Below are 57,671 nucleotides of genomic sequence, written 5' to 3'. Positions count from 1 at the left end.
CGCCCGGCGACTCGAACTCGATTCCGGCCTTGTCGAACTCCTCTTTCATCCAGCCCGCGCCGATGCCGAGCTCGAGGCGACCCTTGCTCAGCACGTCGATCGTGGTGGCCTCCTTGGCCAGCAGCGCCGGGTGGCGCCAGCCGTTGGCCAGCACCGAGGTGGCCAGACGGATCGTGCTGGTGGCCTGCGTCAGAGCGCCGAGTGCGGCGATCGGTCCGACCTGATTGCCGAGGTGGTCCGGGATCGCGAACGTGTCGTAGCCGTACTCTTCGGCGGTCTGTGCGAGCTTGACGAACTTGCGGGCCCCGCCCTCGTCCTTGTTGCCCTCACCACCGGCGCCGAACCTGAACTTGCGCAGGCCGGATGAGGTGCCGCCCGCATCGGTCGGGGGTTGCGTCATCGCCGTCCTCTCCTCATGCACGCCGCCGTCGAAGGTCGAACCTCGCGGTGTCCGCGTCGAGCGCCCGGTGATGCCCGGGCCAGCCCAACACGTTAATGCAGCGTGACGGCACCGCCAAACAGGTGCGTCGATGCCGAGGCTTCGCCGGTCACCGGCGGGTCGGGCCGGAGCCCGAGCGCGACGGCCTCAGCTGTGCTTCGGCTCGGGAGCACCCTCGATGACGCCCTTGGCCCAGTCGTACATCCACTGCGTCGCGCTCTGCCCGTCGTTCTCCCAGTACCGCGTGGTCGCGTACATCGCGTGAATCGGGTTCGACGCGGCATTGGCCAGCTTCGACACCCCGACGAGCGGATTGGTGATCGTCGGCGAATCACAGATGAGATCGCCTGGCGCACAGATCGACTGGACACGGTCGCGCAGCTCGCCGAAACCGCCGTTGCGCGGACCGGTCATCGAGATGCCCGGCACCAGGTTGCCCATGCCACCGAGGGCGATCTCGGCTCCGACGCCGTCGGGGCTCGGCGCGATGTCGTTCTGCTCACCGGACTGCCGGCGACCGTCGGCGATGAGACCGACCCCCAGGACGAGGTCCTGGTCGCCCTCGTCGAGGACGCCACGACCGTTGCCGATGTTGCTCGCGAGGTCGCCCGCGATGACCGCGCCCTGGCTGAAGCCCATGATCACGTACCCGGTCAGCGGGCACCGCTTGTTGGTGGCGATGATCTTGCCCGCCGCGCGTTTGTAGCCCTGGGTGCGCGAGACGTTGTAGTCCTCCTGCCGGTCCCCGAGATTGGTGGGATTCCGGAACTGCGCGACGTAGGGGACCGTGTAGATCTCGGTGCGCGAGGAGTCGAAGTCGTTCGACAGCGCACGCGAGACCCGCAGCATCAGCGAGTTCGGGTTCGACGACGGCGAGTACGGGTCGTCGTCGGCGCTGGATTCCCAGGTTCCCGGGATCACGACGGTGAGGACGTCGGGACAGTCCGCGGGTTGCGCTTCGGGTCGTTCCTTCGACGGCGGGGTCGACGACGGACCTCCCGGCCCGATCGGTGACGGACCGGGCGCCAGCCACACCAGGACGAGCACCACGATGAGGACGATCGCGATGACCGCGAGCGCGAGCAACAGCAGGGTGAATTTCCCGATCCGCCGGGAAGGGCTCTTTCGGGCACGGGCGGGTGTTCGGCGGGCGGGGCCCGGGGATGAGCGTCGAGCGTTCACGTCAGCAGTAGTGCTGTTCTGCCGCGCGGATCACCTTGTCGGCCTTGACGTTCGCCTCGTCGACGGTCTTTGCGCCCGGGCCGACGGAAGCGGTGACGAAGGCCTTCACCATGGAGGGATCGGTCCCCTTCTGCTTGGCGCCGCAGACATACTTCGCCATCGTCAGGGCCACCGAGTTGTCGCTGTCGCCCATGAACGTGACGTTCTGTTGCTTCAGCGCGGCGAGGTAGGCGCGGGCCTTGTTGTCGAGCGGGGCACCGCTGGGCCCGGGGAAGCTGGCGGGCACCTTGGTGCTGGGGTTGGGTCCGGTTTCGGGCAGGTCGGATGCCTTGTTCGACGCTGCAGGCGTCGCGTCCGCCGACTCGGCGCCCGACGCACTCCCCGCGGACTCCGCCGCCGAGTACAGCGAGGTGGTGGTGACGGGATTGTTCGTGATCGGTGCACTCGCCGTCGAGTCGTCCGCGCAGGCCGCGACCGACCCGAGCGCGAGTGCGAGACCCGTCACGGCCAACACCAGCCGGACACTCTTCGTTCTCATCGCCACTTCCTGCCGAACCTTTCGGGTCGAGATTCCCCCACGTCCGCCGAAGACTCTCCCGGCGGGACCTACCATCCGACCCCGTGACGGGCCGATCGCGATGCAGACCGAAGCCTGTATCGCATGCCCCGCCAGGCTACCGTCCGACGCGGCCACTCCCGGGCCACTCACCGGCACGACCTGCGTGAACACTCCGATTCCTCAGCGAAGTTTCAGGCCGCGCACACCTGGGGTCGAGTTTCGGCGCCGGGAACGCCCGATACGCCTCGGACGCTCCCGGCCACCGGGTGATCACTTCAGGACTTTGGTGCCGTCCTTGGCGGTCCAGGTGATGCGGCCCTTCTCGAAGTAGTTCACGCGTCCCTTCCCGTCGCGGGTGGGCAGTTCGTCCGAGGTCGGCTTGCCGAGGCGTCCGGCCGGACCGCCGGCGGCCACATAGGCACCGCCGATCGCGCCGGTGACGATCTTGGGCCCCTTGGGTCCGGTGAACATCCGGCCACCGGCGAAGTCCTGGGCCTTGCCGCCGGCCACCGCGTACGACGGGGTGAGGCAGCCGCCGAGGGTGGACTTGTTGCCCTCCCAGACCTTGCGGAACGCGCCGTCGACACGGCAGGCCACCTGATCGCGGGACAGGCCCAGTGCCGCCGCTGCCTGCGGCCACGCCTGGATCATCTCGAACTCCCAGTACGGCCATGTGTGCGTCCCCGAGGGCCGGTAGACGGCCTGTCCGGGGATGCCCTTGCGGTTCAACTGGATCGCGAACTGCTGCGAGGTGACGCGGCTGAGCATCTCCAGACCCACCCCGGAGTAGTTGGTGGCGAGCATGGGGATGTCGGATGGCTTGTCGTGCGGACCGACCATGCCGTTGCCCGAGGAGACGTACAGGCTCGTTCCCTGCAGCTTGTCGGCCATCAGGTAGGGGTCGTGCTCCTTCCACGCCGGATCGGTGGGCGGGCCGAACATCTTCATGGAGTCATAGCCGCCACCGTCGCGGACCGCGAACTGGATCGCCTGCGGCATACCGAAGGAGCTGAGCTGCAGGATGCCGGAGAACGACGCCGCGAACTTGTAGAAGCCGGGGTTTCGGGCGGCGAGCATCATCGCAGCCGAACCGCCCATCGACAGGCCTTCGATGCCGCGCACGTCGGTGGAGCGCCAGTCCTTCTCCACGATGGGCGGCAGCTCCCGCATGAGGAACGTCTCCCACTTGTAGTTCTTACCGCGGTCGGGTTCCTTCCAGTCGGTGTAGAAGCTCGACTCGCCACCGATCGGCAGGATGACGTTGACGTTCTTGTCCTTGTAGAAGTCGACGATCTTGGTGTTGATGATCCAGCCACTCTGATCGTCCTGCGCGCGCAGACCGTCGAGCATGGTCAGCTGCGGGAACTTCTCCTTGGGCTTGGCATGCCAGTCGCGTGCCAGCAGGATCTGCACCTGGATGTTGGTGTTCATCGACGGCGAGTACACCCACAGCGCGACCCGACGGTCGGTGTACCAGTACGTGTTGGTCACCTTCGCCGGTTGTGCGGCAGGAGCCGGGGCGGCGGGTGCACGCGAGCTCGGCGGCGCGGGCGCGGGTGCGCTCGGTGACGCCGGTGGCGCGGCGGGGGCCGGCGGGGCTGCGGACGGCGGGGGCGCCGGGGCCGGTTCCGGATCGGCGCCGGCGAGACCCTGCCCGACCACCAGCCCGGCGACCGTCAGGATCGCCACCAACGCGGCCGTCATCGATCGCAGGCTCGGACCCCGGCCGGTCGAACGCGCCCTCGGGCCGCGCACCGTCTGGGCGTCCACCGTCTGGGCATCCACCGATCGGGCACCGATCGGTTGTGCACCGCTGTTTCGCCGCATCACTCTCCAGAACTCCTTCGCCCCTGTACACCGACGTCGGTCGCGTCGCGACCGACTTCCCTCAGTCACATCCGCATCACCAATAACAAACGCCTCAGGAGTTTCTTACACGGCCGCGGGGCGTCGTGTCCGAACGCCACGCTGTGACACGTGGGATTCGTGTGACAGTTGATACCAACTGTGGGCGGCTCGCACAACCGCCCCCGCCCCCCAAAACCGCCCTCCAGGGCGCGTCCTCCGCCCATATGCCGCTCGAACTCCGCCCAAGGGCGGTTTCCGGTGCCCGTCTCGTTCGCAGAGCGTGCATACGACGACGCCCCGCCCGGGAAAACCCGGGCGGGGCGTCGAATCGCCGAAGATCGGCGGTGTCTCAGATCAGCGGAAGAATCCGCGGTTCTTGGCGTTCCAGACCATGTCCTGCCAGTAGCCCCAGGCGTGGGTGCCGTTGGCGTAATAGGTCATGACCGGCACACCCTGCACGAAGGCGGCGGCCTCGAAGGCCTTGGACTGTGTGAAGGCGAGAAGCTCGAGGGTGGAACCCTTGAACAGGTCGTCGAACACGTTGGGCAGCGCGTTGTACTTGCCGAACAGTCCGTTACCGGAGCCGACGAACAGCTTCATGTCGCGCATCAGCCCGATGTTCCAGAAGGGATCGTTCTGGAACCAGCGGATGCTCCAGGGCGGGCCCCACATGGCGTCGATGTTCCACGGCTTCGGGTCGACGTCGAGCATCGCCAGGCGCAGCGCGGTGCGCATACCCGGGGCGCTCAGGAAGTTGTAACCCGACAGCGAGCCCGCACGGTCGAAGTGCTGACGGTTCTGAGCGCCGAGCACCAGCGCAGCGTTGCCGCCCATGGACAGACCCATGATGGCGTAGCGCTTCGACGGGCCGACGCGGAAGCCGCGCTTGTCCAGCGAGTTGATCAGGGAGCGGCTGATGACACAGTTCCAGCGGTACCGGTAGGGCTGCCGGTTGAAGTTGCTGGGCGCGTCCCAGTCGGTGTAGAAGCTGGCGGGTCCGCCGATGGGCTGGACGACGTTGACGCCGGACTTCACCATCTCCTGGATGTTTGTGTTGATCTCCCAGCCGCTGTAGTCGTACTGGGCGCGCATGCCGTCGAGCATGATGACGGTCTTGTAGTTGCCGGGGCGCTTCCAGGCGCGGACCTTGACATCGGGCATACCGCAGCCGTTGACCCAGAACTCCTGCTTGCCGACCTGCGTCCCGCCGATGCGGGCGTTGGCCTGGCCGGCGACCACACCGGTCAGCCCGATGACCGTCAGGATGGCGACGAATGCGGCGATCAACCGGTTGCTCATCCGGCTGCGCGCAGGCCTTGGCGCCTGAGTGACAGCTTCACGCATGTACAGAATCTCCCTTTTCAGCCGATCGACCGGGGACCTTTCCGGTCCCGCACCGTCCATCGATCTTTTGTGCGTCACACATCTTTCGTCCCCCGGCGTTGTGCGCGCCGCGACGTCGATTCGGCGAGTCGATCTCGCATGCGATTCACCGTCGGCGAGCCTATGCGATGCCCCCGAACGTGACAAACCTTGTGACTGCGATCACAACCCCCGTTGAGGCTCCGCGTTCCGGCACTCCGGAACACATCGGCCACGATCACACTATCGGCCGGACTACGCCGGACGTTACCGATCCGAGATGTGCCGGGGCAACTCCACAGGTTCGCCGCTGCGTTCTCTGGGCGCATTCTTGGTTTCCTGTGCTTCCCTGCGCGCGGCACGGGTGGTCGGTCTGCCGCACTCAGTTGGGATGTACCGGCGGCGGCATCTCCAGACCGCATCGTGCGATCTCGTACTCCGGCTCGCGCTGGATTCGGTAATCGGTGAAGGTGAACGCCTGCTTCAGGTTGCTCTTGAAACGCGCGAACGACCACGGCCCCTCGAAGGAGGCGAAGCGATCCTTGGTCTCCGCGCACTGCAGAGCCACCTGCGCCTGGCGGACGAGGTCTTCGTCGAGGTAACCAGGCAGAACCGGACGACGCGGGTAGGCACCCGCCTCGGCGACAACCCACTCGCTCGGCAGGATCTTGTCGTGGCCGATGCGGCCGTCCTCGAGACGTTCGGTGTGCGCGGCGAGCGGATAGGCCAGACCCATCTGGTCGATGACGCGCACGTCGAGCGGCGCGTTCATGCTCGTCATGCCGAGATTGAGGAAGTAGACGGTCACCTGACGCTCCGCGTCCTGCGGCATCACCGCCGGCAGCTGCGCGACGTACCACTCGTCGTAGTTGAACGAGGGAAGGATCACTCCGCCGTCCTGGCGGTACTTGTCGATCTTCTCGACCATGGCGCGCATGCGCGGGTAGTCCAGGTAGTCCTCGGCGGTCACCGGGTTCTCGTTGCCCATGTTGGTCACGTAGAAACGGCGCTCGTCGACGATGCCGCTGCGGCCGATGTCGATCCCGGCATTGGGCAGCACGTTGCCGTGCGAGGTGATCGCCCACACCAGGACCGTCACCCACATGCCCGCCATCGCCGTCGCTCCCACGAGCTGAGCCCGCGTACGGCGGCGATCGGCCGGCGCAGGCTGCGCGACGATCTCGTCGGTTTCGGCTTCGGCGTCGGCGTCGGAGATCACCGACTCGGTTGACTTCGCTGTCGACCGCCGCCGGAACGCGGCACCGACGTGGGCGGGCACCGTCAGCGGCACCACCATCAGGGGCAGCAGGGTGATGAACAACGGCACCAGCAGGACCCGGCCGTGCATGAAGTCGCCACCCTGACGCATCCAGTAGACGATCAGGACGAGGCCGGCGATCACCACGACCGACACGACCGCCGTCGACGACTGCAGCCTGCGCGACGTCGCCCCGAGACGCGACTTCCACGAGCTCGCGGCAGGGTTGGCTGCGTCTGGGCTCACCGAGTCTGGGCTCACCGAGTCTGGGCTCACCGAGTCTGGGCTCGCTGAGTCCGGGCTGCCCGAGCGGAGGCGTCCGCCGACGACGAGGAGCACGCCGGCAACAGCCGCCAGGGCCAGCGGCAGGACGAGGACATAGGGGCCGAAGAGGTTGGTCAGGTAGGCGAAACCCTGCTCCCACTTCGCGCCGCTGGCGTCCTTGGCGACGGCCGGATTGGGAACCAGCAGAGCGTAATAGCCCATCCGGAAGATCTGATAGCCCACCGGGAGCACCCCGGCGGTCACGATGACGCCGATCCGCATCTTCCAGCCGAGCGGCGCGAAGAACACCAGCACCAGGACCAGGCCGCCGAAGACGGTCAGTTCGGGCCGGACCAGGGGTGCGAGACCCGCGGTGAAGGCCAGTACCAGCGTGGCCGCCGCACCGCCGCGGGAGGTGTGCGGGCCGCGGCGAGCCCAGGCGACGAGCTGACACCACAGCACCGCCGCCCAGAAGATGCACAGTCCGTTCTCCAGGCCGCTGGTCGCGAAGTCGCGGGCGGGCGGGATCGCGATGTAGATGATGGCGCCGAAGGGCAGCAACAGCGTCCAGCCGTCACCGGTGAGTCCACCGATGCGCGTACCGAGCAGTCGCGCGGTGCCGTACATGGCGATCGGGATCGCGGCCACCGAGCACACCAGCGCCACCCACAGCGCGACGTACTCGAGCTGGCCGTCGGTGACCCACGCCCAGAACCACAACAGATAGGTCCACGCCGTGGAGGTGTTGGCCTCGACGCGTTCACCCGCGTTGAAGACGGGGCCGTTGCCGGCGAAGAGGTTACGGAGGGTGCGCAGGACGATCAGGCCGTCGTCGGCGATCCACCGCCGCTGCCACGCACCGATCGCGAAGAAGGTGGTGACGGCCACGGCCCCGATGAGGAAGCTCGCCGCAGCCAGCTTGCCGCGCCGCTCGACCCGGATTCCGCGTCCCCGCGTGGCGCCTTCCGGTGCCGCGGGCGACTGGCCTACAGAGGTCGGCGCATCAGTTGCCCGGCCATCAATTGACTGCCCATCAATTGACTGCATAGACCGCGACACCCACGCATACTAACCAGGCCACGGCGAGCAGCTGCAGGACACGGTCGCCGAGGGCGATCTCCTCGGGTTCGCCCGCCGCACCGCCGTCGACGTCGACGGCGTAACGCAGGATGGCGACCGTGAACGGCACCATCGAAATCGCGTAGGCGACGTTGGTGTCGTGGTCGGAACCCTTGTCGAAGGCCCAGAGTCCGTAGAACACGACGACTCCGGTGGCCGACAGCGTCCACACGAACCGCAGGTAGGTGGTCGTGTAGTACTCGAGCGCCTTGCGGATCTTGGCGCCGGTGCGCTCGGCGAGCTGCAGTTCGGCGTAGCGCTTGCCCGCGGCCATGAACAGCGACCCGAACGCCATCACCAGCAGGAACCACTGCGACAGCACGATCTCGGCGGCGACACCACCGGCGATCGCGCGCAGCAGGAAGCCCGAGGACACGATGCAGATGTCGATGACGGCCTGGTTCTTGAGCCCGAAGCAGTAGCCGAGCTGGATGACCAGGTAGATCGCGATGACCGCCGCGGTCTGCCAGTTCGCCAGGAAGGAGATGCCGATCGACGCGGCGAGCAGCACCACGGCCAGCACATAGGCCAGCTTGACCGGGACGACGCCTGCCGCGATCGGGCGGAACCGCTTGGTCGGGTGGTTTCGGTCGGATTCGACGTCCATCGCGTCGTTGACCAGGTAGATGCTCGACGCGGCGAGGCAGAACGCGACGAAGGCGATGCCGGCGGAGGCCAGCACCGAGGCGTCGGTGATGTTGCCCGCGGCGAGCGGAGCGGCGAGCACCAGGACGTTCTTGACCCACTGCCGCGGCCGGACGGCCTTGATCAGCCCGGAGGTCAGGTTCTTCGGCGGTCCGAGAACCTTCCCGTGCTCGATCGGCTCCTCGCTCATGCACTCTCCCTGTGTCGTGTCACCCGCGCGACGGCCGGGGCCGCGACATAGCGCAGCGGCCCGCCGGGCACCGCGGCCGTGAGGCCGAACCGGGCCAGGACGTGCGCCGCGCGGCGGGCCCGTCCGTGTTCCGTACGGTTCCGGGTGGGTTCGAGCAGCACCTTATCGCCCACGATGACCGCCGCTGCGCTCGCGGCACCGATCGCTGCGCCCGCGGTGACGTCGCTGGGGTAATGCACCCCGAGGACGAGGCGCGACAGCAGCATCGGCGGCACCAGCAGAGCGGGAAGCGTCTTGGCGTCCAGGCCGGCCGCCCGCCCGATCAGGATGGCCGCGGCCGTCGTCGACGTGGCGTGCGACGACGGGAAGCTCAGCTTGCTCGGCGTCGACACGCCGATCTCGATCGCCGGATGGTTCGGGCGGGGCCGACGCACCACACGCTTGATGATCACCGACGCGGCGTGCGCACCGAAGGCGCCGACACCGGCCTCGATCCAGCGCCGCTGCGACCGCGCGTCGCCGCGGCGTCGGGCCAGCGCCCAGCCGGCACCGGAGATCGCGAGCCAGCCGAGCGAGTGCTCACCGAAGTGCGACAGGCCGCGAGCGGCGGACCGCACTCCGGGCTGCGACCCGATGCCGGACTGGATCGCGACGAGCAACTTCTCCTCGCGGGCCGGCACCGGGATGTCGATGTGGACTGAATCGTCCTGCGTCACCTGATCATTCGATTCCGAAGACACCCGCCCAGCTCTCCTTACTGGTCAATTCGCGATGCGCGGCCCGGTACTGCTGCTTGCATTCCGGGAACTTCTCCTGCAACTCCTTGACCAGGGCGAAGTGCTCCTTCGCCAACTCGATCATCTTGTCGCGATCGCGCTGCCGGTACACGACGCCGCGGCCGTCGGCAGTGGTCACGGTGACGCCGTCCACGCGTCCGAGCGAGAACCAGCGCGCCTCGATCGGCGGGAAGTTGGCCTGCGGCACCTCGTGATGCCGCGGATCGGCGGGGCGCGCGTTGTTGACCACGGACGCGGCCAGGGCCTTGATCTTGCTGATCGGGTTCAGCGGGATGGATGAGCCCAGATGCGTTGCCTCACCGGATGTCCGGGGCAGCTCGGTGGCCGACGGCAAGACCACCGCGTCCGGATACTCCTTGCGCATCTTCGCGACCTTGGGCAGTGCCGTCGGCAGCAGGCTGCGGATGTGGTCCGGTCCGGCGAGGAAGTCGCGGATCGCCTCGTTCTGGATCGCGACGGTCGAGTACTCAAGGCACAGAAGGTGTTTCGCGGTGGCCTTGGTCATCGACCGCACAATGCCCTTGATCGGGCCGTCGTGGTGGATGGAGGCCACCACCAGCCGGTTGCGCAGGTGGAAGTACGCCTGCCAGTCGATGGCGTCGTCCTTGTCACTCCACGCCATGTGCCAGATCGCGATACCCGGGATGGTTGCGGTGGGATAGCCGGCCTTGGCTGCACGCAGCGCGAACTCCCAGTCGTCCCACTTGATGAACAGGGGCATCGGCAGACCGACCTGCTCGGCGCATTCGCGCGGGATCATGCACATCCACCAGCCGTTGCCCTCGACGTCGATGCGCCGGTGCAGGTTCTTGGAGTTCTCGCGGTCGCGCAGTGGATGTTCGGAGAAGTTGTGGTCGTACTCCACGAACGGCGCCGCGGTCCACATGAAGGTGTCGCGGCGGATGACCTCGCCCATGCAGTGCAGGTGACTGCGGTCCTGCAGGTTGAGCATCTGCCCGCCGACGAGCATGGGCGACTTGGCGAATCGCGACATCGCGAGCGCACGCAGGATCGAGTCGGGCTCGATGGCGATGTCGTCGTCCATGTAGAGCACGTAGGGCGAATCGGTGAGCCGCAACGCCTCGTACATGATTCGCGCGTAGCCGCCCGAACCGCCGAGGTTGCCCTGATCGAAGATGTGCAGCCGGTCACCGAGGGCCGCGGCGGCCTCGGTGTAACCGGGCTCGTCGACGACCTTCCGGGTGCCCTGATCGGGCATCATCACCGCGTCGATGACCTCGTCGACCATCGGGTCGGAGGTCAACGCGGCCAGCGCGTTCACCGCGTCGGTCGGCCGGTTGAAGGTGGGGATGCCGACGGTGACCCGCTTGGTCTCCTCGTCGGGCGTCGGCGCTTCGATGGGCGCATACCAGCCGGCCGAGACGATTTCGGTGTCGGTGTCGGTGGTGACGTCGAACCAGATCCAGCCGCCGTCCTCGAAGGGACCGAGATCGAGCTCGAATTCGGCGACGCCGCGGCCGGTCTCGTCGGTGTCGACCAGGTCGCCACCGATCCCGATGCGCGAACCGTCGATCTTGGAGCGGTACAGGTCGATGCGGCAGGTGCCGATGACCTCGACGCGCAGCACCACCGAGTCGAGGATGCTCCAGCGCCGCCAGTACGCCGCGGCGAACGCGTTGAAGTAGGTCTCGAAGCTCACCTCGGACTCGGCGCCGAGCAGCACCGAGGTGCGGCTCGGGGCGTGGGCACGACGGTTGTTGCTCTCCGACTCCAGGGCGTAGAGCGACCGGACATCCAGCGGTTCACCGGCACGCGGGAAGATCACGCGTTGCAGGAGGGACTTGGCCTTCGACAGCCCGGTGCCGGCGGCGGGGATCTCGGACTGGTTCACGGGGGTCACCGTCATCTATTCGGCTCCTGCGGGGTCGGCCACCAACGGCGCACCGTCGCTCAGATGCGGCGCCAGGGTGTTGTCGAACATGGTGAGCGCGCTCGCGATCGCCATGTGCATGTCGAGGTATTGGTAGGTACCCAGCCGGCCGCCGAACAGCACGTTGGCACTGGCGGTCTCGGTCCGCGCGAGCTCCCGGTAAGCGGTGAGCATCGAGCGGTCCTCGGGGGTGTTGATCGGGTAGTACGGCTCGTCGTCGTTCTCCGCGAAGCGGCTGAACTCACGCATGATGACGGTCTTGTCATCGGGGTAGGAGTCTCGCTCGGGATGGAAGTGCCGGAACTCGTGAATGCGCGTGAACGGTACGTCGGCGTCGTTGTAGTTCATCACCGGCGTGCCCTGGAAATCGCCGGTCTCCAACACCTCGGTCTCGAAATCGAGTGTGCGCCAACCGAGCTTGCCTGCCGAGTAGTCGAAGTAGCGGTCCAGCGGACCGGTGTAGACGACCGGGGCCTCGGGGCTCTCGGCACGCAGCTCGTCGCGCACGTCGAACCAGTCGGTGGACAGGCGTACCTCGATGCGCTCGTCGGCGGCCATGTTCTCCAGCCACGCGGTGTACCCGTCGACGGGCAGGCCCTCGTGGGTGTCGTTGAAGTAGCGGTTGTCGAAGGTGTACCGCACGGGTAGGCGCGTGATGTTCCCCGCGGGCAGTTCCTTGGGATCGGTCTGCCACTGCTTGGCGGTGTAGTGCTTGATGAACGCCTCGTAGAGCGGCCGCCCGATGAGGCTGATCGCCTTCTCCTCGAGGTTGCGGGCCTCGGCGGTGTCGATCTCGCTGGCCTGATCGGCGATCAGCGCGCGCGCCTCGTCGGGGGTGAAGTACCGGCCGAAGAACTGGCTGACGAGGCCCAGGCCCATGGGGAACTGGTAGGCCTGCCCGTTGTGCAGCGCGTACACGCGGTGCTGGTAATTGGTGAAGTCGGTGAACTGGTTGACGTACTCCCACACCCGCTCGTTGGAGGTGTGGAACAGATGAGCACCGTACTTGTGGATCTCGATACCGGTCGTCGGCTCGGCCTCGGAGTAGGCGTTGCCACCGAGGTGGTTGCGCCGGTCGAGCACGAGTACCCGTTTGCCCAGCTGCGTCGCCGCCCGTTCGGCGACGGTGAGACCGAAGAATCCGGAGCCGACGACGATCAGGTCATAGCTGCTACTGGTTGCCACGGGTCCTCAGGGTAACGGACCCATCCTGAGGATTCTCCGAGCCACGGGCGCAGATCCCCCGCCCACGTGGGGCCGGTCACTCCCGGCGACTTCGGCCCCGGCCCGCCGGCACCGGCGGATTCGTCCGCCGAACCGGACGTCCCGCCTCCCGCCACCGCCGGAGACGTGGCGTCGACCACGGTGTTCATTGCTCACCGTCGCGTGGCGATCGACCGCCGACGGGCGGCTCGACGTCGGGGAACCTCGCCGGCCCCGCCGACATGACCGGCCCCGGTGGCCGCGTCGACCGTCGAGGAGACCCACGGCCACCATCGGCGCGTCGACCCACTCCGGCAGGCCCGCCCATCCGGCTCCGACGCCCACGGGGCGCCGCGCGACGTCCGATCAGACCGGCGGCCCACTCCGACACCGACTTCCGGCCCCGACGCGGGCGCGGACCCCGTTCACCTTGTCATCTGATCGGTCGGTTACGCACGCAGAGGGACCGGTTGATTCCGAGCGCGAGCACCATACGGCATACTGAGCACCTCGACAACAGGTGTTTCGAAGCCAGCGCTTTGCTGTCGGTCCAGGAGGCGCTCGGAACGACGTCTCGCAAGGAGGCAGGGGTGACCCAGTTGGCAGACTACGGAGCGCAGATGACGCGCATCGCGAGCGAGATGCGCAAGCAGAGTGATGACACCGAGGCGGCGTTGCGCTCGATGACCAAATACGCGGTCGACGCGATCCCCGGCGCGGAATACGCGACCGTGACGCTGGTCACGGGCGGTGCCATCGAGACGCCGGTGATGGTCGGCGACCTCGGCGGCAAATCCGACCTGCTACAGCAGGAGCTGGGTGAGGGCCCCTGTGTCCGGGCGGCGGTCGACGACCTGACGGTATTGGTCGAGGACATGCGGACGGAAACACGGTGGCCGAAGTTCGCGCCCGCCGCAACCGACCTCGGCATCCGGTCGATGGCGTGTTTCTGCCTCTACATCGACGGCGACGACTTCGGCGCGCTGAACCTCCACAGCACCGAGCCGAACTCCTTCACCCCCGAGGCCCGGCAGCTCGGCGAACTGTTCGCCGCACACGCCGCGACGGCGCTGGGGGCCGTGCAGGAGAAGCAGCAGCTGCGGGCCGCGCTCAGCTCGCGCGACATCATCGGCCAGGCCAAGGGCATGATCATGGAGCGCTACAAGCTGGACTCGGCGGAGGCGTTCGCGCTGCTCGCACGGCTGTCGCAGGACACCAACACCAAGCTCGTCGACGTGGCCGCGCAGATCGTGGAAGCCGGGCCGGAGGCCGTCTGATCAGCGGAAGGCGTCGCGCTTGGGGAAGCCGAGCACGGCCATCCCACCGCGCTGCTGGTAACGCTCGAATCCCTTGCCCACCAGCACGCGGGGTCCGGTCGCCGGGGTGAAGAACATCATCCCCTTCTCGAAGAGCTGGGTGACGCCCGCGGCGTCGGGGGTCAGCGCCGGGATCCCGAGCGCCTGACCGAGCGGACCGGTGATCCCGCCGAGGTCGGCGAAGCGGCCGTTCATCGCCGCGGTCGCGAGTTCGAGGATCTTCGACGACCCGGGCACGAGCTGTTCGGCGAGTTGATTCAAACTGCCGAAGTCGAGTCCGCCTCCGGGGCCCGCGGGTCCGGTGGGTGGCTTCACGATCCGCGGCGGGTTGGGCTGACCCTGCACCGCGAACCACGACGACTTGAGCTGCAGCTTGGTACGCGCTTCTTCGCCGGTGACCTCTGCGGTGCCGCCTGACCCCACCGCGCGCACCTTGAGGGCGCGCCCGTGTTCGGCGCCGAGTCCGTTGGCCTCGATGACCTCGAAACTCCGCAGGGCACCGACCCCGAAAGCTGCTCCGATGCTGCCCGCACTGACCGTGGCGGTCCAGTTGTGGTTGGGCGAGACGGTGTCGCCGTCGTCGACGACGGCCGGGAAACGACCGCCCGCCGAGTAGCCGCCCGTCGACGCCGAGAACTCGGTGAACGCGGGCTGACCGTTCTGTAGGAGGATCTGGCCGCCGGTCGCGTCGGCCGCCGCATTGGTGCGACGATCCTCACCCGCGACGCCGCCGTAGACCTGGGAGTTCTGGGTGTCGTCGATCTTCTTGCCGCCGGCGATCGCGGCCAGCGCGTAGGTTCGGGCCGCGACGGCCTGCGCCTGCAGGGCTGCCGCGCCGCCGGAATCGCCCCAGGCGGGCACGCTCTCGCGCGGGATGACGCCCTTGACGTAGTCGTCGATGTGGATGCGGTTGACCACGCGCCCACCTTCGAGGCCCAGGGCGCCTCGGTAGGCCTTGTTGGAACCACAGAATTTGAGGAACTCACCTGCCGGCCGGTTGGGCGCCATGCTGAGCGGTTCGACGAAGCCGGCCGGTACCGAGCGCACCGCACCGCCGCCGCATCGGCTCAGGACGGTGGCCGTGCCCCCGGACAGGCTGACAGCCTGTCCGGGAGCCACCGTCTGACCACCGACGCGCATGCCGGCGTCCGCGTGCACATTCACCGAGTTCTGACCCGTGAGGGCCACGATGATCTCGGGCCTGTCCACCTTCCCCGCGGTGGTGCCACCGTAGAAGTGACGCAGGATCTGCTGTGCCGACCAGCCCTTGCGGGCGTAGCCGAACGCTCCCCATTGCCCCATCCCGCGGCCGTGGCCATGACCGTGCCCGATCAGCGTCACCGTCGACCCGACCGAAAGCTCGACCTTGTCGGTCGATTCCGATGAACTCGCAACCACGAGTCCACCGGCCAGCAGTGCGGGCGCCAACCCGGCCGCGGCCCAGGTCAACGCTCGGCCACGGGCCCTGGTGGGCCGCGAACCGGTCGCCGGCCATTTCGGCAGACGCCGTGTGGGTCGGGCTTTGGTCACTGCAGAACACATCCTTCGGTCGCGACGACACCAGCCCTTGAACACCGCACCTGCGCGGCGTCGTAATTCTGTGACTGATGTGACGATTGGGACTTAAGTGACCCTAGTGAACCCGACGGGTGATCACCAAGCTGAGCCGATCACAACCGCGTCACGAGTTACTCGGGCCGTCGTGACCTCGCGACAGACTGCCTGGACGCCATCTCGTGCACCATCAGTAACACTGGCATCAGAAGTAACAAGAGCATCACGAGTTGCCGATCTTCGGCGTGTGCCCGCCGGGCCATCCGGTCCCGACGGTGACGATGACCGCCGTACCCGAGCACGGTCGACGCCGCCCCGGCGCGTCAGGCTGCGCAGAATTTCGATGGCTGACCGGGCGACCTGGCACGACCAGAGGACGCCCGACCACCCGCGAGGAGACCCCGTGCGTTACCCCAGACCGAAACCTTCGATCGCACTCGCGGCCATCGCCGCCGCGGTTGTCGCGACTCCGTTCGTGGTCCTTGCGAACACCTCCGATCCGCAACTGGTGGACAACAAGCAGAAGATCGCCAACACCGAGATCGAGCAGGTCCCGCTGCGAGAACTGCCCGCGGCCATCGTCGACGTCGCATCCTCCGGCCTCGCTGCGGCGGGTGTGACACTCCCGCCGATCGACCCCAACGCCTTCCCCCTCCCCGACCTGACGGTCCCGCTGCCGAAGGGACTGGTTCCCGGCGGGAGCGGATCGTCGACGAGCAGCGCGTCCTCCTCGGCTTCCCCGACGCGGGAGACCGCTACCGCGTCGCAGATCGAGACGTCACAGAGCGAGACGTCACAGAGTCAGACACCGACCACCGAGACGACGACCACCGAGCCCGAGACGTCGAGCACCGAGACGTCGAGCACCGAGCCGGAGCCGACGACACCGACCACCCCGTCGCGCACCCGTGAGAACCCGACCGGCAACCCGACGAACACCGACACCCCACCGGCCACCCCGACGATCCCGACCATGGCCGACGGCCGCGAGGTGGGTGCCGCGGTCACGCACATCATCCGCGACGCCCCGATCAAGATGGTCGCGTTGACCTGGGACCGCCCGGCCGACGTCGATCTGACGTTGCGCGCCAAGAGCCCCGAGGGCGCATGGGGTCCCTGGACCGTGCTGGAACAGGTCTCGCACGGCCAGAAGCCGAGCGCGGAGAAGCCCGTGGGCACCGAACCGGTATGGGTGGGCGACGCCCGCGAGGTCCAGGTGGCCGCGAGCAAGGACGGACTCGCCATCCCGGCTGCCGAGACCCAGGGCGGGGATCTCGCCCAGCTCGCCGTCGGCACCGCGAGTGAGGTGGTGACCACCCTCGCGACCACCGCATTCAACGCATTGAAGGCGACGCTGATCAGTCCGGAGAGCCTGCTGTCGCTGGGGTCGTCGTTGTTGTCGCCGCTGTCGGGCGGCCCGCAGTTCGTCGCGCGGCAGCAGTGGGGCGCCGATGAGGCGATCCGCTGTTCGCAGCCGGCTTACTCGCCGCAGGTGCGAGGTGCGATCGTGCACCACACCGCCGGCAGCAACGACTACACGCCACAGCAATCGATCGAGATCGTGCGCGGCATCTACGCCTATCACGCGCAGAGCCTGAACTGGTGCGACATCGGCTACAACGTGCTCATCGACAAGTACGGCCAGATCTTCGAGGGTGCGTTCGGCGGGCTCGACCGCAATGTCGAGGGCACGCACACCGGCGGCTTCAACAAGGAGACGATCGGGGTGTCGATGATCGGCAACCTCGAGGAGGTCCCGCCGACGGCTGCGATGGTGTCGGCGACCGGACGCTTCCTGCGCTGGCGACTCGGCAAGGCCGGACTCAATCCCGCCGGAACCGCCACGCTGACCTCAGAGGGCTTTGCGGGCACCAAGTTCGCGGCCGGAACGCAGGCGAACCTGCCGATGATCTCCGGGCATCGCGACTACAACAGCACCAGCTGCCCGGGAGTCCACGGCTACGCGGCGCTCGACCAGATCCGCGCGCTGGCCGGCGGCGCACCCCCGCCGCAGGAGCCTGCGCCCGAGCCCGCCCCACCGGCCGAGGGGCCGGCCCCGGGCGAACCTGCACCGGCCCCCGCACCGGCTCCGGGCGAACCCGGCGCACCTGCCCCGGCGCCCGCGCCCGTCCCACCGGCGGCCTGACACAACCTCTGCTCCCCGAGTTCGGGAAGTTCCCTCGAACCGGGGAGCAGAGGTCAAGCGCCAGAACTGATCTCCCTCGGCAGGGCGACCGGTCAGGAGAACCAGCGTTCGAGAACCTTCGCGACGCCGTCGTCGTTGTTGCCGACCGTCACCTCGTCGGCGGCATCGAGCGCGGCCTGATGGCCGTGCCCCATCGCCACGCCGTGCGCCGCCCACGTGAGCATCTCGGCGTCGTTGGGCATGTCACCGAACGCGATCAGCGCATCGTCGGGAAGCCCGGTGTGCTCGCACAGCCGGGACAGCCCCGACGCCTTGTGTGTACCGGGCACCGACAGTTCGACGAGGCCGTTGTCGGTGGAGAAGGTGACCTGGGCGAGGTCGCCGACCGCGGGTCGCAACCTGCTCGCCATCTCCCCGCTCGACATCCCCGGCTTGCGTACGAGGAGTTTCACCGCAGGCTCGCTGAAGACCTCGTCGTCGCCGACCTCGACGTGATCGGGGTTCAGCCAGGCGTGCTCGTAACCCGAACTCGCGACGAACGGCGCAGTTGCCGCGTCGTGCGCCGACTGCCCGGCACGCTCCGCCGCGATGCCGCACCCCGGGATCTGTTCGTAGGCGATCTCACCCAGCTTGACCAGGGAGTCCGGTTCGAGGTTGGCCGACCACAGGACCCGGTCGTGCTCGGCGTCGTAGATGATGGCGCCGTTGGCGCACACCGCGTATCGGACGAATGCGGCCGTGCCGGCGAACTGGTCGGTGATCTCGGCGATCCAGCGCGGGGGGCGTCCGGTCGCCAGGACGAACTCCACCCCGGCGGCCCGTGCGGCCGCCAGCGCCGACACCGTGCGTGCCGAAACCCGGTTCTCGTCGTCGATGAGGGTTCCGTCCACGTCGCTGGCGATGAGTGTGGGTGGACCGAAGGTCATCAGTGCCCTTTCCGCCGAACCGTGCCGGCAGATCGTTGCTGCCGCGAGGTGCAGGCAGGTGGTGCCACCGAGATCTCTCGGCGGCCTGGCGTGCTCGTTCGCCCGCCGCGCCCGGCGCGTCGCCGCGGTGCGCCCGCCGCCCATGGCTCAAGGTTAACGGCCGCCGGCGTCAGCGCGCATCGGCGTCAACGGGGACGGGACGACGCGGATCGGGCGGTGGGCCGGAGGCTCACGCCTGGTCGGGCGTGCCCCGCTCCGCGCGTTTGGCGGCACGTTCGGCTGCCTCCTCGGCGTCGAGCCGGTTCGCTTCCTCCAGTGTCGGCGCCGACCCCCCGAGTCGGGCCGGCACCCAGAACTCGCCCTCGGGGTGCTCGCCGTAGGCGTCCTGGAGCTCGAGGAGCTTGCCGCTCATCACCTGGTGCAGCTTCGCGGTGAGGGCATCGGCATCGCCGGTCGGCTCGAGCGGTTCGCAGACCCCGATCGAGATCTTGTACCCGGTGCGGCCGAGCTGCTTGGGGTGCCCCTTGGTCCACACCCGCTGTGCGCCCCAGATGACGGTCGGGATGATCGGGGCGCCGGACTCGATGGCCATCCGTGCGGCGCCCGATTTGAACTCCTTGAGCTCGAAGCTGCGGCTGATCGTCGCCTCCGGGTAGACCCCGACGAGCTCGCCGCGCTTGAGGTACTCCACCGCCGCGCGATAGCTGTCGGCGCCCTGACCACGGTCGACCGGGATGTGCTTGAGCGAGCGCATGATCGGGCCGGAGATCTTGTTGTCGAAGACCTCCTTCTTCGCCATGAAACGCACCTTGCGACGGCCCTGCAGATGCGCGGGGATGCCGGCATAGGTGAAGTCGAGGTAGCCCGTGTGGTTGATCGCGACGACGCCGGGGCCCTTCGGCGGTACGTGTTCGACGCCCGACACCTTGAACTTCAGCCCCTCGGCCAGCCACAGCAGGCGGGCAGCGGTGATCACGGTGTCATAGACGGGTTCCATGCCCGGCATCTTAGCCATTCGAGGTGCGGGGCCGATCGCCCTGCGCAGTGCCGATGCCGGCGACGGCGGACACGAGGTCGACGGCGGCGTCGGCCAGTTGTGTCGGCGTCAGGACCAGCCGGCCGTCGATGTAGTCCAGGTAGAGAGCGACGAGTGCGCCGGTGAGCGCCGAGGCGATGACCGGTATGCGGTCCGGCGTGAACGAGTGGTCGTCGGCGACGGTCCCCACGACGGCTTCGATGAAGGCCGGAACGCTGGCGGCACGGTGGGCGCGCAGCACGTCGTCGGCGAGGGGTTCACGCAGCAGGATGCGCGCCCGGCCGGGATCGGCGTCGAAGAAGTCGCGGCACACCTCGAGGAGCGCGCGGACGTTGCCGCGGCCGGCGGCCGGGATGTCCTGCGCGGAGATCTGGGCCAGGAGCTGGTCGGCGACCCGGTCGTACACGGCGGTGAGCAGCGCTTCTCGCGACCGGAAACTCTCGTAGAAGTAGCGCGGGCTGAGGTTGGCCTCGCGCACCACCGCGCGCATGGTCACCGCGCCCGCCCCGCCGGAACCGAGCAGGACCTCGGCGACGGCGAGCATCTGTTCACGGCGATCGGTGGACCGGTCGGCGAGCGTCTGGCCACGCCACAGCTTCCCCGATGTCATCGGTCCATGGTCGCATCCCCGGTCGGGCGCAGGCGGCAGACGCGTGAGTCCCATCACCCGAACCCCAGGTGGGGACCGATGGCCCACCCCGCTGATGTCTGCGCTCGATACATTGGAGGTCTGTCGTGCCCTGCCGCGCAGCCCGCGCGCACACCATGAAAGGCCCCTTCGTGCAGATCACCAGCATCGGTCATGCCGGTTTCCACATCCAGACCACCGCCGGATCGATCCTCTGCGACCCCTGGGTCAACCCGGCGTACTTCGCCTCGTGGGTGCCCTTCCCCGACAACTCCGAGCTCGACTGGAAGACTCTCGGCGACTGCGACTACCTCTACGTCTCGCACCTGCACCGCGACCACTTCGACGAGCGCAATCTGCGCGAGAACGTCAACAAGGACGCCACCGTCCTCCTCCCCGACTACCCGGTGCCGGACCTGCGCCGCGAGCTGGAGAAGCTGGGGTTCACCAAGTTCATCGAGACCTCCGACTCGGTGAAGACGACGGTGACCAACGACAAGGGCTCGCTCGAGGTCATGATCATCGCCCTGCGCGCCCCGGCCGACGGCCCGATCGGCGACAGCGGCATCATCGTCTCCGACGGCGAGACCGTCTGCTTCAACATGAACGACGCCCGGCCCATCGACCTCGACGTCATCAATGAGGCGTTCGGCCGCGTCGACGTTCACCTGCTGCAGTACTCGGGCGCCATCTGGTACCCGATGGTGTATGACATCCCGCGGAAGTCCAAGGCCAACTTCGCTTCTCAGAAGCGTCAGCGCGGAATGGACCGTGCGCGTTCCTATATCGAGCAGGTCGGGGCGACGTGGGTGGTCCCGTCGGCCGGACCGCCGATGTTCCTCGACGAGGATCTGTTCTACCTCAACGATTTCGGTTCGGCCGAAACCGCCGATGTCACGTCGATCTTCCCCGACCAGGAGACCTTCCTGGAGCAGATGCGCATCCACGGCACCGACGACGGCGAGAAGCATCGCGGCCTGATGATGGTGTCGGGTTCGGTCGCCGAGTTCACCGGACCGACCCTCGACGAGGTCAGCCACCCCTATGCCCCCGCAGACGTGTTCGGCGAGAACAAGCGCGCCTACCTCGAACGGATGAAGGAGAAGTTCGCACCGGTCATCGCCGCGGAGAAGGCCACCTGGGCACCGGCCGAGGGCGAACCGCTACTCGGCGCCCTGCGCGAACTGTTCGAACCGATCATGACGCAGTCGGATCTGATCTGCGACGGCATCGGCTACCCGGTCGGCCTGGTCATGACACCCGGCGGCGGTCCCGCCAACGACGCCACCGAGACCGTGGTGCTGGACTTCCCCAACCGCATCGTGCGCGAGCCGAAAGAGGGAGAAGGCAAGTACCGCTACGGTTTCCGCATCGCCACCGAACTCGTCCGCACCGTCCTGCGCGACAACGAGCCGGACTGGGTGAACACCATCTTCCTCTCGACCCGGTTCACCACCTGGCGCATCGGCGGCTACAACGAGTTCCTGTACACGTTCTTCAAATGCCTCACCGACGAGCGCATCGCCTACGCCGACGGCTGGTTCGCCGAGGCACACGACGACTCGGCGTCGATCACCAAGGACGGCTGGGAGATCCAGCGACGCTGCCCGCACCTCAAGGCCGACCTCGGCAAGTTCGGTGTCATCGAGGGCGAGAAGCTGACCTGCAATCTGCATGGCTGGCAATGGGATCTGACATCGGGCCGATGCCTGACGTCGAAGGGCCACGAGCTGCGCGCGAGCAAACTCGACTCCTGACGACCCGGCAGAGTGCGGGATGCGTATCGGGTTCCGCCACCCATCCCTCACTCTGTTCCGATTGATCCGTTCCGCGGACGGTTATGCGACCGGTGGGCTGGGTACCCGGCCACCAGGCGTCCACACAGGCGTCGAAGCCGCACCCGACCGTGAGGAGAACGATCATGGCTCAGTACCGCGTCGTGGATTCCAGTGAGACCGTCGTCGAGGAGAAAGAGTTCGACGACGCGACCAGGGCGTACGACTGGTTCAAGACCGTGGGTGCCCCTGACGACAGTCTGGGCACGGTCATGCAGGTGCACGACAACGGCGAGTGGAAGAACTTCGAGGTGTCCGACGGCGGCACCAACGCGAGTCCGTCCGCCGACGCGGACTGACTCACCTGCTCGGCGCACGGCCCCGGGAGATCTCCCGGGGCCGTGCGTGTGTCTCACACCCCGCACGCCGGCGGGTACTCGATCGTGCCGTGCGGGACCGGACGGGAGCTGTCGAGGGCCAGCGACATCAACGCCTCGTCCGGGACGTCGAACGCCGCGCGGATGCCGGGTATATCGTCCTCGCTTTCGGTGCGCGTCACCCAGTCGGTCACGCCCCCTGTTCCGCCGGGAGGTCGACTCCGGAGATCATCGGCCACAACCACCGGTGGGCTGACCGGCGAAGCGCCTGCTCAGGAAGCCCAGAGCCTCGACGCTCCAGGGGATGAACGCCGCGGTGTGGTTCTGCCCGCGATACTCGGTGAACGTCGTCGGCACCCCACGGCGGCAGAAGCTCTTCGCCAGACGTGCAACGTCGCCGGTGATCATCACGCCGTCGCCGGTGCCGTCGGAGTTGCCGACGCCCAGCATCACCGGAGCGCGCGGGGTGCCGAGCGTTCCCATCACGTTCTGCGAGATCGCCTGGCGCACACCCGGAACGTCGAGCAATCCGCCGACGGTGGGTACCAGGAGCTGGTGGTCGGTCAGTCCCGGGTACTTGTCGGCGAACGCCTCGATGCACTCACCGGCCACCTGCCGCAGAATGCGTTTGCCCTTGGGCGAGAGGTAACTGCGCAGGTCGATGCCATAGGTTTCGCTGTAGACGGCCATCAGGGCCGGGATGACACCGGCCCAGTTCTTGCTGCCGTTGACGTAGTCGAGGTTGTTCGCCGGGTTCACCACCACGCCGCCGGCGGCAGCCCCGACGATGTTCAGCTCGGGCGCGTATCGCGGGGCCAGTTCGGCACCGAACCCGGTCGGAACCGACCCGCCCGAATAGCCGAAGAGCCCGATCGGCGTGCGCGCGGGCGCCCGGAGATGACCGAGCGCCGTCCGGATGCCGTCCAGCGCGGCATATCCGGACTCGCGTGCCATCGTCCAGCGCAGACCACTGCCCTCGTAATCGGGCGCGGTGACGGTGTATCCGGCGGCGAGAAGACCCGAGATGAGCGCGATGTCGATCGGCGCCTCGTCGGGATTGCCGCCGCGCAGCGTGTACGACGGGTCGCACTGCGATCCGAGCGCGTCGTAGAAGGAGTGATAGGAGACGACGCGGCGCGGCGCCCCGGCAGGGACGCCGGGCGGTGAGATCACCGTGGTGACCGTCGAGGTCGCCGCACCGAACTGATCGGTCGTGCGGTACAGGATCTGGGTGGCAGAGATCGGCACATCTGTTCCGCGCCAACCCAATCCGACCTGCCGAGTGCGCAGTGCGGTGCCCGGCGCACGGGTCTCGTAACCCGCCGGGGCGTCGTAGAACGGGTCCTGCGACGGCAGCAGCGCCGGTGCTGCGGCGGAAACGGGGCCAGGTGCCGCCGCGGCCGTGGGTGCGAGGACACACAGGGAGGTCGCGGCCCCGAGGATCGCGGCGAGCGACACGAGTTTCCGCACGATGAGGCGCATGACCGGTAATCATGCCGGGTTGGTCCGGTTCACGCCGCACATCGGCAGAGCCGGGCACGGATCGGTTTCGAGACGCTCAACCAGCGGGAGAAGGTACGCTCTCCCCCGCCCGCTCGACCTGCTCGACGACGGGCGACATCGCCACCACCACTGCGCCGATGACCGCGGCGATGAAGGCGATCACCGCGACCGGCCCCCAGCCGGCCCGAACGGTGTCACCGAGAACGACGATGCCGATCACCCCCGGCACCACCGTCTCGCCGACCACCAGGGACGCCGACGCCGCGCTGACCGCGCCCTTCTGCAGCGCAACGGTGAACATGTAGAACCCGCCGGGGCCGGCCAGGATGATCGCGTACAACGCCGGATCGGTGAACAGCTCGCCCAGGTCGAAGGGGTCCAGGCCGTCGAGGATCCGGACCGCGACCGCCAGGACACCGAACAGGACACCGCCGGAGAGACCGGCGAGCACCGCGACGCGGCTCTGCATCCGCGGCAGGATCGCCGCGCCCAGGCCGAGGATCACGACCGCGGCCACGAGAACCGCCCAGTGCAACCACCATTCGTGTTCACGGCCCTCGTCGCCGGCGGCAAAGCCCAGCAGAACCAGGGCGATCACCACGACGCCGATCGCGGTCCAGTCTCGCCGCGACAACCGGGCTTTCAGCACGATGGTCGCCAGGACGACCGTGACGACCAGGTTGGCGCTGACGATCGGCTGCGCCAGGAACAGCGGAATCATCCGGGCCGCCACCATGTTGCCGAGAAACCCGATGCCGTCCAGCGCCATTCCCGCGATGAACGCGACGGTGAGCATGGCGGTGATCGTGGACCGCAGCGACGGCGCTTCACCGGGACCCCCGCCGGTGTCCTCGACGCTCTGTGCGCCTCGTGCCTGGAGCACCGAGGCCGTGCCGTACGCCAACGCCGCGAACACCGCCGCGAGAATCCCGATCACCATCGGATCAGTATTGCCGCTTTCGCGGGCAAATCGGTCAGAGACGCGGACCTTCGGCACGTGCCGACAAGTCCGACAGTGCACACATACGACGAAATATTCTGGTGCAATCGACCCACTCCGCATGTCCGGTGCATCCAGACAGGGAAGGCGCGGTCCCATGAGCGTTCAGGCACGTGTCGATGATTCCCAGGAACCGCGCGCGGGACGGCGAGAATGGCTGGGGCTCGGCGTTCTCGCCACGGGTCTGTCGATGATCGTCATCGACGGCACCATCGTCAACGTCTCACTGCCCGTCATCATCGATGAGCTGAAACTCGACCTCACCGACGCGCAGTGGATCAACAGCCTCTACTCGGTGGTCTTCGCCGCCCTGTTGCTCTCCGCCGGACGTCTCAGTGACCGGGTGGGACGCCGTCTGCTGTTCATCGTCGGCGTGGCCGTGTTCCTCGGCGGCAGCCTCCTGGCAGCGCTCGCGGACAGCTCGACGACGCTGATCCTCGCCCGACTCGTCCAGGGCATCGGCGGCGCGCTCGTGCTGCCGTGCACACTGTCGACCGTCAACGCGACGTTCCGGGGCCGTGACCGGGTGATCGCCTTCGCGATCTGGGGTTCGGTGATCTCGGGTATGGCGGCCATCGGTCCGTTGCTCGGCGGCTGGCTGACCACAGACTTCTCGTGGCGCTGGATCTTTCTCGTCAACGTCCCGATCGGCATCCTGGTCGTCCTCGGGGCGCTGCTCGTGGTCCCCGAGACCAAGGCCGAGATCTCCGTCCCAGGCCTCGACGTGGTGGGGCTGTTGCTCAGCATGATCGGTTTCGGGGCCCTGATCTTCGCCCTCATCGAAGGTCAGAGCATCGGATGGTGGAAGCCGGTCGCGGACCTGAGGCTCCCGGGCGTGACGTGGTCGAGCGACGCGCCGGTGTCGGCGACGCCGGTCATGGGGGTCGTCGGTCTCGCGGCGCTGGCGGCGTTCGTCGCCTGGGAACGCCATCGCGCAAGGGTGAGGCGATCAGCGCTCCTGGATCTGTCCCTTTTCCGGTTCCGCACCTTCAGCTGGGGCAACTTCACCGCGATGACGGTCGCGATCGGCGAGTTCGGTCTGCTGCTCGTGCTTCCCCTGTTCCTGGTCAATGCGTACGGGCTCAGCACCCTCGGCGCCGGGTATGTCCTGGCGGTGATGGCGCTCGGCGCGTTCGCTTCCGGTGGCGCCGCCCGACCCGTGGCGGCGCGCTTCGGCGCACCTCGGACCGTCATGATCGGTCTGGCGCTCGAGGTGATCGGTGTCCTGGCCTTCGCGTTCTACCTGCGTCCGTCGTCGTCCGCCTGGGTGCTCGCGCTCCTGCTCGCCGTCTACGGCGCAGGACTGGGACTCGCGTCGGCGCAGCTGACCGGGACCGTGCTCGTGGACATCCCCACCGACGAATCGGGGCAGGGATCGGCGACGCAGAGCACGGCCCGGCAGCTCGGCGCGGCGCTCGGCACCGCGATCCTGGGCACGATCCTGTCGCTGGGCCTCGCACACAGCCTCACCGACCGGCTCGAACCGGTCGCCCTGCCGGCACAGGTCTCGACTCCGCTCGTCGACGCCACCCGCGATTCCGCCGGGAGCACCATTCCTGTGATCCGCGACGAAGGTGACCGCGGCCGGCTCGGAGCCGACGGCCCGGAGGTCGCCGACGCGTTGTCGGACGGTTTCGCCGATGCCACCCGCTGGTCACTGTTCGTGGCCGGCGGCTTCCTGTTCGCCGGTCTCGTGACCTCGACCCAGTTGCAGCCGAGACGACGCCCCGACCCGACCACAGCGGGATAGCCGGCCTTCAGAAGGGTGCGGGTCCGTCAGTCTGCTGACGGCGTTCGCGTTCCCTCTGGTTGCGAGCGCGTTCGGCCCTCCGACGCGCGTGTTTGGCTGCGAGCCGGCCTGTGGCGGACGGGGTGTCGGCGCCCGTGATGACCCGTGGCGTGGGTGGTGCCTGCGCCGGCTGCTCGAACCGGATACGACGCAGGGTCGGAAAGTGGTCTTCGAGGGTTTCGGCGTCACCTCGTATGCGGTAGCCCTCGGGAGTCACGTACTCGGTGACCAGCCGGCCGTCGGCGTCGCGATACTGGGTGTCGACCCAGTCGCCGAAGGTCTTGTGCAGGTGCCCGAACCGGCATTTGGCGTTGAGGTTCTCGCTCGCGGTCAGACCGCCGTGCGACGGGCTCCTGCGGTCGAATTCGGCGACGTGGTCGAGGTCGCAGCTGAATGAGGACCGTTCGCAACCGGGTTCGGTGCAGTAGCCGTCACGAACGCGCACGAAATCACCGCATGCGGCTGTCGGACGATACGGATCATTCGGTTGGGAACCCGGGTATACGACGACTTCACCTGGCGGGGTGTCCTTACCCGCCGGTTCGGCAGCACCATCGGCCGATAGCGAAACATCATTCGGCCGTTCGCTTTTCACACTCGACGGTTCGATCGTTGTGTCACCGTCCGCGACGAAGCGCATCGGTGGCGTACGAACCGGAGTCACCGGTTTGAGGATCGCGTCGGGCCGCTCGGCGAGGTCGCGGACATGCTCATCGGAGATCACTCCGTGACCGTCCACCCAACCGATGCCCGGTGCGCCGGCCAGGGTGCACGCGTCGGTCACCACATGAATCACGAGCTCACTGCGCACCGACGCCAGGGCCGCGCCTGGGTCTGGAACCTGTGCGGTGCAGACCTCGCGATCACACTGGCACTCGAACGAGGTGCCGGTCAGCAGCGCGAACATCGCATCGGAGTTTCGTTGACCGGCGGTACGACCATCGTGCCCACAGACCGAATCTGCTAACACCCGAACGGTTTTGGCAGCGATGCGCACATTCTCCGCAGCCATCACCCCGGTGATCTCCGCGGTGCCGTCCTCGAGCGCGGTGGTCCACACGCCGCGGTTGTCGAGCGCCTCCTTGCGGCGTTCGCGAACGAGATCGGGGTCGTGGCGGAACACCAGCCGATCGACCAGGTCCCGCAGCCGGGCCCTCGTCCACGAGCCCTTCTTGGAGCGCAGAATCGCCGCGATCTCGGCGTCGAGTATCGGGGTGATGGAACTGTCGGCGGGCACCAGGGCCGTACGGGACAGGATCACCTGCAGCTGCCAGCGGGTGGTGATGCCGACGCGCAACGTGTCGAGCACCTCGGGAAGGGATTCGCGCAAGGCCATCGCCTCGTCGACCAGGATCTCCGCTTGGCGCCGAGTGGCTGACCGCAACCGAGCGACACGAAGAACGCAGACTGTGACACCGTCGACCACCACACCGCCGTCGAGCGTCGAGCGTGCTGCGATGCAACGGTCGGCGATGGCGTTGATGATCTGATACTGCGACCATTCGACGAAGGATTCGGCGCGCTGGTTGGCGGCCAGGCTGTCCATGAGCGTGTACATGTCTGCTTCGTACGGGTCGGCAGGATCGATCCCGGCGAGATGATCGCCCGGTAGATCCCTCCAGTCCCCTGACACCCTGCCCCCAGAAGTGTTGCAGTCCCAGCCCGTTCGATGGGATCACCTGCTGACAACCAAGATAGACCCGACCACCGACAAGAACGGATGGCGTCCGCGAGTTCACCGAGCACGCCCGACGTCGACTTGTCGCGGTCCGGTCGCCCCGGTGTCCTATCGGTACCCCGCCTCGTCGACGCAGGCGCGGAAGAACTCCGATCGCGTGCCGTCCCGGGGGTCCTCCCAGCGCGCCGCCCACTGAGTGGGGATCGAGATCCCGCCGAAGCTGCGCTGCCCGGACAGTTCGACGACGAAGCCGTACCGGCCGAAGCCGCGCTCAAAAGGGTCACCCCAGCGTTGCATCGTCACCCGTTCCGGGGCGCCGGTGGCGGAGACCTGCAGCGTGATGTCGTCGGTGGTGCCACCGGGCAGCGCCCATCTCAGGCCGACGCGCGAGTCGTCGATGTCGGTCCACGTCACCATGTCCCGGGCAACCCCGGACACACAAGCGGGGGGCACCAGGACACTCTCGGCAGCGAGTCGCCCGGCGGCACTGCGGGTGACATCGGGTCCCTGCGCGGACATCACCGGGACGAGTCCTCCCAGCTTCCAACGCATCTCACCCTGTCCGTCGGTGAACCGGTCGAAACCGGTGACCGGCAGACCCGACATCGAGGTGCGCGCGGCCCAGATGAACCCCCGGCCCGGTACGAGGATCTGCTCGGCACGGAAAGGCCGCCACGCGCGCAGCAGGATCGAGCCGGTCATCGACAGCCGGACGCCGTGCGCCGTCGGCGAACCCGCGGCGATCGACGACCTGAGCCAGCGTTGCGCGGTGTCGGGGAGGTGGGCATACACCGACGGATCGAACTCGGCGTCGTCGCCGTGGACCTCGTCCAGGGCGCGCCACGCGGACGAGACCGGCCTCGCACCGCCGGGCACACGTGTCCGGGTCACCGGCGCTCGACCTCTCGCGGCGGATGCCCGTATCCGCGTGGCGCGTTGGTTGCTTCGGCGGTTTCGACCGCGGTCACCGCCCCCGACGAGGCCAGCACCATCCCACCGAGGACTGCCGCGATGAACGCGACGATCGCCACCGGTCCCCACCCGGTACGCGTGACATCTCCGAGGAAGGCGATCCCGACCGCGCCCGGCAACACCGTCTGGCCGACGACCAGTGCGGCCGCCGCACCGTTCACCGAACCGGTCTGCAACGCGACGGTGAACAGGTAGAACCCGCCGATCCCACTGATCAGCAACGCGTACAGCGCGGGATCGGTGAACAGCACGGACAGGTCGAGTGGGTCCAGGCCGTCGAGGATTCGTGAGGCCACGGCCATCACCCCGAAGACCGCACCGGCGATCAGCCCGGTCGCCGCGGCGATGTGGGTGCGGAGGCGTCGCATCACGATGAGACCCAGCAGGATCAGCGCCGGCCCGGCGACCAGCACCGCCCACCTCATCCACGCGGTGTGATCGACCCCCTCGCGGCCCGCGGACACCGCCAACAGGATCAGCGAGGCCACGACCACCGCACCGGAGATCCAATCACGCAGTGCCAAACGCACTTTCAGCACCACCATGGCGAGCAGCGCGGTGGCCACCAGCCGGGCGGAGATGATCGTCTGCGAGAGGAACAGTGGGATCAGGCGAGCCGATGCGATCGTGCAGACGAAGCCGACGATGTCGAATACGAACCCGATCAGGAACGGCGCGGTCAGCATCGTGGCCGCCGTCGACCGCAACGACGGGTGCGCAGACGACGAACGTCGGCGTTCTTCCCGGACCGCGGCGCGCTGCGCGACCCGCTCGGCACCCAACGCCTGGAGAACGGCCGCGACCGCGAAGGCCAGCGAGCCGATCACCGCGATGACGATCCCGGTGGTCACGGCGCGGGCTCAGTTCACCGCGGGGTGAGCACGTCGGTGCCGACGAACTTCGCCAGCTCTTCGGGCAGGCGGACCGTACCGTCGGGCTGCTGGTGGTTCTCCAGGATCGCGACGAGCCACCGGGTCGTCGCGAGCGTCCCGTTGAGCGTGGCGGCGGTCTGCGGTTTGCCGTTCTCGTCGCGGTAGCGGATGGAGAGCCGACGCGCCTGGAAGGTCGTGCAGTTCGACGTCGACGTCAGCTCGCGGTAGGTGCCCTGAGTGGGTACCCAGGCCTCGCAGTCGAATTTGCGCGCCGCCGACGAGCCGAGGTCGCCGCCGGCGACGTCGATCACCCGGTAGGGCACGTCGATCGCGGCGAGCATGTCCTTCTCCCAGCCCAGCAGTCGCTGGTGCTCGGCCTCGGCATCCTCGGGCTTGCAGTAGACGAAGCCCTCGACCTTGTCGAACTGGTGCACCCGGATGATGCCGCGGGTGTCCTTGCCGTAACTGCCGGCCTCGCGCCGGAAGCACGTCGACCAGCCGGCGTACCGCTTCGGCCCGTCGGACAGGTCGAGGATCTCGTCCATGTGATAGCCGGCCAGCGGCACCTCCGACGTGCCGACCAGGTACAGGTCGTCGTCCTTGTCGAGGTGGTAGACCTCGTCGGCGTGCGCGCCGAGGAATCCGGTGCCCTCCATGACCTCCGGGCGGACCAGCACGGGCGGGATCATCAGCGTGAACCCGTTGGCGGTGGCCTTCTGCGCGGCCATGTTCAGCAGCGCGAGCTGCAGCTGCGCGCCCTGCCCGGTGAGGAAGTAGAAGCGCGACCCCGACACCTTGGCGCCGCGCTCCATGTCGAGCAGTCCGAGCGATTCGCCGATCTCGAGGTGGTCCTTGGCGTTCTCGATCTCGCGGGGTTCGCCGACGTGCTCGAGGACCACATAATCGTCCTCGCCACCGGCGGGTGCACCGTCGGCCACGATGTTGGAGATCGCACGGTGCGCCTTCGTCGCCGCAGCGTCGGCCTCGGACTGGCGCGCCACCGCGGCCTTGACCTGCTCGGCGAGTTCCTTGCCCCTGGCCAGCAGCGCCTGCTTCTCCTCGCCCTGCGCCTTGCCGACCTGCTTGCCGAGCGTCTTCTGCTCGGAGCGCAACGCGTCCGCGTCGACGATGGCCGCGCGGCGGGCCGCATCGGCGTCGAGGAGGGCATCCACCAGGCCCGGGTCCTCGCCGCGGGTGCGCTGCGAGTTGCGGACGAGATCTGGGTTGTCGCGAACAATCTTGAGGTCGATCACGACTTCAAACCCTACTTGAGCGCGCCCTACCGGAGCCCGCGAGGCGCGCCCGGTCACGCCACCTCGACGCCACCGGCGATCAGCTCCACAACTCGCGCAGGTCCTCGCGACCGAACATCGTGGCCGCGGTATCGGCCGACGGGCTTCCGCCGTGCGGGTCGGCACCGGCGCCGACCAGCACCTCGACCACATCGTCGAACCCTTTGAACACCGCGCCGGCCAGCGGTGTCTGCCCCTTGTCGTTGGCGAGGTCGGCGTCGGCGCCGTGGCCCAGCAGAACCGACACGGTCGACGCGTGTCCGTGGTACGCGGCCAGCATGAGCAGCGAATCGCCGGCCTGATTGCGCAGGTCGACGGGGATGCCGGCGTCGAGGTAGCCGCGCAGGGTCTCGGTGTCGCCGGATCGGGCCATGTCGAACAACCGCGACGCCAGTTCGACGAGTTCGGGGCTGGGTGCGGCCTGCTCCGGCACGGGCGGGTGATCAGCGGAGGGAGACGTCACGGCCGCGAGTGTAGGCCCGCGGAGGTACCCATCGGACGGATGCGGGTGTGCCATGTCCGTCCGGCCAGGCATGATGGATCCCGATGAACGCGCCCGACCCTGACCGCACCCACCCCGACGCCGGCACCGCGGACCGGCCGGACTCCGCCGGACGTCGCGCCGCAACCACGCGGCGACGCCCTCCCGGTGCCCGAAATCCGGTCTTCGTCGTGCTGGCCGCGATCGTCGCCGGCGCACTCGTCGCCGGCGGCATCGCCCTCGCGATGGGCGTCTTCGACGACAGCGGCAGCGTTGCCGGCAGCAACATCGGGGAGGGCGAGCGACTCACCCACAACGCCTTCACCCAATCGGTCACGGGCGACTGCCTGGACTGGCCCGCCGGAAACCCGGGCCAGCCGACGAAGGTGTCGTGCGAGCTGAAGCACCGCTTCGAGGTCGCCGGGGCCATCGACACCTCGCTGATCCCCGGCGCCGAGTTCGGCGAGGACGCCCTGTGGCCCGGTGCCGAACGTTTCGCGACCATCCGCGACGAGCAGTGCCCCGTCGTCGTCGACCAGTACCTCGAGGGTCGGCTCGATCCGCAGGGGCGTTTCGCGGTCGGCATGATGTATCCCTCGCAGGCGCAGTGGGACAAGGGGGCGCGTCAGCTCCGATGCGGCATCCAGGAGAACGGCGCCGACGGAGCGCCGGTGCAGTTCTCCGGCCGGGTCGCCGATCAGAACCAGTCCTACGTGTGGCCCGAGGGCACGTGTATCGGCATAGATCCCGAGACCCGCGCGCCGACCGGTTTCCCGGTGAGCTGTGCCGGGCCGCACGCCTTCGAGGTCACCGGCATCGTCGACCTCGCGGTGCGATTCGGCGATCGGATGTCGAACAAGCCGTGGCCCTCGACCGGTGCGCAGAACACCTATCTCGGGACGATCTGCCCCGGGCAGGCCGAACGGTTCGTCGGGGGCAAGCAGGTCCTCGACGCGACCACGCTCAACGTCCAGTGGTCGGTGCTCAGCGAACCCAGTTGGCTGGCCGGTAGCCGCAAGGTGGTCTGCTACCTCGGGCTCCCCGACAAGCGCGGCGGTTTCGCGACCCTCGTCGGCGACGCCAAGGGCGGTGTCCTGCTGATCAACGGCAAGGCGCCGGTCGCGCCGCCGGAGGCTCCCCCGGGTCGTGCGCTGCCGACGCCGGTTCCGCTACCGCCGGGGATCGCTCCGAACCCCGACGAAGCCCCCGCCCCGGCAGGCTGACCGCATGGCCGTGACGATGTCCGACGACGAGTTCGACGGGCTGGTGTCCGACGCGCTGGACACCATCCCCGCCGAGCTCACCGACGAGATGAACAACGTGGTCATCCTCGTCGAACCGGCGAACCCCGAAGAGCCGGGCATTCTGGGGCTCTATCACGGTGTCGCGCTGACGATGCGCGACCACGAGTACGGCGGCTTCCTGCCCGACACCATCACCATCTACCGCGAGCCGCTTCTGGCGATGTGCTCCTCCCGCGAGGAGGTGGTCCGCGAGGTCGCGGTCACCGTCATGCACGAGATCGCCCACCACTTCGGCATCGACGACGCCTGGCTGCACGCCAACGGATGGGGCTGAGCCCACCGCTGAGAGTCCGCCGGACCATCCGACGCCGATTCGTCACGCCGATGTTTGATCTGCGGTGAAACGCGGTATGAGGGAGTGCAGATCGAGCAGCCCCTCTATCTCAGGAGTCCCGCCATGTCCTCAGACGCCATCGTCATCCTCAAAGACGACCACAAAGAGATCCGAAAACTGTTCCGCGACTTCAAGTCGCAGGGACCCAACGCCACCAAGACCAAGGGCAAGATCGTCGACCAGATCATCGAGGCCCTCACCGTGCACACCTACATCGAGAACGAGGTGATGTACCCCGAGATCCGCAAGCGCGTCCCCGAGCTCGAGGACGACATCCTCGAATCGTATGAGGAGCACCACGTCGCCGACGTCCTGGTCATGGAACTGGCCGCGCTGTCCCCGGATTCCGAACGGTTCGACGCCAAGACCACCGTGCTGATCGAGAACGTCGAACACCACATCGAGGAAGAAGAGGAAGAGTGGTTCCCGAAGGTCCGGGAAGCGCTCGGGCGCAAGGAGCTCCAGGAGATCGGTGAGGACATGCTGAGCCGGAAGGAGAAGGCTCCGCGCCGGCCGTCGCAGCCCTCGGCCCTGAAGAAGACGGTGGACGCGATCATCAAGTAGCGCCGCCCGACGAACTCGCGAAGGACGTCGCAGCACCCCGCCGGGTCCATCGGGTCGTCAGCCCATCGGCTCGTCGACGAGTGGTTCGTCGACGCGCTCGAACGGCGGGGTCTCGGCGCCCCATCGATGACACACCCACAGCCCCTCGGTGTATTCGAGTTCGATGGACCCGGTGTTGCCCAGGTGGGTCGCCGCGGCGAAACGTGAGTCGATGCCGGTCAGCCGCGCCGCGACGAGGCGGATCGCGGCACCGTGGCTGACCAGGAACACGTCGCGCTGGTCGGGGCCGCTCAGGTACAGGTCGGCGAGATCCTCGAGCGTCGGGACGTAGCGCTCGTAGACCATTTCGAGCGACTCACCGCCGGGAATCCGGACGTCGAGGTCACCGTCGTGCCAACGCTGCATGACGCCGTGGAACACCTCGTACGATTCGCGGTCGGTGCGATCTTCGAGGTCCCCGGCCTGGACTTCGTGCACGCCGTCGACGGGCGAGGTCTCCAGGTCCCAGACCGAGCCGATGAGTTCGGCCGTCTGCCGGGCGCGCAGCGCCCGCGAGCTGACCAGCACCGCGTGCCGCTCGGGGACGTTCTCCAACCCGAACCGAACGCCTTGTCGCGCACCGAAGTCGGTGAGCGCCGCACCGGGCAGTGCGGTATCGAGCCTGCGCATCACGTTGGCGGTGGTCTCGCCGTGGCGGACCAGGTGTAGACGTCCCATCACACTCCTCCTCGACGCATCGACTCGACCCAGGCAAGTGAATCCGTGTGATCGGGCGGCGCCGAACCGCTGGTGCGCACCGCGGGCCACGACCCGAGAAACACCACCCTCTCACACCGACGATGAAGTGCGGCAAGGGATTCGGCGACCGCGGCGTCGTCGATGTGGCCCACCGCGTCGAGGAAGAAGCGGTACCGGCCCGCGATGCTGCGACCCTGAGCCTCGTCGCGTTGCGGGCGCGATTCGATGCGGGTGAGATCGATTCCGCGTGAGGCGAATTCGTTCATCGCGGCCATCAGGCTGCCCGGCGCGTTCGACAGATCGAGGATGACCGAGGTCCGGTCGGTGCCGGTACGACGCGCCGGGACCCCCGGGCAACCGAGCAGGAGGAACCGGGTGGTGGCCTCACTCGCGTCGGCAACCCCGTCGGCCAGCACCGTCAGACCCGAGAGCCGGGCCGCCAGACCGGTGGTGACCGCGGCGTCGGCCCGGCCTGCGGCCACGTCGACCGCGGCGGCCGCGTTGGAACCGGCGGTCACGAACTCGGCGTTCGGGTAGAGCCGGGCGACCGACTGCCGGACCTGCGCGGAGGCAACGGGATAGGCGGCGATGGTGCGGATCTCGTCGGCCGCGAGCGCGGAGGCGGCGGCGATCGTGAACGAGATGTCGAGAACGGTCTCGGCGAAGGCCTGCACCCGGCCCGCGGGGTCCGCGGCAGGCGGAACGAGCGCGTCCATGGTTGCGGGCACCGAGCCCTCCAGCGAACTCTCGATGGGCACACAGCCGTAATCTGCCTCGCCGCTGCGGACCATCGCGATGGTCGCGGCGGGACTCGACGCGGGCACCCGAGTGACCTCACCCGACAGGTCGGGTCCGCCGAGTGCGGGGTCGTGGTCGGCGAGAACCGCGTCGAGTGCCATCTCGGTGAAGGTTCCGGGCGGGCCGAAGTAGGCGATCACAGGCACCACACGAGCCTAGTGGACATCCCCGACCACCCAGTGCAACCGCTGCGCGGGGCCTCGGCAACGCGGGAGGGCGACTCGACGGAATTCGAGCCGCCTCGCGCGGGGACCATTGACGCGTGCGGCGGCGGCAATTTAGGTTAGGGTTACCTTTCATTACCTGGATTCATCCCGCCCAAGCGTTCGGTGAACGCAGACCCGGAGAGACAGACATGACGCGAACGACCACTGACCGCCCGACGGATGCCGAGATGATCCAGACGGCATGTCGTCGGGTCGGTTCCGCCATCCTCGCCGTCGAAGGCGCCGACGCGACGCCGATCGAGGTCGTGCACCTCTTCGAATCCCAGGCGTTCGTCCTCGTCCCCACCACCGGCGACGCGATGGGTGCGCTCGACGACACCGCGGGCGTCCCGGCGATGCTCGAGGTGACCGACTGGGCGCCCATCGACCTGCGCGAACGAGTCCGCTCGGTGATCTGGCTCAACGGCACTCTCCACGCCGTCCCCCGCGACCTCGAACGCGACCTGGCCATCGAGATCGCCGCCGAGCACCCCGACGACGGACTTCTCGACATCGGGCACGGCGCGTCGATGCTGCGACTCCAGGTCGACACCGCGGTGATCGCGTCCGGCTCCGGCGCGGCGTCGGTGCCGGCGGCCGAGCTCGCCGGCGCCGACCCCGATCCCTTCTGGGAGTACGAGGGCAGCTGGCTGGAGCACCTCGACTCCGACCACGCCGACGTCGTCGGGCAGCTGGTCCGCAAACTCCCCGACGACCTGCGCCGCGGGCGGGTGCGGCCGCTCGGCCTGGACCGCTTCGGAATCCGTTTCCGCATCGAGGGACTCGACGGCGACTCCGACGTCCGGCTCCCCTTCGCACGTCCGGTCACCGACGTCCACGAACTCTCGCGCGCTCTGCGCAACCTCGCCGGCTGCCCGTTCATGAACTCGATGCCCGACTGAACCACCGCATGCCGTCGCGGACCCGCGTGCTCGTCGCGCGTCATCGCCACCGGCCGCGTGGTCCTAGGCTGTCCCGCATGTCCCTGCGCGAGTACCTGCGGCCGTCGCCGCACGGGATCCCGGTCGTCACCGACCGGACCGAACGACGCGGCATCGTCGTCGAACTCGTCATCGTCGGGGTACTGACCTTCGCGTTCTCGGCGCTCTCCGCAGCCCTGGCACTGCTCGAAGCCCAGCTCGCGGCGGGGATCGGCGAGACCACGGTCGCCCTCAACCCGAGCCGGTCCGATCTCGACCTGATCGACGCCGCCCGGCAGATCATGAGCGTTGCGCGGTTGTTCGCGATCGCCGCGCTCGGCGTCTACCTGTTGTGGCGCAGCGGGCTCGGCCTGGCACGTGTCGGGCTCGGCCGATGGGCACCGCGACGCGACGTCCCGGCCGGACTGGTCCTGGCCGCCGTCATCGGCCTTCCCGGGCTGGCGCTCGTCGCGGTCGCGCGCGCACTGGGCCTCAACGCGAGTCTGGTGCCGAGCCAGGCCGACACCTGGTGGGAGTGGCCGGTCCTGGTGCTCATCGCGATCGGCAATGCCGCGGCCGAGGAGATCGTCGTCGTGGCCTACTTCATCACCCGCCTGCGGCAGCTCGGCGTCTCCGACGCCCGATCACTCGCCGCGAGTGCGATTCTGCGCGGCGGCTATCACCTCTATCAGGGCTTCGGCGCCGGCGTCGGCAACCTGGTGATGGGAGTCGTCTACGGCCGCTTCTACCAGGTCAGCGGCCGCGCCTGGCCGCTCGTCGTCGGACATGCGGTGATCGACGTCGTCGCCTTCCTCGGTTATGCACTGCTGCGCGATCACCTGGCCTGGGTGGGGTGAGCACCGGCCGTGCACACGAGCTCGATGCCGCAACCGAGGGGTGATGCCGTGGTCCGGACCCGCGTTCGACGCTATTGATCGCGCTGAGATGGGTCGATAGATTTGTCTCATGTCTGTCGATGTACCGAGCAGGGTGAACGAGCAGGTTCCGCCGCCGCAACCCTCCGCGCCCGCGGTTCCGCGCCGCCACCGCGCGGCCGAGCAGCGAGGACGCCGCATCGGCAGACTCTTGAAGATCTACAACCGTCTGCGCGAACCGTCCGAGGACGAGCTCGCCGAACTCGGCCGACGCTTCCTCACGCGCGACGAGCCGGCCGCCGCCCTCGTCGCGGCGATGCGAGCACCGCGAGGATCGGCGGGCCGGGTGACGATGCGACAGTTCGAGGACGCACTCGCCGGTTCCATGCCCGACGACGCCCCCGACGTTCTGCGGGACTTCTTCGCCCGCGTCGAGGACACTCCGGAGTGGGTCGACCCCGAGCTCTGTGAACGGGGCGCGGCGGTCTACCGACGTCTCGGACAGAACGCCAATGACGTCCTGCTCCAGCTGTCGCTCATCGGCGGTTACCGATTCGGCGGGCCCGCGGACCTGCTGGTCGAGACCGGCGGACTCACCGGCAACACCGTCATCCGACGCCTCGGCGAAACCCAGACCTGGGCGATCGCCGTCGGCGCACCCGGCGGCATGACGCGCAGCGGCGAGGGGTGGCGCCTGACGGTCCACGTGCGCCTGATGCACGCCCTGGTGAACGAGCGCTACGAACACAACGGGCGCTGGGACATCGAGCAGTGGGGCCTGCCCATCAATCAGACGGACCTCGCGGCCACGCTCAACCTCTTCAGCGGCGCACTCATGATGGGCGTCCGCGCACTGGGAGTGCCGGTCGGACACGATGATTCGCGCGCCCTCATGCATCTCTGGAAGTACGTCGGCTGGTTGATCGGCGTCGACGACGACTGGCTGTTCGACGCCGAACGCGACCAGCACCAACTGAGCTACGCGGTACTGCTCGCCCAACACGACGTCACCGACGCCGGCGCAGCGCTGACCACCGCGATCGTCGACGCCCAGAGCAAGTTGCACTACCGGCTGTTCCCTGCCCTGGCGGCCCGCTACACCCGGGCCCGCCTGCTGAGCATGCTGCAGGGCTTCCTCGGCGTCCGGGGGATGCGCGACCTCGGGCTGCGGCCGGCCCTGCCCTGGGCCTTCGGACTCGCCTGGGTACGCAACACGATCACCTATCAGGTCATCGCGCGCACGCCGGTGGGTCCGAAGTACCTGGAATGGACAGGCACCCGTGCCCGGCGCCGCGCACTGTTCCGGCACTTCGGCGCCGACGCACCGGCCATCGGGGAACTCGCCGAGCGCTGACCCCTGACCCTCTCAGTGCCGGCAGCTCTCAGCCGGCGGCCGGCGCGGGCTCGTCCCGATCGTCGTGCTCCTCCTCCGAGGTGTGCCTGCCGGACCCGGTGAGCCGTGCGAGTGCGTAGAGCGCCAGCCCGACGCCGATCAGGATGGCCGCGCGCAGCCAGGTCGCCGCGGTCTGCTGGGTCATCAGGACGATGCACGTACCCACGGCGAGCACCGGCAGGACGGTGGGTGCGCGGAAATGGTCGGTATCGGTCCGGTCCCGGCGCAGGACGAGCACCGCGACGTTGGTGCTGATGAACACGAACAGCAGCAGGAGCACCACGGTCTCGGCGAGCGCGGCCACCGAGCCGGTCGCCGAGAGCACCATCGCGACCGCAGTGGTCGCGATGATCGCCGTCCACGGGGTCTGCCGACCGGGCAGCACCCTGTCCAGCACGGGGGGCAGCAGGCCATCCCGCGCCATCCCGAACGTGAGTCGCGACGCCATGATCATCGTCAGCAGCGCACCGTTGGCGACGGCGATCAGCGCGATCAGCGAGAAGAGCTTGTCGGGCACCCCGACGTCGGCGATGGAGACCACCTCGAGCAGCGGACCCGACGAGCCGGCGAGTTGGTCGGGCGACACCACCACCGAAACCGCAAGCCCGACGAGGACGTACACGACACCCGCGGCGAGCATCGACCCGAACAGCGCCTTCGGGTAGACGCGCCGGACGTCGCGGACCTCCTCGGCGATGTTGGCCGACGTCTCGAACCCGACGAACGAGTAGTACGCGAGCAGCGCAGCACCGAGAACCGCCAGTGCCGGCGTCGTGGAGCTGTCGAACTCGACGACGCGCTGTGGCTCACCGTCGCCCCGGGCCAGGACGATGCCGGCCAGGACGACGATGAGCACCAGGCCGGAGACCTCGATCACCGTCATGGCCACGTTGGCGCGCAGCGACTCACTGATCCCACGACCGTTGATCGCCGCCACCGCGAGCAGGAACACCAGCGCGGCCACGGTCGTCGGTACGTCGAGGAAGATCTGCAGGTAGTCGCCGGAGAATGCGAGCGCGAGGCCTGCGGCGCTGGTGACACCGGCGGCCAGCATGCAGAACCCGACCAGGAAGGAGACCAGCGGAACCCGATAGGCCTTTCGCGCGAACACCGCGGCACCGCCCGCCCGCGGATACTTGGTCACCAGTTCCGCATACGACGCCGCGGTGAGGAGGGCCATCACCAGAGCCAGCGCCAGCGGCACCCAGATCGCGCCGCCCACCTTGCCGCCCACCTCACCCACCAGCGCGTAGATGCCCGCGCCGAGTACGTCGCCCAGGATGAACAGGAACAGCAGTTTGCCGGTGATCGCGCGCTTGAGCGGGGTCTTCTCGCCGGTCGCCGACGCGGCGTCGCCGCTCTCGGCCGGTTGGTTGTCGGTCATGGCGACATCTGTACCCCGATCGGGGGCAAATGAGACCTGCCGACTGCCATGGCTCGTGTCCGGCTGCCGACCGACGTCCGTGCGGGTGCGCGGTGCGTACATTTGATGGGATGAACGAGCAAGACCCGCCGATGATCAGGCGTGGTCGCCCCGGTCCGCAGATGCCGCCCGGGCGGCCTGCGGGCGGTCCCCCGCCCCGGCCGGGACCACCTCCCGGCGCACCCCAGCGGCCCCCGCACGCGACTCCCGGCCCGTCGGCGCATCCTCAGGCGATGCCGCGGATACCCGCGCGCGGCCCGGTGCCGGGTCGCGCGGCCGCTCCTGGCCCGACGTCCCCGCCCCAGGCAGGCCCCGGTCCGTACGCGCCGACTCAGCGCCCCGAACCGATCCCGACGGGCGACCGCGGCCGGCAGCACCGCCCCGTGCACGACGGTCGTCGTGCTGGTCGTGGCGGTTCGTCGACGAGACCCCCGACTCCCCCGCCGCCCGCCGCTCCCCCGCGTCCACGCCGTCGGCGTCGTCGTGTCGTGGGCATCGGCAAGGTGTTGATGATCCTGCTGCTGGTCATCGTCGTCGGCGGCGTCGGCCTGATCTTCTATTACGACTCCCGCCTCGATCGCATCGACGCCCTGCCCGCCTACGCCGGACGGCCGTCGAACACCCCGGGAACCAATTGGCTGATCGTCGGCACCGACTCGCGCTCAGACCTCACCGAATCCCAACGCCGCGAGCTGTCCACCGGTGATGCCGACGGCACCCGCACGGACACGATCATGCTGGTCCACAACCCTCCCGGTAGCGGCAAGGCCGTGGTCGTCAGCATCCCGCGCGACCTCTACGTCGAGGTCCCGGGACAGGGCAGCCTGAAAATCAACGCGTCGTTCGGCATCGGCGGTCCCGCGCTGCTGGTCCGGACCGTCGAGACCCTGACCGGAATCCGCATCGACCACTACGCGGAGATCGGCTTCGGCGGGTTCGACACCCTCGTCGACTCGGTCGGCGGCGTCGACATGTGCATCGACCAGCCTCTCAACGATCCGAAGGCGGGCCTCCGGCTGGCCAAGGGCTGCCATCGGCTCGACGGGCGGCAGGCGCTGGGACTCGTCCGAACCCGCGCATTCCCCCGCGCCGACCTCGAGCGCGTGATCAATCAGCGTAAGTTCCTCGCGGCGTTGGTGTCCCGCGCGACGAGCCCCGCCGTCCTGCTCAATCCGTTCCGGTTGTTCGGCTTCATCGGCGGGGCCATCGATGCGCTGACCGTCGACGAGCGCGACCACATCTGGAATCTCGCGTCCCTGATGTTCGCGTTGCGCGATCCCGTGACAACAACCACACCGACGGGCGAGAGCGTTGTCACCGACGAGGGACTGGCGCTGCCGGTCACCGACCGGACCGAGGAGTTCTTCGCCCTGCTCCGCGCGGGTCGACCGATCCCCGACACCCTCCTCACCGACGCCGCCGGGCCATGAACCCAACGGCGGCACGACACAGGCCAGACTGGCCTTACTTAGCCTCAACTTGCTGGTGAGGGCAATTTTCGATCCCTACGATGACATCCATGACCGAACACACGAAGTTCCATCAGCTGCTGCACGACCAGATCAGCAACGAGTTCTACGCCTCGCAGCAGTACATCGCGGTCGCCACCTATTTCGACAATCACGACATGCCCCAGCTGGCGAAACTCTTCTACCGTCAGGCCGTCGAAGAGCGCAACCACGCGATGATGATCGTGCAGTACTTCCTCGACCGCGACATGGAGATCGAGATCCCCGGCATCCCGGCCCCGAACAACAAGTTCGACGACTACCGGGCGCCCATCGATCTCGCTCTGACACAGGAGAAGACGGTCACCCAGCAGGTCGTCGATCTCGCCAAGTCGGCTCGCGACACCGGTGACTACCTCGGTGAGCAGTTCGTCCAGTGGTTCCTCAAGGAGCAGGTCGAGGAGGTCGCAACGATGACGACCCTGCAGACCATCGCCGAACGCTGCAACGGCAATCTCTTCGATCTCGAGAACTTCGTCGAACGCGAGTTCAACACCTCCGACGCCGCCGATCCCATGGCGCCGCCGGCCGCCGGCGGCAACATCTAGGCCGGCAACCCCGACACCGTTTCGGCGACACGACCTCGATCGAGATCGTGTCGCCGAATTCGGTTCTGGCGGTGGAGAGTTCCGCGACTCAGCGCAGGGTGACCTGCCGGCCCCGGATTCCGTCGCGTGAGCTCCGCTGGTCGATGGTCAGCGGCGAGGTGTCGGCCAGCGCGTCACCCAACCACTGGTCGAGCTGGTTGAGGCCGGCCTGCCACTCCTCATGGTGCATCTCGTTGTCGAGGTCGAAGACGGGGACCAGCAGGCCGTGGGTACGGAACGACCCGGCGAACCGTGACCCCTCGCCCATCGTCAGCCGGCCGGCGGCATGAAGCCGCGCCATCGCCGACATCAGATCGTCCTCGGGCTCGGGTCGAATCCAGCGCAGGTGCGCACGCTCGCCGGCGTCGACCCACCAGGGTGCGCCGGAGTTGCTGTCGACGACGAGTCGCGCGGTCGGCAACACCGAATCGTTGGCCCGCTCGAACATCGCGGCGATCTCGGCGGGCACGTCGGTTCCCTCGGCGAACCACCAGGAGAAGTCCTGATGCACGGTGATGTCCAGCGTGGCATCGGTCACGAGCACCTCGTCGAGCGTCGGCGCCTCCTCTGCCGACTCCAGGTCGAACTCGCTGCCCGGCTCGGCGTGCGCGGCCCATGCGATGGCCGCGGCGAGCTCGACGGTGAGCGCAGAGCGGTCCGGTTCGGTCTGCAGACCGACGAAAGCCTCTGTTGTGCCGCCGGTTTCGCGCGCGAGGGCCGGAACGGCGCCCGGCAGGATGGTCACGATGGACACGTCGTTGCGCGAGCCCTCGGGCTCCTTCAGCTCCAGACGCGCGGTCGCCGATGCGACGAAAGTGCGCAATGCGACGAAGTCACATTCCGACGCCAATCCCGCGAACGGCCGGGGCGGCGGCGCGAGGGCCGCGGCCTGACGCGCCTTGCGCGCGGCCACCCGCTCGGCCCGATTGCTCCCCGGACGTGGTCCACTTCCCCGCTTGCTCTTCTTGCCCATCGGTCCACTCTCTCATGGCCGAGATGCCGGGCGGACGGGTCGTGGGCGGTGCGGGTGTCAGTCGACGGTGACCAGCCAGTCACGCACCTTGGCCGGATGGTTGGTCGCGAGCCAGCGCACGCCGAGGTCGGCGCAGAGCTGGACGTCGACGAGTTCGTCGACGGTCCAGCAGTAGGTGACGCGTCCGGCCGCGGCGGCCCGGTCCACGAGGTCGGGATACTGCCGCAGCGTCGTCACCGACGGCCCGATGCCCGTGGCGCCGACGGCGGTCGCCGCCCCGCCACCGAGGACGCGCGCGGTGTCGCCGAGCAGGATGGTGGGGAGCATCGGCGCGTGGCGTCGAATACGCCAGACCCCGGCCGAGGAGAACGAGATGACCACGGCGCGACTGTGATCGGCCGACGGCGGCGTCGCCACCCCGAACTCGTGCAGGATCTCGAGGAGTTTCTGTTCGACGAGACTCCCGAAGCGCACCGGATGCTTGGTCTCGATGAACAGCCGGACCGGGCGTCGCCAGTCCAGGGCGAGGGTCAGCAACTCGCGCAGCGTCAGGATCGACGCCGGGCCGCCGGCGGTGTGCCAGCTGCCGAAGTCGAGTTCGCGGAGCTGGGGCAGCGTCATCTCGCTGACGATGCCCGTGCCGTCGGACGTCCGGTCGACGGTCCGGTCGTGCACGCACACGAGCTCGTGGTCCGCGGTCAGCCGGACGTCGCATTCGAGCCCGTCGGCGCCCTGGGCGAGGGCGAGCTCGTAGGCGGCGAGGGTGTGCTCGGGACGGTCGCCCGACGCCCCGCGGTGCGCCACCACCGCAGGCTTTCCCGATCGCGACACCTTCTCGCCCGCACCGATGTTCACGCCTGCGTTCATCCGACCGCCACCCACCGTCTCGTCGGGACCGGCGCCGCCGCAGCGGCGTCGAACACGGTTGCGACCCGGCGGGACATCCACAGGGCGAACGCGGCCGAGACGGCCGCGCTGATGATGACCATGGCCAGTGCATTGGCCCCGGTCTGGAGCGATTCCGAACGCCAGGCGATGAACCGCGCGACGATCGCGAGGAGGGCCGCCACGTTCACGACGAGCCACGCGACCCACAGCTTTCGCAGGCGTCGGGCGACGACCCGGGCGTCGAGCGAGGGGTCCTGACCGACTCGGAGTACGGCGACCTCCTGCAGCACCAGCGGCGCGCCGACGAGGTTGATCAACGGGAGCCCGGCGAGCGCGGCGACCCACGTCGGCCTGCGCGGGTCGAGCAGCTGCGCGGCGGAGTAGGTGTCGGCGCGCAACTCGAGCACCCATCGCATGAAAGCCAGTGTCGCCATGACGAATCCGAGGAACGCGACGATGCCGACGAAGATGGTCGACCAGTCCGATGCCGCGATCAGGAACTCCGGGAGCGGGGTGTCGCGGTTGACGACGAGCAGGATGTAGCGCAGCAGATGCACCGCGGCCGACGCCGCCAGTGCCGCCCCCGCGACCACCAGGGCGAAGACGAGTCGCGCCCGCGCGGCGTCGAGCCGCTCGTGGGCGGTGTCCGCCTCGACGGGTTCGTCGCGCAGACCCCACGTGGGGATGTACATGTATCGCGGGATGAGGCGCGGGCCGCGAAGTCCCGACGGTCCGCGGCGGGCGGGGATGGCCTCCGGTGGGCGACGCGCCACCCAGCGCACGTTCCGGCTCCGGTACAGGTACCCCCTGGGAGAGGGGGCCGCGGCGCGCTCCGGAGGCCCGGGCGCGTAGGCCGATCGTCCGCGCCGGGATTCGTGCACCGGCTGCGCGGCGGGTGCCGAACGTGCGGCCATCGCCCGTGCGGCATCGTCGACGACGCTCAGCGGCCCGCCGCAACGGGGACAGTGGTCGCGTCCCGGACGATGCGGCGCCTGGATGCGGCACCGCGGACACAGGTCGATCATCGGACGGCGTCGCCTCCGGGGCGCGAATCACCGAACTCCACGGGCTTGCCGTGCTGCTGCCAGGCGAGCATGCCGCCGCTCACGCAGATTCCGTCGTAGCCGATCTGCGTGAGGTACTGCAGGACCCGCATGGACCGGCCGCTGGAGTGACAGATCACGTACAGGTCCGCGTCGGGATCGAGTTCTTCCAGCCGTGCGGGGATCTCCCCCATCGGGATGTGTACTGCGCCCCGAACGTGCCCGGCGGCCCACTCGTCGTCCTCGCGGACGTCGAGCATCACCGCGTCGGCCTTCCCTGTGAAGTCGTCCGGCAAGTCGGTCACCGGTACCTGTGTGATGTCGCCCATGGTCACGATTCCCATGGTGGCACAGTCCTGGCGGACTGCGGTGTCACCTCATCACGACGGGCGTGCGCCCACTGTTCCGTTTGACAACCGAACGAACTGTGGAGAGACACTATGCCGACCTACATAAACTTATCCACATGCAGTTTCTGGGACGTTTGTCCCCCAGTTCGATCCGACCGTAAACCTGGGGATGAGACTGTGGAAACTGTGGAAAAACCCTGGCCACCACCCCTGTGGTTGTGACACGCATCACGCATTTGCCCCGATATGCGCGTAGGAAGTTCACCAAAGTGCAGCCGTCGGAACGATGTGCATCCTCGCTTCAGTGGACAACACCTGTGGATAACTTGGGGACAACCCCTTGGGGAAACGTCGAAACAGGGTCTGGTAAAGACCCTCACTCACGGTGTAAAAGGGCCGTCCGCACCGCAGGACCGCGGTCGAATGCGGCGAGAACACCCGTCGTGATGCTCTCCGCGATGCCCGAGACCGACATCTGGTTGCCGACCAGGCGAGCCAGCAGCGGCTTGGGAGCCTCGATGACGGTGATCTCGGCATCCGGATACCGCTCGGCCACCACCGAACGCATCACGCCGATCCCGTCGACGAGGCCGAGCTCGGCGGCGCGCTGACCGACCCAGACATCGCCGTTGAAGAGTTCGTGGTCGGTGGCGGTGAGCTTCTTGCCGCGCCGCTGCCGCACCCACCCGATGAACGCCTCGTGCAACTGCCCCTGCAGCCCCTTGAGCCATTCCACGTCTTCGGGCACCTCCGGGGAGAAGGTGTCGAGCCGCGCCTTGTTCTCCCCGGTCGTGTACAGCCTGCGCTGGACACCGAACCGGTCGAGCACCGCGGAGAGGCCGAAGCCCGAGGACACCACGCCGATCGAGCCCACGATCGAGGTGTGCGCGGCGAAGATCTCGTCCGCGGCACAGGCGACCCAGTAACCGCCGGACGCCGCGACGTCCTCACAGAACGCCAGAACCGGCACACCCTTCTCGGCGGACAGCTGGCGGATCCGTTCGGCGATGTACTCCGACTGCGCCGGAGATCCACCAGGCGAATTGATCACCACGACGACGGCCTTGAGCCGCTCGGTGTCGAAGGCGCGTTTGAGGACCGGCTCGACGGAGTCGGTGGTCAAACCGTGCTTGCCCATGCCCGCTGCCCCGATCGGACCGTCGAGACGGACCACCGCGACATGCTCGGCACGAGATTTCGCAAGCTTCTTGCCCACCGCCGCCAGCGGTCCCACAGTCATCTGCCCGAGTCTAGTGTCCCGGCGCCGATACCCACTCGCGGGCGACCCGCCCACAGACGACCCGGATCCACCTGCGAGCCGTAGACTCAGCGGAGTGCAGGTGAGGTGGCTCAGCGCATTCCTGGATTTCCCCGCAGACGTGTTCGGCAGCGAGATGACCTTCTGGCGTGCGATCGCCGGCAGTACGGTGTCGCCGCCGCGCGGTGACCGGCGCGAGTTCGCCTCGCTGGAACCGTTCCACGGCGACCCCCACCTTCGCGTGCAGCGGATCGACGACGGCCCGGGCGGGGTGCACCTCGACATCCACACCGACGACCCGCGCGCGGCGGCCACCGAGGCCCTCGCACTCGGTGCGACACTCGTCAGCGACTCCGGCACGCACCTCACGCTCACCTCGCCGGCCGGTTTCGTGTTCTGCCTGGTTCCGTGGAGCGGGGAGTCGACGCGGTCCCGTCCCATCCGGTGGCCGGGCGACGCGATCAGCATCATCGATCAGCTGTGCATCGACATCCCCCACAACATGTTCGACCAGGAGGTCGTCTTCTGGACGCGTTTCACCGGCTGGCCGGGCCGGCAACGCACCCGTCCAGAACTTGTCGCACTGCGCCGCGACCCGGCCCTCACCCTCGGAATCCTGTTGCAGCGCACAGATGATGGCGCCGACGACGAGACCGGCGCACTCCCGGTCGCCACCGGGCACCTCGATCTGGCAACCAATTCTGTCGCCGACGAAGTCGTCCGCCACGAGGGATGGGGCGCCCGCGCGGTCGAACACCATCCGCACTGGACGACGATGACCGACCCGGTCGGCAGACCCTACTGCATCACGTCACGGAACCCACGAACCGGCGACTGATCGTTCGGGGCCCGCTCTTCTCGCGCCTCATGCATCGGTTGGTTCGAACGACCGCCACCAGACTCGTGACACACCCATCCCTTTCGAGCTACCGATCCTCGTCGACCTCCACCGCCGAGAACGCCGTCAACGCTCTGCACCGGTACTTCCCAGAAACACCGTTCGGCCACCTCCCGCGCCCGGACCTTTGATCACATGGTGTGGCCGGGCTTGCCGCGCACAGCCCAGGGTCGGCAGCGTGTGAGTACATGCGAACTCGGAGCAGAACGCAGCACGGCGTTGACCGATGTCACCTCTGACGCGGGTGAGTACACCGAAACTGTTGTGGCCGAGCGAGATCCTGAAGTAATCCGGTGCATGACGCGTTCCATGTCATCCAATGTGCAACCCGTGCCGTTGATCGCCCTGGCGGGATAGAACTCTTGTCAGAACTTTTCTGGTCGTTGTTCGGGGTGTTCTTGTGGATGGATCCGGGCGGTTTCTGGTGCAGGTGGTTACTCCTGTGACGAAAACCGACAGTATCGAAGGTATTTGTCTCACATCCCGAGATTCTGAACACGGTGTGGCACAACGTAATCCTGTGGATCGTTGGGGTGATCGCCGAGATGTTCGATTACCCTTGGGGACATGCCCGACCTCGCCCACCTCCTCGATTCGCTCATCGAGACCGAACTCCCCGCAGACGACTCCACCGGTCGCGCGACGTTCACCGAGCTGGATACCCTACGGTTGATGCGTAACGCGGTTGAGCACCAGATCGTGGTGCGCGCAGCCGAACTCGCACGATTGCGAGTGACCGAACGCAGCCACTCCACACTGCCGAAACTGTTGATCGAGATGGGATTCGCACCCGCGGTCGCCGCCCGCATCGTGCGGAGCGTCGACGGGCTGGGTGGGTTGCCGAAGGTCTCCGGCCATGCTGCGGACGGGCGCCTATCGGCCGAGATCGTCGACGCCATCATCCGAGGGATCGCCCACATCGAACATCGGTCCCCCACAGATCTTTCCGACGACGAGGTGTCGGTCTTCGAGACCGAACTACTCACCCAGGCCCTGTCCGGGGCCACACCCGCCGAAGTGCTGGCCCGAGCACACACACTCGGCGGCATTCCCGCCGCCGAGGACCGCGCACTCAACAGCGTCTCCCATATCCTCACCGACGACGGCCGCGTGGAGATTGCCGCCGACCTCACCCAGGTCATCGGGGAGAAGTTCATCGCCATGATCGACGAACGTTCGACACCCCGCCCCGAACCCGACGGCGCCGACGACCGCCGCTCAGCCGAACAACGACGCGCCGACGCTTTCGAACTCATCCTCGACCAGGCCGTCCTTGGCGCCACCATCACCACCGCCGGAGCGCCACGCACCCAGCTGATCCTGACCATCCCCGCCGACGCCACAGACATGAGCGCGTTGCCGTGGACCGGCACCATCACCGACGCCACCGCCCGCGCCCTCTCCTGCGACGGGACTCTGACGGAGGTGATCATCGACGGCGAGACCGTGCCGCTACAGATGGGGCACGAGAAACGGATCTTCCCGCCCGCATTACGCAAAGCTGTCATCGTGCGCGATGGGTGTTGCGTCAAATGTGGTGCGCCACCGTCACATACCCAGGTACACCATCTGCGGCATTGGGCCGACGACGGGGACACCTCCCTGGACAACGGATGTCTCCTCTGCCAGCGTTGCCACACCCAGGTCCACCACAACGGCTGGGACGTCGTCCTCGGCTTCGACCGCCACCCCTGGCTGATCCCGCCCGCCGACATCGACCCACAACGCCGACCGCTCCCCGCCTACAACCGCCGCACCATGCGACTCGACGACGCCGCCTGACAGCCCACACTCTTGCGGCAGTATGAGCCGCATAGCGGACCATACTGCCGCAACAAGCGGTCGCGAAACCCGTGACCGCGCACGACCATTGACAACTCCACAGTGGAAAAAGGCGTCCCGGGCTGGGAGCTTGGTGCGCACGCCGCGAAAGCAGGTCAGGCGCCGTCGAGGAGTTCACGGAGCCGGTCGACCTCCACGTCGACGTCGCGGCGCTGTGCCGCGGTGACCTTGCTCAGATACCGGACGTCGACGGCGTCATCAGCATCGAGATGCCATGTGCCCGCGAGGAATCCGTCGACGAGCACGAAGCCCGGAGATCGTCCGTTGGGTGTCACGGTGCGTCGGAACAACTCCGGGTCGGCGACACGGATGCGGTCGGCCTGCGCGCCGATGACATGGTCGAACGGTGCCACGAGGCGCGCCGGGGCGGGGGTGTCGGGGTCGGCGAGTCCGATTCCGTCGAGATCGTAGAGGACCTCTCCGTGCGGACCGGTCAGGCGGACGAGTTCCCAATCCGCCTCGAGCTTGTCGAGCAGTGGCCGCAGTCCCGTGAGTCCCGACCATGTGTGGATGGCCTTGGCCGTCGCCGGACCGAAACCGCGGAGATACAGCCGGATCAGGTCGGCACGTGCGTCGTCGCCGTCGACCGCGGGCTCGCCGGGACCGACCCACTCGTCGAACAGCCGGTACGTCGGCTCGCCGCGACCACGCCACAGCCCTCGCGGCGGCACCTGGACCAACGGCAGACCGCACCGGGCGATGCCGGTGAGTGTGGAGGGGTTCTCCTCCGGATGCCGGGTGACCAATTCCTTACCGAGGTCGGAGCCGCTGAGCTCACGGCCGGCGAGAAGCTCGGCGGCGTCGGCGACGATCTGGTGCGGGTCGGCGCCGGTCAGTCTCGGCAGGTGGGCCTCGGTCAGCTCGCGTTGCAGGATCGGCTCGGCGAGCGGGCGGATCCAGCGCGCGTCCTCGGCGTCGATGAGAAAGATCGTCGAACGCAGCAGCGCGATCCGCACCACCTCACGATCGGTGAGCAGCTCGTCGAGTTCGAGTGGATCGAAATCCTCGATGCGCGACCACAACCCGAAGAAGGCCGCTCGCGGATCCTGCGATTGCAGACCGACACATCGGTCGAGGACCTCGATGGCGTCGTCGTCGACACGCGTGAGGAGGTGCTGACGTTGCAGCAGCGTGCGGTTCCACTGCCGCAGGGTGATCGGTTCGGTCACCGCGACTCTCGACGTCGATCGGGTCGGAAAGCGTGATCCGGCACCGCCATCTCAGCCGGGATAACCGACACCGGTCGCGGCGTGACAGCGATACCCGTGCGGATTCTTGGCGAGGTACTGCTGGTGATGATCCTCGGCGTAGTAGAAGTGGCCGTCGCCCGCCTCGGCCAGCGGTGCGATCTCGGTGGCGATCGAACCGGCGCCCGCCGCGTCCAGCGCGGTTTGATACGTGGCCGCGGTCTTGCGGACGGTGTCGGCGTCGTCGGCGGACATCGTGTAGACCGCCGAACGGTACTGCGTGCCGATGTCATTGCCCTGGCGCATCTCCTGGGTGGGATCGTGCGATTCCCAGAAGATCTTGAGGATGCCCTCGAGGTCGATCACGGCGGGGTCGAAGACGACGAGCGCCGACTCGGTGTGCCCGGTGCGTGCCGTGCAGGTCTCCTCATATGTGGGGTTGGGCGTGTACCCGCCGGCATAACCCACCGCGGTGGTGTGAACGCCGGGGATCTGCCAGAAGATCTCCTCGATACCCCAGAAGCACCCACCTGCCAAGACCACTGCCGCGAGTCCGTCGTCGAACCGGCCGATCCCACCGGCCGCGTAGGAGCCGTCAGCCTCGGGCCGCCCGCGCATGGGCGTCTTCAGGATCAGATGGTCTCCGGGGACGGTGATCTCGGTGGCACGCCCCGGCAGGGCCGCATCGGCGGCGATGAGATCCTGCTTGTGCGAACCTGCGGCAAAGAGCTGGTCGAGCCAAGACATGCGGCAAGTCTACGCGTGAAGGGCAAGGGGCTTTGTGCTCATGGGTTGAGCCGACCGTCGAAGTCTGTTTATGATGGCGGTCACATCCCACTTCCTGTGATGCCGGTCACTGACAGCCTGTCGTGCGTCGTAGGAGAACAGTGGCGGTCGGCATATCCACCAATCGAGGGGCGACGATGGCGACGCACGCGAGCGGACAGAGTCGAGGCGCCCTGCAGACACCGCGCAGCACGCCGCGGGCCAACTACGACGTGGCGCGAAGCTGCCGCACCATCGCCTGGACCATCCTCGCGCTCCTGGTGATCATCATTGCCCTGGCGCTGATCTGAGTCTTCGACACACGCGTCTGACACCGGCGTTCTGCGGGCACGACGCCCCCAAGACATCAACCGCACTTGACGTTTGTTGGGGCGCGATTGTTGCAATCACCCATGCTCTGGGGAAGGCTGGACGCATCCGCGTGGCCCGGCCCAGCCGACGGCCCCGCGTGTGTACAGGGAAACGAGCAGCACCTCAGAGAGGAACATCGTGGCTGAATACACCTTGCCGGATCTGGATTACGACTACGCGGCACTGGAACCGCACATCTCCGGCAGGATCATGGAGCTCCACCACAGCAAGCACCACGCGACCTACGTCAAGGGCGCCAACGACACCCTGGAGAAGCTGGCCGCGGCCCGCGACGACGACAGCATCGCCGGCAAGGTCTACGGGCTCTCCGCCACCCTGTCGTTCCACCTGGGTGGTCACACCAACCACTCGATCTTCTGGAAGAACCTGTCGCCCAACGGCGGCGGCGAGCCCGAGGGTGACCTCGCGGCCGCGATCACCGAGCAGTTCGGTGGCTTCGACAAGTTCAAGGCCCACTTCACCGCCGCCGCCACCACCCTGCAGGGTTCGGGCTGGGCGATCCTGGGCTACGACACCATCGGCGGCAAGCTGGTCATCCTGCAGCTGACCGACCAGAGCGGCAACATCCCCGCGGCGATCATCCCGGTCGTCATGCTCGACATGTGGGAACACGCCTTCTACCTCGACTACCAGAACGTCAAGCCGGACTACGTCAAGGCTTGGTGGAACGTGGTCAACTGGGCCGACGCCGGAGAGCGTCTCGCCCGCGCCAAGAGCCAGGGCAGCGGCCTGATCGTGCCTGCCTGATCTCGGGTAGCAGCCAAACACCAACGGCGCCGGTCACCTTCGGGTGATCGGCGCCGTTCGTCGTCTGCGAGAAGAGGTCAGAGCGCCAGCGTGACACCGACCGCCACGCCACACGCCACCACGATCACGATGAGCGCCACCACGTCTGCGCGTCCCGGCCCGTCGGGATGCGCAGTCAGCCTGCCGGTTCCGCCGCGGGCGGTGATCGCCTCGGACATCTCCGCACTGCGTCGTAGTGCCGACGACATCGCGGCGGTGATGAGGTCCATGATCCCCATCTCCGCCGACGGGTGATCGCTGCGGCCCTTCGCCGTCGGGCGTAACCGATGGGCTGCCCGCAGCATGCGCAATTCCTCGATCAGCAACGGAAGTCCGCGCAGGCACAACGCTATTGCCACCGCCCACTCGTCGACGGGCAGGCGCAGCCACCGCAGGGGTCGCATCAGCCGCGCGAGGGCGGGGGCGACGTCGGCCATCGGGGTGGTCCAGATGACGAGGATCGAACTCGCGACGAGGACGAGGGCGAGGGTGATGGCGCGCAAGAACACGAGCGCACCGCTGACGCCGGCGAACGAGGCGTTGAACGCGACGCCGACGCCGATCAGACCCCAGAACCACCAGGGCGGACGAGGGATGGCGCCCAACGGGATCCCGGCCACCAACGCGGTCAGCACGACCACCGCGGCCACCATGCCGAGCGCGGGCCATGACGGCAACACCCAGGTCATGATGCCGAGGATCAGCACGATCACCAGCTTGGTACCCGCCCACAGCCGGTGAACGAAGGAGTCGCCCGGCACCTGCCGCAGCGGGACGGTTCGCATTGTCATCGGGCCCCTCCGTCCCAGCCGGGAGTCTGGTCGATCATGGGATGTGAGTCGGGCAGCAGCCGGCCGTCGACGAGCCGGACGCGACGGGTGCACACCGCGTCGAGCGACTCGAAGTCGTGCGAGATGATCACGATGGTCATGCCGCCGGCGCGCAGCCGGGCGAGCAGCGCGACGATCTCCTCGCGGGCCGGCGGATCGAGCCCGGCCAGCGGCTCGTCGAGCACAAGGATGTCGGGATGCCGCGCGACGAGTCCGGCGAGCACGACGCGGCGCATCTGCCCACCGGACAGCGCGTCGACCTTGGTGGTGGCCATCTGGCGTGGCAGCCCGACGAGTTCGAGTACGCGGGCCACCTCCGCGGTGCCGACCTTCTCACCGCCCGCAGCCATGATCTCGTCGCCGACGGTGACCTTCTGCAGTTGCAGGCGGGCATGCTGGAATCCGAGCCCGACCGCGCCGACGCGCTCGGTCATCGGTGTTCCGGAGTCGAAACCCGCTCCCGGATGGACCTTTTCGTAGACCTCGAGGAGACGGCAGGTTCCGGTCCGCGGAGGCAGCAGACCCGCCATGATCCACGCGAGAGTCGTCTTCCCCGACCCGTTACCGCCGACGATGAGCAGCCCCTCACCGCGATACACGGTCAGGTTGATGTCCTCGAGCGCGACGACCTCCCACGGCGATCCCGGGAGATGCGCGTACCCGACGTGATCGAGAACCAGCAGGGGACCGCCGATCCGCAGACCGCGGTCCAGTGGTCCCGACGACGCCGCGGCGCCTGCCCGATCGTCGAGGTCGGTGGTGCGGTCGGGCATCCACTCCGGCGGATGCGGCACCACGCGCCCACCGGCGAGATGGATGACGCGGTCGGCCGCCGCGGCCTCGCTGCCGCGATGGGTGATGAGCACGACGGCGATCCCGCGCCGCCGCGGCAGTGACGCCAGCAGGTGCAGGAGCTGTCCGCGACCCTCCGGATCGACCATCGAGGTCACCTCGTCGGCGATGAGCAGCTGCGGGTCCCGCGCGAGCGCCGCGGCGATCGCCAGGCGCTGCTGCTGACCACCCGACAGGTCGGTGGTCTCCCGGTCGCCGAGACCGCTGAGGCCGACCTCGGCGAGCAGCGCCTCGACGTCGACATCGGCGCCCGGCGGCAGACCCCACACCACGTCGTCGGCGACGCGTGAACCCAGCATCTGGATCTCCGGCCGCTGCAGGACGAGTGCGGTTCCGCCGTGCGCGCCGAGGCCGGGGAGCCCGGGCCGGTGGACCGCGCCGGTGGTGGGGTTCCGGCCGGCCAGGATCTTCGCCAGCGTGGACTTGCCGGAGCCGTTGGCGCCGACGACCGCCACGAACTCCCCCGGGTCGATCCGCAGGTCGATGTCGTGCAGGACAGGCGGCGACCCGGCACGGTAGGCGAACCCGACACCTTCGACGGCGACCGGAAGGGGCGCGATCTCTGCGGAGTCCGCGCCGGCGGCGAGCGGACGGAGATCGGAGGCGAGGGTGTCCTCGCTGGGCACGTCCCGCAGACGGGCGATCACGGAACCGAGAATCCACCAGGCGACGAGCAGCGAGATCGCGGTGCCGATGGTGCCCGACACCCAGACCCACACCCACCAGTCGTCGGCGATGCTGCGGCTCATGGCGTCGAGTCCGTTGCCGAAGGCGTCGGTCGGCCCCCACCCGTGCAGCCACTTGGCCACACCGTGCAGCGAGTTGGTCATCGCCTCGATGGTCAGGTTGCGCAACGGCACCAGCACGAGCAGCACCAGCACCGAGATGCCGCCGATCAGCGGCGACGCCACCAGCGTCGCGAGACCCAGGACCCCGAGTCCGCGGCCGCGTCGTTTGATGTCGCCGACCAGTCCGCCGATCAACGCCGACCCGAGCACGGTGGCCATCGCACCGGTTCCGGCCATGGCGAAGGCGACCGCGGTGGTCGCGACGGTGGCGGTGATGAGGGCGCGCGGGCGCGTCCGGGCAGCGATCAGCGCAAGGGGCACCGGGGCGAGCAATCCGGCCGCCTGGGCCAGCGGGATGACCGAGGCGATGACGACCGCCGCGACAGTCAGGCCGCCGAAGATCGCAACGGACGCGAACTCCATCGGCCGCAGCGGGGGCGAGTTCTTCACCGGTCCAGTGTGCCTGGTGTCCGCATGCGACCCCGGGGCAGTCGAGGTCGACGGACCGGCGAGACGTCGTTCGCATGTTAAAGAACCGTCACAACACGGTGATTCGAGTTGTCGACGTCACGTCCCGGGTGGATTCTTTTGACACCGGGTGGTCATGTCTGGAGGGAGACTCACGATGCAGTCGATTCCGATCGGCCTCACCCCGTTCCAGCGCGAAGGAAAGCTGGGCGGAATCGTCATCTCCGGCCGCTGGCCGGAATCGACCCTGGAGTGGACGCAGACCCTGGTGGGCTCCGTCCGGATCGCCTGCCGTCCGGGCTTCCTGCCGACGACGACCATCTTCGGGGTCGTCGAACGACGGCCCGATCGGGGCGGTGAGGACACCGTCGGGATGATGGTCGCCATCGGCAACGTCGTCGACGACAGCTTTGTCGAGGCGGGCCGATTCCTGAGCAACCCGCCCGCGCTGGTCATGCTGCACCCGCCGTCGCAGACGCGGCCGTCGCTGCCCGAATGCTCACAGGTCGCGTCCGGGTGCGTGCTGTTGCCCGGACTCCCCCAACTCGGACTCGAGCACCGGGCCGGCTGGGCCGAGGCGGAGGCCGACGGCACGGTGGTGAACCTGCGGAACCAGATCGGAATCGACCCCAACGCCGACCCCGACACCGCGGTGCTGGCGATGCTTCTCGCAGCCTAGGCCCGCCCAGACACGGCGAATCGGAGGTCACGGGTGCCCGAAATCCGCGAACGTGGGCCTCCGAACAATCGATTTTGATACCCCTACCTGCACGGATACGGCTCAACCCGGCGTTGAACTTCGGGGTTAGGTTTCACTAACCTGACGGTCGTGACTTCAGCCCTGCTCCTGAGCTTCGGCGTGATCTTCGTCGCCGAACTCGGTGACAAGTCGCAGCTGATGGCGATGACCTACGCCCTGCGCTACCGCTGGTGGGTCGTCGTTCTCGCGATCACCGTGGCCACCACCGCAGTGCATGCGGTGTCGGTGTTCTTCGGCCATTTCCTCGGGTTGTCCATCCCGACCTCACTGCTGTCGATCCTCGCGGGTCTGGCGATGCTGGCCTTCGGGCTGTGGACCCTGCGCGGGGACCGGCTCGACGACGAAGAGGCCGGGCGCGCGGGGCGGGTCGGCGCATCGGTGTTCCTGGCGGTCATGTCGGCGTTCTTCCTCGCCGAACTCGGCGACAAGACGATGCTGGCGACCATCACGATGGCAACCGACCACGACTGGCTCGGCGTCTGGATCGGCTCCACCATCGGCATGGTCGCGGCCGACGCCCTGGCCATCGGCATCGGCGTCCTACTAGGCAGGCACCTCCCCGAACGCGCCATCAAGATCGGCGCGGCGGTGCTGTTCTTCGTCTTCGCCGCGTGGCTGACGATCGGCGGACTGATCGGCGCGTCGACTTCCGTGGTCGTGGGCACCGTCCTCGCGGCGATCGTGATCATCGGTCTCGGCGTCGTCCTCATCCGGCGCGAACACCGACTCCACCCGGATACCGCCGACCCAGACACCGACACAGACACCGGCGCCCGAGCGCTCGTTCGGTAAATCGGAGGGCGGGCAGCGGGACCGTCGCTCCGCCTGACTATCGTGA

At 68.1% G+C, this 57,671-nt stretch carries 53 protein-coding genes (1 of these 53 cut by a window edge); 19 read left to right on the top strand and 34 right to left on the bottom strand.

Annotation, left to right across the window (positions count from 1 at the left end; genetic code table 11):
• From H1R19_RS00950 to glf, 10 genes are all read right to left on the bottom strand, one after another.
• On the bottom strand, positions 1 to 400 hold the 5' end (the start) of the coding sequence (locus H1R19_RS00950; RefSeq protein ID WP_188330765.1) for an LLM class F420-dependent oxidoreductase. The gene continues 611 nt to the left of window position 1, outside the view; only the first 400 of its 1,011 coding nucleotides appear in the window; the start codon lies at positions 398 to 400; the stop codon falls past the left edge of the window.
• 186 nt (positions 401 to 586) lie between these two features.
• Positions 587 to 1,531, bottom strand: a complete 945-nt coding sequence (locus H1R19_RS00945) for a cutinase family protein (RefSeq protein ID WP_223205483.1) — start codon at positions 1,529 to 1,531, stop codon at positions 587 to 589.
• A gap of 91 nt (positions 1,532 to 1,622) precedes the next feature.
• Entirely contained in the window at positions 1,623 to 2,159 is a 537-nt protein-coding gene (locus H1R19_RS00940) for a DUF732 domain-containing protein (RefSeq protein WP_188330763.1), read from the bottom strand.
• A gap of 291 nt (positions 2,160 to 2,450) precedes the next feature.
• A complete protein-coding gene (locus H1R19_RS00935) occupies positions 2,451 to 3,884 on the bottom strand; it encodes an alpha/beta hydrolase-fold protein (RefSeq protein WP_372632145.1) in 1,434 nt (477 codons plus the stop codon).
• A gap of 498 nt (positions 3,885 to 4,382) precedes the next feature.
• Positions 4,383 to 5,372 carry an alpha/beta hydrolase gene (locus tag H1R19_RS00930; RefSeq protein WP_188330761.1) on the bottom strand — a complete coding sequence of 330 codons (990 nt, stop codon included), beginning with the start codon at positions 5,370 to 5,372 and terminating at the stop codon, positions 4,383 to 4,385.
• Positions 5,373 to 5,772: 400 nt separating this feature from the next.
• Positions 5,773 to 7,959 (bottom strand): arabinofuranosyltransferase AftB family protein, encoded by a 2,187-nt coding sequence (locus tag H1R19_RS00925; RefSeq protein WP_219850336.1) that lies wholly within the window; start codon positions 7,957 to 7,959, stop codon positions 5,773 to 5,775.
• Positions 7,946 to 8,866, bottom strand: coding sequence for a decaprenyl-phosphate phosphoribosyltransferase (locus H1R19_RS00920; protein ID WP_188330759.1), 921 nt, complete (start codon positions 8,864 to 8,866; stop codon positions 7,946 to 7,948). The genes H1R19_RS00925 and H1R19_RS00920 overlap by 14 nt, the downstream gene beginning before the upstream one ends.
• Positions 8,863 to 9,606, bottom strand: coding sequence for a phosphatase PAP2 family protein (locus tag H1R19_RS00915; protein ID WP_188330758.1), 744 nt, complete (start codon positions 9,604 to 9,606; stop codon positions 8,863 to 8,865). The genes H1R19_RS00920 and H1R19_RS00915 overlap by 4 nt, the downstream gene beginning before the upstream one ends.
• Positions 9,587 to 11,530 carry a glycosyltransferase gene (locus H1R19_RS00910; RefSeq protein ID WP_223205428.1) on the bottom strand — a complete coding sequence of 648 codons (1,944 nt, stop codon included), beginning with the start codon at positions 11,528 to 11,530 and terminating at the stop codon, positions 9,587 to 9,589. The genes H1R19_RS00915 and H1R19_RS00910 overlap by 20 nt, the downstream gene beginning before the upstream one ends.
• Positions 11,531 to 12,739: a UDP-galactopyranose mutase gene (gene glf / locus H1R19_RS00905; RefSeq protein ID WP_219850335.1), complete on the bottom strand. Its 1,209-nt coding sequence runs from the start codon at positions 12,737 to 12,739 to the stop codon at positions 11,531 to 11,533.
• Between the two features lie 608 nt (positions 12,740 to 13,347).
• Here glf and H1R19_RS00900 point away from each other — a divergent pair.
• Positions 13,348 to 14,034, top strand: coding sequence for a GAF and ANTAR domain-containing protein (locus H1R19_RS00900; RefSeq protein WP_188330756.1), 687 nt, complete (start codon positions 13,348 to 13,350; stop codon positions 14,032 to 14,034).
• On the opposite strand, the gene H1R19_RS00895 is transcribed toward H1R19_RS00900, so the two are convergent.
• Positions 14,035 to 15,615, bottom strand: a complete 1,581-nt coding sequence (locus H1R19_RS00895) for a SpoIID/LytB domain-containing protein (protein WP_223205427.1) — start codon at positions 15,613 to 15,615, stop codon at positions 14,035 to 14,037. It lies immediately after the preceding gene.
• A gap of 415 nt (positions 15,616 to 16,030) precedes the next feature.
• On the opposite strand from H1R19_RS00895, the gene H1R19_RS00890 reads away from it, so the two are divergent.
• A complete protein-coding gene (locus tag H1R19_RS00890; RefSeq protein ID WP_219850334.1) occupies positions 16,031 to 17,773 on the top strand; it encodes a peptidoglycan recognition protein family protein in 1,743 nt (580 codons plus the stop codon).
• 92 nt (positions 17,774 to 17,865) lie between these two features.
• Here H1R19_RS00890 and H1R19_RS00885 read toward each other — a convergent pair whose 3' ends face one another.
• The 3 genes from H1R19_RS00885 to H1R19_RS00875 all read right to left on the bottom strand — a co-directional run bounded on the left by H1R19_RS00885 (position 17,866) and on the right by H1R19_RS00875 (position 20,345).
• Positions 17,866 to 18,699, bottom strand: a complete 834-nt coding sequence (locus H1R19_RS00885) for an HAD family hydrolase (RefSeq protein WP_219851488.1) — start codon at positions 18,697 to 18,699, stop codon at positions 17,866 to 17,868.
• A 229-nt stretch (positions 18,700 to 18,928) separates the two neighbouring features.
• Positions 18,929 to 19,696, bottom strand: coding sequence for a lysophospholipid acyltransferase family protein (locus H1R19_RS00880; RefSeq protein ID WP_188330754.1), 768 nt, complete (start codon positions 19,694 to 19,696; stop codon positions 18,929 to 18,931).
• 10 nt (positions 19,697 to 19,706) lie between these two features.
• On the bottom strand, positions 19,707 to 20,345 hold the full coding sequence (locus tag H1R19_RS00875; RefSeq protein WP_219850333.1) for a TetR/AcrR family transcriptional regulator: 639 nt from the start codon (positions 20,343 to 20,345) through the stop codon (positions 19,707 to 19,709).
• 170 nt (positions 20,346 to 20,515) lie between these two features.
• Here H1R19_RS00875 and H1R19_RS00870 point away from each other — a divergent pair, with 170 nt between their 5' ends.
• Positions 20,516 to 22,120, top strand: a complete 1,605-nt coding sequence (locus H1R19_RS00870; protein WP_188330752.1) for a Rieske 2Fe-2S domain-containing protein — start codon at positions 20,516 to 20,518, stop codon at positions 22,118 to 22,120.
• Positions 22,121 to 22,284: 164 nt separating this feature from the next.
• A complete protein-coding gene (locus H1R19_RS00865) occupies positions 22,285 to 22,497 on the top strand; it encodes a hypothetical protein (RefSeq protein ID WP_188330751.1) in 213 nt (70 codons plus the stop codon).
• A gap of 53 nt (positions 22,498 to 22,550) precedes the next feature.
• Here H1R19_RS00865 and H1R19_RS00860 read toward each other — a convergent pair whose 3' ends face one another.
• The 3 genes from H1R19_RS00860 to H1R19_RS00850 form a co-directional block, all read right to left on the bottom strand.
• The gene (locus tag H1R19_RS00860) at positions 22,551 to 22,709 is read right to left on the bottom strand and encodes a hypothetical protein (RefSeq protein ID WP_244970824.1); all 159 of its coding nucleotides are present in this window, start codon (positions 22,707 to 22,709) and stop codon (positions 22,551 to 22,553) included.
• A 34-nt stretch (positions 22,710 to 22,743) separates the two neighbouring features.
• Positions 22,744 to 23,997: a lipase family protein gene (locus tag H1R19_RS00855; RefSeq protein ID WP_219850332.1), complete on the bottom strand. Its 1,254-nt coding sequence runs from the start codon at positions 23,995 to 23,997 to the stop codon at positions 22,744 to 22,746.
• Positions 23,998 to 24,073: 76 nt separating this feature from the next.
• Positions 24,074 to 24,958, bottom strand: coding sequence for a DMT family transporter (locus tag H1R19_RS00850; protein WP_219850331.1), 885 nt, complete (start codon positions 24,956 to 24,958; stop codon positions 24,074 to 24,076).
• 157 nt (positions 24,959 to 25,115) lie between these two features.
• Between H1R19_RS00850 and H1R19_RS00845 the strand changes: the two genes are divergently transcribed.
• Positions 25,116 to 26,768: a DHA2 family efflux MFS transporter permease subunit gene (locus H1R19_RS00845; RefSeq protein ID WP_219850330.1), complete on the top strand. Its 1,653-nt coding sequence runs from the start codon at positions 25,116 to 25,118 to the stop codon at positions 26,766 to 26,768.
• 7 nt (positions 26,769 to 26,775) lie between these two features.
• Here H1R19_RS00845 and H1R19_RS00840 read toward each other — a convergent pair whose 3' ends face one another.
• From H1R19_RS00840 to H1R19_RS00820, 5 genes are all read right to left on the bottom strand, one after another.
• On the bottom strand, positions 26,776 to 28,365 hold the full coding sequence (locus H1R19_RS00840) for an HNH endonuclease signature motif containing protein (RefSeq protein ID WP_244970823.1): 1,590 nt from the start codon (positions 28,363 to 28,365) through the stop codon (positions 26,776 to 26,778).
• Positions 28,366 to 28,593: 228 nt separating this feature from the next.
• Positions 28,594 to 29,376 carry a DUF6544 family protein gene (locus H1R19_RS00835; RefSeq protein WP_219850329.1) on the bottom strand — a complete coding sequence of 261 codons (783 nt, stop codon included), beginning with the start codon at positions 29,374 to 29,376 and terminating at the stop codon, positions 28,594 to 28,596.
• Positions 29,373 to 30,308, bottom strand: a complete 936-nt coding sequence (locus H1R19_RS00830) for an EamA/RhaT family transporter (protein WP_219850328.1) — start codon at positions 30,306 to 30,308, stop codon at positions 29,373 to 29,375. Before H1R19_RS00830 ends, H1R19_RS00835 begins: the two co-directional genes overlap by 4 nt.
• Positions 30,309 to 30,322: 14 nt before the next feature.
• Positions 30,323 to 31,582: a serine--tRNA ligase gene (serS, locus tag H1R19_RS00825; RefSeq protein ID WP_188330746.1), complete on the bottom strand. Its 1,260-nt coding sequence runs from the start codon at positions 31,580 to 31,582 to the stop codon at positions 30,323 to 30,325.
• Between the two features lie 79 nt (positions 31,583 to 31,661).
• Positions 31,662 to 32,084, bottom strand: coding sequence for an ankyrin repeat domain-containing protein (locus H1R19_RS00820; protein ID WP_244970822.1), 423 nt, complete (start codon positions 32,082 to 32,084; stop codon positions 31,662 to 31,664).
• Between the two features lie 83 nt (positions 32,085 to 32,167).
• On the opposite strand from H1R19_RS00820, the gene H1R19_RS00815 reads away from it, so the two are divergent.
• From H1R19_RS00815 to H1R19_RS00805, 3 genes are all read left to right on the top strand, one after another.
• Positions 32,168 to 33,325: a septum formation family protein gene (locus H1R19_RS00815; RefSeq protein WP_188330745.1), complete on the top strand. Its 1,158-nt coding sequence runs from the start codon at positions 32,168 to 32,170 to the stop codon at positions 33,323 to 33,325.
• Positions 33,326 to 33,329: 4 nt separating this feature from the next.
• On the top strand, positions 33,330 to 33,680 hold the full coding sequence (locus tag H1R19_RS00810; RefSeq protein WP_188330744.1) for a metallopeptidase family protein: 351 nt from the start codon (positions 33,330 to 33,332) through the stop codon (positions 33,678 to 33,680).
• A gap of 123 nt (positions 33,681 to 33,803) precedes the next feature.
• Positions 33,804 to 34,304 carry a hemerythrin domain-containing protein gene (locus tag H1R19_RS00805; RefSeq protein ID WP_188330743.1) on the top strand — a complete coding sequence of 167 codons (501 nt, stop codon included), beginning with the start codon at positions 33,804 to 33,806 and terminating at the stop codon, positions 34,302 to 34,304.
• Positions 34,305 to 34,361: 57 nt separating this feature from the next.
• On the opposite strand, the gene H1R19_RS00800 is transcribed toward H1R19_RS00805, so the two are convergent.
• On the bottom strand, positions 34,362 to 35,021 hold the full coding sequence (locus H1R19_RS00800) for a histidine phosphatase family protein (protein ID WP_188330742.1): 660 nt from the start codon (positions 35,019 to 35,021) through the stop codon (positions 34,362 to 34,364).
• Positions 35,021 to 35,989: a prephenate dehydratase gene (pheA, locus tag H1R19_RS00795; protein ID WP_188330741.1), complete on the bottom strand. Its 969-nt coding sequence runs from the start codon at positions 35,987 to 35,989 to the stop codon at positions 35,021 to 35,023. Before pheA ends, H1R19_RS00800 begins: the two co-directional genes overlap by 1 nt.
• Before the next feature lie 206 nt (positions 35,990 to 36,195).
• Here pheA and H1R19_RS00790 point away from each other — a divergent pair, with 206 nt between their 5' ends.
• The 3 genes from H1R19_RS00790 (at position 36,196) to H1R19_RS00780 (ending at position 39,195) form a co-directional block, all read left to right on the top strand.
• Positions 36,196 to 36,948: a DUF2470 domain-containing protein gene (locus H1R19_RS00790; RefSeq protein ID WP_219850327.1), complete on the top strand. Its 753-nt coding sequence runs from the start codon at positions 36,196 to 36,198 to the stop codon at positions 36,946 to 36,948.
• A 77-nt stretch (positions 36,949 to 37,025) separates the two neighbouring features.
• Complete coding sequence (locus tag H1R19_RS00785; RefSeq protein WP_219850326.1) at positions 37,026 to 37,823, top strand: CPBP family intramembrane glutamic endopeptidase; 798 nt, start codon at positions 37,026 to 37,028, stop codon at positions 37,821 to 37,823.
• Positions 37,824 to 37,932: 109 nt separating this feature from the next.
• On the top strand, positions 37,933 to 39,195 hold the full coding sequence (locus H1R19_RS00780) for an oxygenase MpaB family protein (RefSeq protein WP_219850325.1): 1,263 nt from the start codon (positions 37,933 to 37,935) through the stop codon (positions 39,193 to 39,195).
• Between the two features lie 28 nt (positions 39,196 to 39,223).
• On the opposite strand, the gene H1R19_RS00775 is transcribed toward H1R19_RS00780, so the two are convergent.
• Complete coding sequence (locus tag H1R19_RS00775) at positions 39,224 to 40,618, bottom strand: APC family permease (protein WP_219850324.1); 1,395 nt, start codon at positions 40,616 to 40,618, stop codon at positions 39,224 to 39,226.
• Positions 40,619 to 40,890: 272 nt separating this feature from the next.
• Between H1R19_RS00775 and H1R19_RS00770 the strand changes: the two genes are divergently transcribed.
• A complete protein-coding gene (locus H1R19_RS00770) occupies positions 40,891 to 42,087 on the top strand; it encodes an LCP family protein (protein ID WP_443984640.1) in 1,197 nt (398 codons plus the stop codon).
• Positions 42,088 to 42,176: 89 nt separating this feature from the next.
• Positions 42,177 to 42,713, top strand: coding sequence for a ferritin (locus H1R19_RS00765; RefSeq protein WP_188330735.1), 537 nt, complete (start codon positions 42,177 to 42,179; stop codon positions 42,711 to 42,713).
• A gap of 88 nt (positions 42,714 to 42,801) precedes the next feature.
• Here the strand turns inward: H1R19_RS00765 and H1R19_RS00760 are convergent, their stop codons facing one another.
• The 5 genes from H1R19_RS00760 to H1R19_RS00740 all read right to left on the bottom strand — a co-directional run bounded on the left by H1R19_RS00760 (position 42,802) and on the right by H1R19_RS00740 (position 47,246).
• Complete coding sequence (locus H1R19_RS00760) at positions 42,802 to 43,725, bottom strand: DUF5926 family protein (RefSeq protein WP_188330734.1); 924 nt, start codon at positions 43,723 to 43,725, stop codon at positions 42,802 to 42,804.
• A gap of 57 nt (positions 43,726 to 43,782) precedes the next feature.
• Positions 43,783 to 44,592 carry a glycerophosphodiester phosphodiesterase gene (locus tag H1R19_RS00755; RefSeq protein WP_188330733.1) on the bottom strand — a complete coding sequence of 270 codons (810 nt, stop codon included), beginning with the start codon at positions 44,590 to 44,592 and terminating at the stop codon, positions 43,783 to 43,785.
• Positions 44,589 to 45,638 (bottom strand): DUF4328 domain-containing protein, encoded by a 1,050-nt coding sequence (locus H1R19_RS00750; protein WP_219850322.1) that lies wholly within the window; start codon positions 45,636 to 45,638, stop codon positions 44,589 to 44,591. The genes H1R19_RS00755 and H1R19_RS00750 overlap by 4 nt, the downstream gene beginning before the upstream one ends.
• Entirely contained in the window at positions 45,635 to 46,000 is a 366-nt protein-coding gene (locus tag H1R19_RS00745; protein ID WP_244970821.1) for a rhodanese-like domain-containing protein, read from the bottom strand. The genes H1R19_RS00750 and H1R19_RS00745 overlap by 4 nt, the downstream gene beginning before the upstream one ends.
• Positions 46,001 to 46,382: 382 nt before the next feature.
• Complete coding sequence (locus H1R19_RS00740) at positions 46,383 to 47,246, bottom strand: S49 family peptidase (protein WP_188330731.1); 864 nt, start codon at positions 47,244 to 47,246, stop codon at positions 46,383 to 46,385.
• Between the two features lie 94 nt (positions 47,247 to 47,340).
• On the opposite strand from H1R19_RS00740, the gene H1R19_RS00735 reads away from it, so the two are divergent.
• Positions 47,341 to 48,102 (top strand): VOC family protein, encoded by a 762-nt coding sequence (locus tag H1R19_RS00735; RefSeq protein ID WP_188330730.1) that lies wholly within the window; start codon positions 47,341 to 47,343, stop codon positions 48,100 to 48,102.
• A 627-nt stretch (positions 48,103 to 48,729) separates the two neighbouring features.
• Positions 48,730 to 49,944 carry an HNH endonuclease gene (locus H1R19_RS00730; RefSeq protein ID WP_219850321.1) on the top strand — a complete coding sequence of 405 codons (1,215 nt, stop codon included), beginning with the start codon at positions 48,730 to 48,732 and terminating at the stop codon, positions 49,942 to 49,944.
• A 155-nt stretch (positions 49,945 to 50,099) separates the two neighbouring features.
• On the opposite strand, the gene H1R19_RS00725 is transcribed toward H1R19_RS00730, so the two are convergent.
• Positions 50,100 to 51,173, bottom strand: a complete 1,074-nt coding sequence (locus H1R19_RS00725) for a winged helix DNA-binding domain-containing protein (RefSeq protein ID WP_219850320.1) — start codon at positions 51,171 to 51,173, stop codon at positions 50,100 to 50,102.
• Between the two features lie 51 nt (positions 51,174 to 51,224).
• Complete coding sequence (msrA, locus tag H1R19_RS00720) at positions 51,225 to 51,938, bottom strand: peptide-methionine (S)-S-oxide reductase MsrA (protein ID WP_188330727.1); 714 nt, start codon at positions 51,936 to 51,938, stop codon at positions 51,225 to 51,227.
• A gap of 140 nt (positions 51,939 to 52,078) precedes the next feature.
• Between msrA and H1R19_RS00715 the strand changes: the two genes are divergently transcribed.
• Entirely contained in the window at positions 52,079 to 52,267 is a 189-nt protein-coding gene (locus H1R19_RS00715) for a hypothetical protein (protein WP_219851870.1), read from the top strand.
• 199 nt (positions 52,268 to 52,466) lie between these two features.
• The gene (locus H1R19_RS00710) at positions 52,467 to 53,096 is read left to right on the top strand and encodes a superoxide dismutase (protein WP_188330726.1); all 630 of its coding nucleotides are present in this window, start codon (positions 52,467 to 52,469) and stop codon (positions 53,094 to 53,096) included.
• A 77-nt stretch (positions 53,097 to 53,173) separates the two neighbouring features.
• On the opposite strand, the gene H1R19_RS00705 is transcribed toward H1R19_RS00710, so the two are convergent.
• Both H1R19_RS00705 and H1R19_RS00700 read right to left on the bottom strand, forming a co-directional pair.
• Complete coding sequence (locus H1R19_RS00705) at positions 53,174 to 53,926, bottom strand: energy-coupling factor transporter transmembrane component T family protein (RefSeq protein ID WP_188330725.1); 753 nt, start codon at positions 53,924 to 53,926, stop codon at positions 53,174 to 53,176.
• Entirely contained in the window at positions 53,923 to 56,055 is a 2,133-nt protein-coding gene (locus H1R19_RS00700) for an ABC transporter ATP-binding protein (RefSeq protein WP_372632157.1), read from the bottom strand. Before H1R19_RS00700 ends, H1R19_RS00705 begins: the two co-directional genes overlap by 4 nt.
• 175 nt (positions 56,056 to 56,230) lie before the next feature.
• On the opposite strand from H1R19_RS00700, the gene H1R19_RS00695 reads away from it, so the two are divergent.
• Together H1R19_RS00695 and H1R19_RS00690 are read left to right on the top strand one after the other, a co-directional pair.
• Positions 56,231 to 56,752, top strand: coding sequence for a peptidase (locus tag H1R19_RS00695; RefSeq protein ID WP_219850319.1), 522 nt, complete (start codon positions 56,231 to 56,233; stop codon positions 56,750 to 56,752).
• A 150-nt stretch (positions 56,753 to 56,902) separates the two neighbouring features.
• Positions 56,903 to 57,625 carry a TMEM165/GDT1 family protein gene (locus H1R19_RS00690; RefSeq protein ID WP_219850318.1) on the top strand — a complete coding sequence of 241 codons (723 nt, stop codon included), beginning with the start codon at positions 56,903 to 56,905 and terminating at the stop codon, positions 57,623 to 57,625.
• Positions 57,626 to 57,671 lie beyond the last annotated feature (46 nt).

This window comes from Gordonia jinghuaiqii (assembly GCF_014041935.1).
GTDB classification, from domain to species: Bacteria; Actinomycetota; Actinomycetes; order Mycobacteriales; family Mycobacteriaceae; genus Gordonia; species Gordonia jinghuaiqii.
The sequence above is the reverse complement of the archived record's forward strand: the minus strand, read 5'-3'. Positions and strand labels throughout refer to the sequence as shown.

Bases quoted from the DNA above. Each gene is read 5' to 3' on its own strand.
- H1R19_RS00875 (WP_219850333.1), bottom strand. From the start codon at position 20,345: ATGACATCGGGGAAGCTGTGGCGTGGCCAGACGCTCGCCGACCGGTCC.
- H1R19_RS00810 (WP_188330744.1), top strand. From the start codon at position 33,330: ATGGCCGTGACGATGTCCGACGACGAGTTCGACGGGCTGGTGTCCGAC.
- H1R19_RS00865 (WP_188330751.1), top strand. From the start codon at position 22,285: ATGGCTCAGTACCGCGTCGTGGATTCCAGTGAGACCGTCGTCGAGGAG.
- H1R19_RS00705 (WP_188330725.1), bottom strand. From the start codon at position 53,926: ATGACAATGCGAACCGTCCCGCTGCGGCAGGTGCCGGGCGACTCCTTC.
- H1R19_RS00780 (WP_219850325.1), top strand. From the start codon at position 37,933: ATGTCTGTCGATGTACCGAGCAGGGTGAACGAGCAGGTTCCGCCGCCG.
- H1R19_RS00775 (WP_219850324.1), bottom strand. From the start codon at position 40,618: ATGACCGACAACCAACCGGCCGAGAGCGGCGACGCCGCGTCGGCGACC.
- H1R19_RS00750 (WP_219850322.1), bottom strand. From the start codon at position 45,638: ATGATCGACCTGTGTCCGCGGTGCCGCATCCAGGCGCCGCATCGTCCG.
- H1R19_RS00730 (WP_219850321.1), top strand. From the start codon at position 48,730: ATGCCCGACCTCGCCCACCTCCTCGATTCGCTCATCGAGACCGAACTC.
- H1R19_RS00885 (WP_219851488.1), bottom strand. From the start codon at position 18,699: ATGACCTTCGGTCCACCCACACTCATCGCCAGCGACGTGGACGGAACC.
- H1R19_RS00845 (WP_219850330.1), top strand. From the start codon at position 25,116: ATGAGCGTTCAGGCACGTGTCGATGATTCCCAGGAACCGCGCGCGGGA.
- H1R19_RS00840 (WP_244970823.1), bottom strand. From the start codon at position 28,365: ATGTACACGCTCATGGACAGCCTGGCCGCCAACCAGCGCGCCGAATCC.
- H1R19_RS00805 (WP_188330743.1), top strand. From the start codon at position 33,804: ATGTCCTCAGACGCCATCGTCATCCTCAAAGACGACCACAAAGAGATC.
- H1R19_RS00855 (WP_219850332.1), bottom strand. From the start codon at position 23,997: ATGCGCCTCATCGTGCGGAAACTCGTGTCGCTCGCCGCGATCCTCGGG.
- H1R19_RS00745 (WP_244970821.1), bottom strand. From the start codon at position 46,000: ATGGGAATCGTGACCATGGGCGACATCACACAGGTACCGGTGACCGAC.
- H1R19_RS00815 (WP_188330745.1), top strand. From the start codon at position 32,168: ATGAACGCGCCCGACCCTGACCGCACCCACCCCGACGCCGGCACCGCG.
- H1R19_RS00880 (WP_188330754.1), bottom strand. From the start codon at position 19,696: ATGGAACCCGTCTATGACACCGTGATCACCGCTGCCCGCCTGCTGTGG.
- H1R19_RS00930 (WP_188330761.1), bottom strand. From the start codon at position 5,372: ATGCGTGAAGCTGTCACTCAGGCGCCAAGGCCTGCGCGCAGCCGGATG.
- H1R19_RS00770 (WP_443984640.1), top strand. From the start codon at position 40,891: ATGCCGCGGATACCCGCGCGCGGCCCGGTGCCGGGTCGCGCGGCCGCT.
- H1R19_RS00790 (WP_219850327.1), top strand. From the start codon at position 36,196: ATGACGCGAACGACCACTGACCGCCCGACGGATGCCGAGATGATCCAG.
- H1R19_RS00695 (WP_219850319.1), top strand. From the start codon at position 56,231: ATGCAGTCGATTCCGATCGGCCTCACCCCGTTCCAGCGCGAAGGAAAG.
- H1R19_RS00755 (WP_188330733.1), bottom strand. From the start codon at position 44,592: ATGAACGCAGGCGTGAACATCGGTGCGGGCGAGAAGGTGTCGCGATCG.
- H1R19_RS00740 (WP_188330731.1), bottom strand. From the start codon at position 47,246: ATGACTGTGGGACCGCTGGCGGCGGTGGGCAAGAAGCTTGCGAAATCT.
- H1R19_RS00800 (WP_188330742.1), bottom strand. From the start codon at position 35,021: ATGGGACGTCTACACCTGGTCCGCCACGGCGAGACCACCGCCAACGTG.
- msrA (WP_188330727.1), bottom strand. From the start codon at position 51,938: ATGTCTTGGCTCGACCAGCTCTTTGCCGCAGGTTCGCACAAGCAGGAT.
- H1R19_RS00895 (WP_223205427.1), bottom strand. From the start codon at position 15,615: ATGTGTTCTGCAGTGACCAAAGCCCGACCCACACGGCGTCTGCCGAAA.
- H1R19_RS00850 (WP_219850331.1), bottom strand. From the start codon at position 24,958: ATGGTGATCGGGATTCTCGCGGCGGTGTTCGCGGCGTTGGCGTACGGC.
- H1R19_RS00910 (WP_223205428.1), bottom strand. From the start codon at position 11,530: ATGACGGTGACCCCCGTGAACCAGTCCGAGATCCCCGCCGCCGGCACC.
- H1R19_RS00785 (WP_219850326.1), top strand. From the start codon at position 37,026: ATGTCCCTGCGCGAGTACCTGCGGCCGTCGCCGCACGGGATCCCGGTC.
- H1R19_RS00925 (WP_219850336.1), bottom strand. From the start codon at position 7,959: ATGCAGTCAATTGATGGGCAGTCAATTGATGGCCGGGCAACTGATGCG.
- H1R19_RS00765 (WP_188330735.1), top strand. From the start codon at position 42,177: ATGACCGAACACACGAAGTTCCATCAGCTGCTGCACGACCAGATCAGC.
- H1R19_RS00760 (WP_188330734.1), bottom strand. From the start codon at position 43,725: ATGGGCAAGAAGAGCAAGCGGGGAAGTGGACCACGTCCGGGGAGCAAT.
- H1R19_RS00940 (WP_188330763.1), bottom strand. From the start codon at position 2,159: ATGAGAACGAAGAGTGTCCGGCTGGTGTTGGCCGTGACGGGTCTCGCA.
- H1R19_RS00920 (WP_188330759.1), bottom strand. From the start codon at position 8,866: ATGAGCGAGGAGCCGATCGAGCACGGGAAGGTTCTCGGACCGCCGAAG.
- H1R19_RS00935 (WP_372632145.1), bottom strand. From the start codon at position 3,884: ATGACGGCCGCGTTGGTGGCGATCCTGACGGTCGCCGGGCTGGTGGTC.